Consider the following 57,671-nt stretch of genomic DNA (forward strand, 5'->3'; position numbering starts at 1 on the left):
TTCTATTCAGATTATCCAAACTTTTTGCTTAGTCCCCAACTTTTGCGCTTGATCCTATATAAGTTTAGTGTATTTTTCTATGCAGCCTTTACAAAACCCAAATAATCATGCGAAAGCCAATTTTGCCCTTATATCCACTCTATTTTCAGTCAGATAGTACAGGTACTGACTTGAAAAGCAGGGCTTATTTGAGCAATTGTATTGTCTATAGCATAAATAACTGATAATTAACACTTTGCACAAGTTGCAAAGTGAAGTTATTTCGGAATGATTTTAAACTTCCTTAACTGAACTCAAGTGTTTTAAAATGAAGTTTTAATAACTTTTGTGGTTTTGTAAAGTTTCAAACATTTTATTATTAAAAAAAACGGACACCTGGTATATTTAAGTGTCCGGTTTATATCATAATTTAAGTGCTATCCATTCAATCCCAAACTGTTATACAGCTGTACCTGCCATATTCCCAATACTTCTTTAAGCATCACAAAAGTAAATGCTGCATTATAACTGTTAGGAAATACAGTAATTTCAGTATCAATAAAATCTGAGGCTTGTGGAACAGGGTTTAATCCAAATGTATGAAACAGAGCCACAGACCTTTTCATGTGAAATCCGGAGGTAACCAGATATACATCAGAAGGAGCCAGCTGTTTTAGGATCTTGCTGGTATATTTTGCATTTTCATACGTATTCATGCTTTTATCCTCTTTCATGATATCAGCATCTGATACTCCCATCTTTTTAAAATTTTCACGGAATAATTCTGCTTCACTTGTATGGCCTCTTCCTTTTCCGGAAATTACTATTTTACAAGGCAGATTGTTTTTCTTGTATTCATAGTACAGCTGATAAGCAGTTACCAATCTGGAATAAGACAGTGTATGCAGCCTTTCTGTATGCTCAAAGGCTACAACGCCACCACCCAATACAACAATAACGGGATTTTGAGAAACTCTATTCTTACTCGCAACAGGACTTACATAATTTTTCTGCAAATATCCGGAAGTCAGTTTCCCCAGAAAGCCATTTCCTATAAAAACGATCATTAAAACGGCAAAGAAGCCAACTCCTATTCTCAGGTTTTTACCTTTGTTTTTTCTTTTGAGCAGAGCAATGATAACCACTGCAAGAAATACTAAAAAATAAGGCTCTGTAAAAAGCTGTACAACACGGAATAAAAAGTCTAATAAAAATTTCATTTTCAAATAATATTGATGAATGCCGGAAGGCATAGAAAACGCAAAGATAAGGCAATTTCCTGAGTATAGCTTTCCACAGCAACACACCATTAAAATTCTCAGGATAATTTCATCTCATTTTTTTTGATTTATACAATTATTTTATACATTTGCAACCATAAAACAACACACCTTTTAGTGTGTTAATAAAAAAAAACAAAATACCTACCCTAGTGAAAAAGCAGAATAAAATCACCATTTTTATGACTGTACTCCATATATTTTTGGACAGACATTTTTGTAAAGAAAAAAGCAAAAACTCCTCCTCAGGTATAAAGAAACGATTTCTGCTTTAAAAACTGAAAACCATCCTCCTATTTTGTCTTATAAATCAAAGAATACATTTTTTTTTGACACAGACCTCAATTGCCGATTAACAAACAGAGTCTTAGAAAGACTCTTCACAGCAATCTCCTACAACCTATAGCCTTCTGAAATTATTGATTTCACCACTCTATTTAAAAATCTCATCATCAAACATTTAAGGGAATTATAATAGTGAAATGTTTATAGATAAATATCTACTCAGCAACGATATATATCTATATAAATCACAAATAATTATGAGTAAAAAAAATATAATTTTGCTTAAAATTTATGAAAAATATTAAATGAATTATGAAATAGTAAAATTTTAATTCTATAATATTTTAGATTCTAAGAACACATATGAATAGCTTAAGTAGCCTCTTCAGGTTTTGTAACTCGTAAAGAGGCTGTTTTAATTAAACTCACTTGAAATGAAAAAGAAATTATTTTTATTAATCTTTCCGATGTATGTAACTACATTTGCACAGGTTGGTATAAATACCAGTAATCCGAAAACAATGTTGCATGTGGTAGGTAACGGGGTAACTGATCCGTTAAGAATTGATGGACTGAAACCGGGATCCGGATCTTATCTGCTTGTTGATGCCAATGGTGTAGTAAAAACAGCTACTGATAGAAGTAACCTTACATTTGTATTGCCTTCTGTAAGCAATAGTACGGGATTAATTCTTACTCAAGCGGGGCAAACTGGTCCTACAACATACACTGAAAACAGTTCTCCAACAAGCAGTATTATGCCGGGTAGCGGAAGCTGGACCAAAATACCGGGATTACAATCCACTTTTAATATCATTCAGCCTACCAATACTATCAATATTTCAACAGAAGGTACAGCGCAGTATGACTCAGCAAGTACAATGTCAAGCGGTATGGCGGTCTCCTACGCTATCGGAATATTTTTAGATGGTAAATTAATTGCTGCAAGACTGTTTAATATCTCAGGAAACGGTTTTGTAGGAACTATTGACAAATGGTCTATTTTAGGACAGGCCTCTAATTTGTCTGTGGGATCCCATACCTTAGAAGTATATGCTACAAGAAGAAATACGGCAGGAAGCGCCAATGCTGACATTGCTATAGCAAGGCCTGCCCCTTCAACAACCTCCTTAAATCAATTTATGGCCAAGGCAGTATTACAGGTAAACGGAGTATATCAGTAAACAGCTGCACCCATCTGAACCCCCAATATAAAAGAGTTACCTTTTTCGAGGTAGCTCTTTATTTTTTATGACATCTGGGTTTTGCATCCCTTCTGCAGATTAGGAGATCCTTTCCTGCTGCGTCAGCCCAAAAATTCACGGGAAACTGTCAGCATCTCATTCATCATTCATAGCTCACTTCCCTTTCCAGGATAATCTGGTTTCTGCTTACGGTAACCAGTATTTTGTCTCCCGCCTGAAAACCACATTGCTGTACCCACTTCCCTGCTATTCTTATTTCGGGGAAGTAGACTATTTTGCCATACGCTCTTGAAAATGATTTGAGGAAAACCGTAAGGTAACGATTGTTCAGTTCATTATATTTGCTGCTGGTCATTCTTCTTTTTCTTTTCATAGGTGTTATTTTTCTACAAATGAAGGCATAATAAGAAGGATAAACCATCTGAGGAAAGGATATTTTATTCTGAAAGAGAGATATTTTAGAATAGTATTTATTTTAAAACAGCGCTTTATTTTTTTAATCTAAAGCTTTATATTTGTTATTATGAGTTACACAGATATGCAAAATAAAAAAATACACCAGGGTAGAAATATAAAGCGTTTCCGCGAAATGCTGGGAATCAAGCAGGAAGCACTGGCTTTTGAACTGGGCGACGACTGGAGCCAGAAGAAAATCTCCCTTTTAGAGCAAAAAGAAACCGTAGAATCTGATATTCTGGCACAGGTAGCGAAGATTTTGAAAGTTCCTGCAGAAGCGATTGAGAATTTTGATGAGGAATCAGCAATCAACATTATAGCAAATACTTTCCATGATAGCGCTGTTGCAAACACTTTTAGTGATGGCGGACAAGCAAATTTCCATTGTACTTTTAATCCTCTTGATAAAATGGTGGAGCTTTATGAGCGTATGCTGGAGCAGCAGAAGGAAATGATTGAGAAGTTGGAGAGGTTGATTGATAGAAAACAATAAAATAAATGAGCGAAGCTGTATATTTTGAGAATTTTTCTAATAATTTATTAATTGGAAATACTTTACGTTCAACAATTTCAATGAGATATATAAGTATCTGCAAAAGGTTGAATAAAGATTTCTGGAATATGGATGATTGCACTACGGGAGGACGATACATTGGTTCTTTTGGGCGTAATACTGCTACTGGATGGATCAGTGATGTAGACATGTTGTTCGAAATGCCTTGGAGATTTTATCTAAATTATAATGATTATATTGGAAATGGTCAGTCTGCATTTTTACAAGTAGTAAAAAATTCAATTGCAAAAACATATCCAACTACAAGTGTAAAAGGAGATGGTCAAATTGTTTCTATTAAGTTTGCTGATGGTATGGAAATAGAGGTTCTACCCGTTTTTAAAAACAATGATGATTCATACATATTTGCAGACTCAAATGATGGTGGTAGTTGGAAAACAACGAATCCCATTCCTGAAATTAACATGATAGGAATTGGTGATGATTTAACAAATTATAACCTGCGACCTTTATGTCGAATGACAAGAGCATGGAAACACTTCTGTAGTGTTCCTATTAAGGGATTATTAATAGATACGCTTGCTTACAGATTTTTGATTAATTGGGAAAACCGCAATAAGTCCTACTTATATTATGATTTAATGTGTCGTGATTTTTTTGACTATCTTAAAAATCAATCTCAAAATCAATCAACTTGGTCTGCGTTAGGAAGCAATCAAACAATATACAATCCAGAAAGCTTTCAATATAAAGCTACAATAGCTTATAATAAAGCAAAAGAAGCTATTAAGTATCAAAATGATAAAATGGAATGGTCTGCAAAACAAAAATGGAAAGAAATATATGGATTCAGATTCCCTAACTAAAGAAGTTTTAGAAGCCCAATTAAGAGAAAATTATGGAAAAATAGTTTATTCACATAAGACTCAGGAAAAATGTGCTGATATACTTACTCGGAAAAGCAATTGCATCAAGAATATACAAATAATTTTGGCTGCTCTTATTACAACAGGTCTTTTAGTTCGAGTATTTAAAGGAGAAGAATGGGCATTAATTACCAGTACTGTTTTATCCGCTATTCAATTTGGTTTAACCAGTTTTCTTAAAGAATATAATTTAGGGGAAACTATACAAAAACATTCAACAGCAGCCCTCGAACTATTTGATATTCGAGAAAAATATCTTTCTCTTTTAACAGATTTAAAAGCAGGATTACTAACACCTGATTCAATAATTGAAAAGAGAAATGAATTATTAGACGATCTTTCTAAAACTTACAAAGGTTCACCAAGAACTTTTAGTAAGGCTTATTCACAAGCACAAAAAGCTCTTCAATTAAATGAAGAATTAACTTTCAATGATTCAGAAATTGATAAATTCCTACCACTAAAATTACGGAAAAACCAATAAACTATTTAAATATATTTATGATATTCTAACTTTTCAAACCATAAACTTATCTTAAAATTCTCCTCCACAACTACTTATTATCAATATTTTTCATACATTCACATGATGTTTATAAAAGCATATTGAAAGCTCGTATTTACTACTATTTTCAATCATTACATTGAAAAAAGATCAATTAATGGCAACAAAACAAGTATAGTTTTCAATTAAAAGCACAATCAGAGATATGTTGAAAAATTTTAGAACCGTTCGTTTTTTACTACTTCTTCCGCTTACCTTTTTTGCGTTCGGTTTCCGCCCTCCCGGCAATGAAGAAGAAAAGATGCAGATCATCATGGTCAATACCAAGAATATTTTGTCTTACCTGCATTACAGCCCCAAACCTATTAATGATGCGTATTCAAAAGAAGTGTATAAGCAGTATTTTGAATCAATAGATCCTACAAAAACCTATTTCCTGCAATCTGATATGGATGAGTTTCGTAAATATGAAACCAAACTGGACGATTATCTGAACACCGGAGATCTGACTTTTTATAAACTGACCGTGGATAAATTGTCTCAAAGGATTGATGAAATTGATAAAATGACCAAAGACATTTTCAGTAAACCCATCAATCTGGAAGAAGATGAAATACTGACTTTGGAACCTAAACTAAAAAATGCACCTGCCAACAAGCAGCAGCAATATAATGAATGGCGGAAATATGTAAAATACAATATTCTCCAGGAAATAGAATCCCTGAACAGGAAAAGCGAAAAAAAGAAGGATGATTCTACCAATGAAGAAAACAGCAGCAAGCCCAAAATACTCAGCCAGGATGAAAAGATAAAAAAAGCGACAGAAAATGTTAAAGATCTTCTGGAAGAAAAATTTATCAGATTCAGGAAAAGGCAAAAAATGGATTCGTTTACTGTGTACATGAATGCGTATACTCATATTTTTGATCCGCATACCAATTATTATTCACCGCAGGGAAAGAAGGATTTTGATATGGACTTCAAAGGAAAAATAATCGGGATAGGTGCAATGATCCAGGAAAAGAAAGGAAGCCTTTATATCGGAACATTATCCATTGGAGCTCCGGCATGGAAGACCAAGCAGCTTACGGAAGGTGATAAGATCTTAAAAATAAAATCTACGCCCGATACGGAACCTGTCAATGTTGTGGATATGCTTTCCGGCGAAGCCATCAAATTAATCAGAGGTGAAAAAGGAACTCCCATTACTTTAACGGTACAGAAAAAAGACGGAACGATTCAGGAAGTAACCATGAACCGTGAAGAAATATCGATTGAAGATACTTTTGCTAAAAGTATTATCGTAAATGCATCCGATAAGAAATACGGCCTTATCAATTTACCTAAGTTCAATGCTGATTTTGAAGACAAAGACGGAAGAAATGCATCTGATGATATTAAAAATGAAATTATCAAACTTAAAGAGCAAAATATTCAGGGAATTGTTCTTGATCTTAGAGGTAATTCCGGTGGTTCTTTAACGGAAGTTGGTGATATTATGGGGCTTTTCATGGATGCAGGCCCTTATGTGCAGGTGAAAGACGGAAATGGAAAGATTACCACTTTAAAAAATAAAAATGAAGCGCCCATCTGGAACGGTCCCCTTGTGATTCTACAGAATGAACTGTCTGCTTCTGCGGCAGAAATTTTAGCCGGTGTGATGCAGGATTACGGAAGAGCGGTAATTATGGGATCTCCTGTATCCTATGGAAAAGGAACCGTACAGGTATTTGTAGATCTGAACAGGTTTTTAAATACGGAAGAAGATTTTGGTTCTGTAAAGCTAACCATTCAGAAATATTATAGAATCACCGGAGAGTCTACACAGAGAAAAGGAGTAAGCTCAGATATCCAGATGAAAGATATCTTTTCTTATGCAGACATAGGTGAAAAATATGATGACTACGCATTGGCCTGGGATAAAATACCGGGAACAACCTTCAATAAACAAAACTTTCTCAATATTCAGGCTTTGCAGAAAGTAAGTACAGAGAGAATTGCTAAAAATGATAATTATAAACTGTTACTTGAGTATGCCCAATGGAGAGAAAATCTGGGGAAAGAAAAAACAGTGCCTTTAAGCATTCAGAAATACAGCGGACTGATGAAGCAGAGAAAAACTGAGGATGATAAATTCAAAATATTAAAAACACTGGAAAATGGTCTTACATTCACGATGTATCCAAAGGATATTGAAAGAGAGAAAAACGATGCCGCATTCAAAAGCAAATCTGAGGCATGGGTTAAAAATCTTCAGAAAGATCTCTATCTGCGGGAAGCCATCAATATAGTTGAAGATTGGGAAGTAAGATCTTAAGCCTATTTCTTCTCTTCGAAATTTAAAAATTCAAAGCTCAACAATATAGGTAAATACATTGTTGAGCTTTTTTCATTACAATCAAAAATTTATTACAAAATATTTGCGTAGCTAAATAACTACATATATATTTGTAGCCAAATAACTACACAATGAATTTAAGAAGAGATGTATTTCAGGCTATAGCAGATCCTACAAGACGGTCTATATTAATGTTGGTGGCGGCACAGTCGATGACAGCGGGAGCCATTGCTTCCAATTTTGATACGGCAAGACCTACCGTTTCAAAGCATCTCCAGATCCTTACAGAATGTGAACTGCTGCGATCTGAACAAAATGGCAGAGAAATTATCTATCATCTGAATCCCAATAAAATGAAAGAAATAGCCGATTTTATAGAACCCTTCCGCAACATGTGGGATGAGAAATTCAACAAGCTGGAAAGTGTGATGAAAGCCTTCCAAAACATGAGTAAGAAATAATATGAGATAAAAGATGAAAGACGAATAGATAATAGACCTCAAATAGTATCAGTTTTCCCCCACCCTAAAACCCTCAAACTCTCTAACTCTAATACCCTCAAACTTAAGAAAACTCAAAATATGGAACTTAAAACAAAAATTCAGGCAGAAGACGGAAAGCAGGAAATCTTCATCATCAGAGAATTTGATCTTCCTGTAGAACTGCTTTTCAAAGCGTATACAGAAGCAGAACTTTTCGAACAATGGATGGGAACGAAAGTAACCCAATTCGAAAACAAACAGCACGGAAGTTATCGCTTCGAAACGTCAAACCCTCAGGGAGATGTGGCTTTCAGTGCCAATGGAACTATTCATGACATTGTTCAGAATGAGAAAATTATAAGAACTTTCCAGATGGAAAACACCCCATTTCCAGCTCAGATGGAGTTTTTAACATTTGAAAAGTTAACAGATACCACAAGCAAAATCACAATCCAGACCATTTATAAATCTGTAGACTTCAGAGATCAGCACCTTAAGATGCCTTTTGCACAGGGTATTAATAGGGCGCATAATCGTTTGCAGGAATTGTTAGGTGGTGAGACGAAGAGATAATAGATGTCAAAGTTTAAATTGTGAACACCAATGTCAATAGTGAATTTTGCTTTGCAAGTAAATCGTCAATGGTCAGGAAAAGGATAACAACTTTAAATGTTAAACCTTGAACCCTTATACTCTCCAACCCTCAAACACAAAAACCCAACACCATATGAATCCAAAAGTTAATTTTTTCTTCGAAAACGCCGGACAATGGCAGGAAGAATTTGAAAAATTAAGAACTATTGCCCTGAGTACAGAGCTTACAGAAGATTTAAAATGGGGCTGCCCCTGTTATACTTATGAAGGGAAGAATATTTTCCTGATCCACGGTTTTAAGGAATACTGTGCCCTTCTCTTCTTCAAAGGTGCTTTAATGAAAGATCCTGACAATATCCTGATTCAGCAGTCTAAAAACGTACAGGCAGCAAGACAGATCCGCTTTACAGAGCTAGCGCAAATCAATGATTTGGAGGAAGTTCTTCGCTCGTATATGTTTGAAGCCGTTGAAATAGAAGAATCAGGCGCTAAAGTGGAAATGAAGAAAACAAAAGACTTTGAAATAGCTGAGGAATTTCAGGAGAAGCTGGATCAAAATCCTGCATTACAGGAAGCTTTCCAAGCATTAACTCCCGGAAGACAAAGAGCTTATCTACTCCACTTTTCTTCTGCCAAACAGTCTAAAACCCGTGAAGCCCGCATTGAAAAATGTATCCCACAAATCATGGAAGGAATAGGATTAAACGACTAACTATAAAAACAGATCATGAACACACCACAACCCTCACAAAAAAGAACAAAGATCATCTATTGGATATTTACCCTTTGGATGGCTCTGGGAATGGTTTCCACGGCCATTATCCAGCTGATAAAAAATAAAGATGAGCTGGCCAATTTTACCCATCTCGGCTATCCTTCTTATCTGATGACCATTATCGGAGTCTGGAAAATTCTGGGCGTTATTGCGATCTTAATTCCTAAACGTTTACTGTTGAAAGAATGGGCGTATGCAGGCTTTTTCTTTGTCATGTCAGGCGCTGCAATTTCCCATCTTATCGTGGGTGACACAGCAGGAAGAACTTTCCCGGCAGTATTATTATTGGTACTGGTCATTATTTCCTGGTACTTCAGACCGGCAGAAAGAAAAATCACTATTATTGATTAATGTTTTAAGATTAAAATGAATAAATTTTATTGCAGTTAAAATCCTAGTGTCTTTAAACAAGGCATTATTAATAAAATTTGCGTCTTCGCGATTCCAACAATACCACTCAACATACCCATATAACAAAATAAAATTTGACATGAAAAAGAAACTGACTCCGGAACAAATCAACGAGCTTTTAAAAACACTAAAAGCCCGTTTCGAAAAAAATATGAACCGTCATAAAGACCTGAAATGGGAAAAGATCCGGCAAAAACTGGAAACCAATCCCGAAAAGATCCGGTCTTTATACGAAATGGAAACCACAGAAGGTGAACCCGACGTAGTAGATTACCATAAAAAAACGGATGAATATTCCTTCGTTGACTGCTCTCCGGAAAGCCCCAAACGCCGAAGCTTATGCTATGATTATCCTGCCTGGAATGCCAGAAAAGCCAACAAACCAGAAAGTAACGTCATTGATACCGCTTCTGAAATGGGCATTGAACTTTTAACAGAGGAAGAATACCGCCAGCTTCAGGAATTGGGAAAATTTGACCAGAAGACTTCAAGCTGGATCAAAACACCAACGCAGATCCGTGAACTTGGAGGTGCTGTTTTCTGCGACCGACGGTACAATACTGTATTTACTTATCACAATGGTGCAGATTCTTACTATGCGGCAAGAGGTTTTAGAGGAATATTAAAAGTATAGAGGAGAATAATTAACTGGGATCTCTCAGCCAGGGAGATTCCATACTCCAGAAAATAATGCTAACGCCCAGATAGTTTTCAGCATATTCGGTAAATTCTTCTTTGGTAAAATGTTTCTTAGTTTTCGGATTTTTATAGGTCAGAGTCGGCTCCTGAACGGCCATTGCTACCATAGAAAGCCTTCCTTTATATCGATTAAAAAAAGGATAAGAATTTTTCATTTGTGCTTTTTTATCCGGAACAATATCAGGCCCGCCCAACCCAATATTATTTTTGTAAGCAAAATCGAATAGTCTGGACATATACTGATGGTCATTTTCCCATTCACACGGAAAGAAATTGACATATTGCAGAACGTAAGAATGGTGGAAAGCACTTCTCGCAAACTTCAGATTTTCCAATTCGGCCTGAAAATAACGGTCACAGCTAAAGCCTGTTTTATCCTTTTTCATATCAATATCGATTGCTGTTTCCGGAAGATTAATCCCCTGAATTTTTCCGTCAAATTTCTTTGCCAGCTCTGCTATCAGTTTCTGAAATCTCAGCCTTACAGCCGGATTCCATTGCTGGGTAGCCCAACCGTTTCCAACAGGTTTATTTTCACCCGGGTTATCATACTGAGGAACCAATCCTCCTGTATATTCTTTATCTTTCAAAACATATTCAGGAATATATTTTGCCTGTGGTTCAAAAAATCTGTCCTGAAGTTGTATAAATAGTTTTTTATTCAGGCTTGTCAGATAATTCAGGTCTTTTTCAATAACAGAAAAATCATATACATCTTTTGATGTTTCCAAAGCCTTCCAGTTATAGACAATCTGTACTCCGCCAATATCTTTGCGGGTAATCAGTTTTTCAATTCTATGCAGATCTCCCGAGGAGGTATAAATATAATTCTGAGGAGTCTGTCCCTCGACAAAACGTAAACCTAAAATAAATAAACCCAAACCCAGGACTTTAGTCATCTTTTTCATTACAATCAATTTTAAAAATTAAATCATTTTTCATGCCTAAAAACATTAGACATTTTTAAGAGCATTAAAATCATATTTCATTATGAGCAATATTTTTAAACATTGTTGTCCAATTAGATTTATAATTAACAGGTCGTAAGTATTGATAATTTCAATGTATTTTTTCAATTAATATTTTTCCTTAAAATTCATTTTCTGAAATATTAATTTTCATCATAAAATCATTATCTCTTCATATCCTATTTTTAATATACAAATACTATTATTATTTTAGCAGAATAGAAATTTGATTTTTAACAATTAAGGATATGAAAAAATTAATCTTATTGGGCGCTGTATCAGCTTTTTTAATCAACTGTAATAAGAAAACTGAAGCACCGGCTCCCAAAGTGGAAGCAGACACCATTGCTGTAGAAGATCCTGTAATAGATACCCTAGGACCAAAGTCGTTCTGTTATATCGGGGTTACAGGAAAAGACAGTGTTTTTGCTTCTATTGATGACAATTTAGGAACAATCACCGGAAAATTATCTTATAAAAACAGTGAAAAGGACAGTTCAAAAGGAGATGTAACGGGTTTCAAATCCGGAGATACCCTGAAATTAACGTATGAGTTTACTTCTGAAGGTAAAAAGAGCAAAAGAGATATCTACTTCCTTCAAAAGGATAATATTTTAACAGAAGGTATTGGCGATCATAAAGAAGAAGACGGACAATCCAAATATGCTGATGAGAAAAAAATCAGTTATAAAGACGGGCAGAAGCTAAACCCTGCTGATTGTAAGGCCGTAAGCGAAGCTCTGAAAAAATAATCCATTATAAAACAAAAAAGAGGCTGTCTCAAAAGTCCACTAGGACTTTTGTCATTCTGACGAAGGAAGAATCTCAATCATAAACAACCAGATGAGATTCTTCACTACATTCCAGAACTTTGTTCGCAGACTTTCAGTCTGTGTTCAGAATGACACTTTTGAGACAGCCTTTTCATTTTATATTAATTCTGTTTAATCACTTCAATAAAGCGGCTCACGGCTTCATCTTTTGTACTCCATGAAGTAATAAGACGAATAGCTGAAAAATTTTCATCTACTTTTTTCCAGACATAGAATTCAAAATTTTCAGATAATATCTCTATAAGCTGGTTACTGAGAATAGGAAAAATCTGGTTGGCATAGGTATCCGCAAGAAAAGCAGTTCCTTTTTCCTGCAAAGCTTTTTTAATTTTCATAGCCTGCTGGTTGGCATTTTGTGCCAGATCAAAATACAGATTGTCCTTCATCAGTTCTAAAAACTGAATCCCCAGCAATCTGCCTTTGGCCAATAATGCCCCTTTTTGTTTGATATTAAAAGCAAAATCTTCCCCAAGCACAGGATTATTAATCACAATTGCTTCTCCTAACAGTGCTCCGTTTTTAGTTCCTCCAAGATAAAAAACATCGGTAAGAGCAGCTACTTTTTCCAGGGTAAGATCACTGGTTTCAGCTGTCAGTCCATATCCAAGTCTTGCCCCATCCATAAACAGGTATAATTTATTTTCTTTACAAAATGCGGAGAGTTCTTCCAGTTCTTTTGCCTGGTAGATTGTTCCCAGCTCCGTAGAATTGGAAATATAAACCAGCTTAGGCATTACCTGATGCGGGACATTACGATGCCCTTCCAAAACCGGTATAATATCCGACGGTTTTAATTTACCATCTGTGGTTTCAATACTTAATACCTTATGACCTGTGGCTTCAATAGCTCCTGTTTCATTATTTAAGATATGCCCGGAAGAAGCAGAGATTACACATTGATAGGGTTTTAAGAATGCTGAAATAACAATTAAGTTCGCCTGCGTTCCACCAGAAACCAAAAAAACTTCCGAATCCGGATTGTTGATTTTTTCTTTAATTAATTCTTTTGCCTTTAATGAATACTCATCTTCTCCATAGCCAGCCTGCTGATCAAAATTATGCTGTAAAAGGGCCTGTAAAATATTAGGATGACAGCCTTCAGAATAATCGTTTTTGAATGAAAATTTCATAGAGTAAAAGTAAAAAAAGTTAAAATAACAAGAGCTAACTTTCCATTTTATTTTGTTAGATTTGTAGTGAAAATCATCTAACATTTTGAAAACAACCCTAACAGAAGAGAATTACCTGAAAGCTTTGTATCATTTAGTTGACAATGAAGGAAAGGTGACGATTAATGAGCTCAGCAAATTTTTGAATGTAAAAATGCCGAGTGTTAATAATATGATGAAGAAATTTGCAGAGAAAAAGTGGGTCATTTATGAAACCTATAAACCCTTAATCGTTACAGAAAACGGAAGACGTGAAGCAGCCCTGGTCGTTCGTAAACACCGACTTACTGAAATGTTTCTGGTTAAAAAAATGAATTTCGGCTGGGAAAACGTCCATGAGATTGCAGAACAGCTTGAGCATGTGCATTCGCAGATCTTTTTTGATAAAATGGACGAAATCCTGGATCATCCTAAATTTGATCCTCACGGGGAACCTATTCCTGATAAAGATGGTAACATCATTGCCCAGGATCTGCAGAAACTCAGCAATTGTGAACCCGGTGAAAATGTAACTTTCGCTTCTGTTACCCTTTCTGATGATGCTTTCCTGACGTATCTGAATGACAGAAAATTACGGCTCAATACAAAGGTGAAAATTGTAAAAATAGAAAGTTTTGACAAATCAATGACAATAGAAATTGAGGGCAAAACAGAAATTTTAAGCAAGAAAGCTACTGAGAAAATATTGGTAAAAAAATAAATTACCAACAATTATTATACAAAAAGTGACCCATTTTATAAAGCCACTTTTTGTATAATCTATTAAAAAGGTACAATCAATTTTAAAGAAATATTTCTTCCCATATTATATATATTCCCTAAGTATTTTAACCGGCTAAGATGTGACTGATAGGCACGATCAAATGCATTGTTTACCTGAAACTGTAAGACAGCAGAATGGCTTTCTGAATAATTAATCACAACTGATGCACCAATATTAAACAATGTATAATCCGGTGTTGCTGTTTCTGTATTATCTAATCCCATATACCTGTTCTGTGCTGCTGAAAACTCTATTTCTGCTGTTGGCGTAACAGATGAAATCAATTTTGACCGGATAGATATTTTCTGGGATAGGTTTCCGGATAATTTTAATGGAGAAATCAAAGGAAGGTATTCTCCCTGAGTTTCTTTATTTTTGAATTTCTTATCACGGTTGAATCCATAAATGACGGATAAACTCGTTTCAAAATTAAACCCTTTCCATTTCTCAGGGTGCAGCGATAACCACGCCTCCATTCCATAAAGCTGAGCGGAAGCCTGCTGATACTGATAGGTTTTATTACCCTGCGTATCTACTATAGGATTTCCCTGTGCATCTACAAGTAATGACAGATAAATATAATTTTGAATATTATTATTGAACCAGCTTATATCTGCTGAAAAGTCTTTGAAACGTGTACTCACTCCCAGATCTTCCTGTAATGAAAACTCAGGATTGAAATCTCTGTTTCCTTTATAAATAATATGAGCTCCCGGATCCAGCCCGTTCGAACCAATTTCTGTAATGTTTGGCGCTCTGTAACTTCTCCCAATATTAGCTTTAAGACTGATCTGTTTTGTCAGTTGAAAAGCCGATCCGATACTTGCTGACAGACCACCAAACGCATTGTTGTAAGAAGCAAACCCGAGCCTTGTATCGGCAGATGCCTGAGCTGCCTGTTCTTCAAATTGTGTTATCAGGTTGGTCTGAATATAAAAATTGTCCCAGCCAATTTTTCGGATATCATAACGGGCACCACCACTTATGTTGAATCTTTTATATTTCCATTTGATATATGCATAGATTCCTCCTTCACTTAGGTCATAATCAGGAATAGGAAAATCTGTAGCCGACTTATTTTTATTATTTTGAACCATTCCGTTAATACCTGCAGATATTTCAACAGATGAAAATTTAGGAAAATTATAGCGTATTCCATAATTTAAAGTATTAAGCCGTACATACATTCCAGGCTGTGATGGCATGGTGGGATGATTATATTCTCTACGGATATTTTGCTGTAAAGCCAACTGAACATCCAACTCTCCTTTCCCTATATGTTGAGTATGCTGTCCATACAACCTGTAATGCTGAATTCTTTGATGTAAAGGTGAAAGAGTGTAGGAATTAAGATTTTTTTCTGGAACAATGGGTCTTTTTCCCAAATCATCATCATCTCCCTCTCCTATCTGATAGGTAAATTTTCCGGTACCCGGATCACGGCTTCCATCAGGTATTCCCTGTAGATTATCATACAATGTAAAATTGATTTTTGAAAAGCTTGTATTTGTTTTTCGTCCTAAGAGAAAAGAAAAGTTTTTTTCTTCAAAATTAGTATTGTATACTCTTCCATCTACTGCATTTCTGTAGTTTTTTGCCATTCTGTAGGAAGCATTTAATGAAGCTATAAGAGAATTCTTTTTATAACCCAACTGCATTCCATTTCCGATAAGATTATTATTCCCCTGATACTCCCCAGTTATTTTTCCATGTACAATACCGTCATTCTGAGAAGGTGTATAGGGAAAAAGACTTACCACTCCTGCCAAAGCATCAGAACCAAACATCAAACTTGCAGGTCCTTTTATAACCTCTGCCCGTTCTACAATATAGGGAGCGACTTCTATACCATGCTCATCTCCCCATTGCTGGCCTTCCTGGCGTATCCCATCATAAAGAGTGAGCACCCGATTGTAGCCCAATCCCCGGATAAAGGGCTTTGAAATATTAGGACCTGTTTCCACCACACTTAATCCGGGCGCAGATTTCACCAATGAACTGATGATGTTGGTTGCCACAGTTCTCTCGATCTGTTTGGATGAGATGCTCAGCATTGCAACAGGTGTTTCTTTAATTAAAGTTTCCCTTGAAACTCCTGTTATTGCTATTTCATCAATCCTGTTACTATTTTGGGTAAGTACAATATTTGGAATGAGTGTCTTCTTTTTTCCTACAGAAATATCCTTTTCAAATTCTTCATATCCTTTAGCTTTCACCAAAAGTTTATAATTTCCGGGAGCCAGGTTTTTGATTACATAATCACCATTTTTATCCGCCTCAGTTTTTATCGAAGTATCTTTAAGCATTACGACAGCACCAGGACTACCTCCATTTTCAAGAAGTACTTTCCCTACTACTTCCGCATCCTGAGCATTTGCCATCGAAGTTATAAAGATTACAAATACCGGCAACATCAATCTAAATTTCATATACATTAAGGTTTTTATTAAAGTCTTTTAAAGCATTGAAAATGATTATTAATTAAAATCAAAAGTAGTAAAAAAAATAATATTGCAACAATGTTGCGTTATTTAATTTTAAATTCATCTTAAAAAATAGTCTGTTAAAAAATTTTCCTGAAGAAGAAAACTTGATCAACTGTTAAAAAACGGTTAAACTCTCCTTCTCTGAATATCCGAAAATTTATTTTTACCTAGGTTTGCAAACAATCTACAGACTTTGTCTTTTCTGACAAATACTAACATTAATTATTACTCAAAAAATTATGAAAAAAAGCATTCCGTTTTTTATTATTTCAATGTTGCTAAGCCCATTGGCCAATGCTCAAACCAGTCAGGTAAGAGATTTTGTAATCGAACCGCAGATTCAACCCAATTTTTATATTTATAAAACTTTCGGCGTATTCGGAGGAAAGGAATATTCTACCAATGCAGTGTATCTGGTAACTAAAAAAGGAGTTGTTTTATTTGATGTTCCATGGCAGAAAACACAATATCAAAGTTTGCTGGATACTATTCAGAAACGCCATAGCCTTCCTGTGATTGCTGTATTTGCAACGCATTCACATGATGACAGAGCCGGAGATTTAAGCTTTTATAATAACAAAGGAATCAAAACCTACGCTACAGCGAAAACCAATGAGCTTTTGAAGAAAGACGGAAAAGCAACTTCCACTGAACTTATTAAAACAGGAAAACCTTACCGTATTGGTGGTGAAGAATTTGTAGTAGACTTTCTTGGTGAAGGTCATACCGCAGACAATGTAGTGGTGTGGTTCCCGAAATATAAAATTCTGGATGGAGGTTGTCTTGTAAAAAGCAAAGCAGCTGTTGATCTTGGCTACACCGGAGAAGCCAACGTTGCCCAATGGCCGAAAACCATGACAAAGCTGAAAAACAAATATGCACAGGCAACCTTGATTATCCCCGGACACGATGAATGGAAAGGAGGCGGACATGTGGAACATACGCTTGATCTTCTGAACAAAAAATAAATTTGAAGCGCCCTGGCGGATGCCAGGGCGCTTCAAATTTAAAACCATCATTTTAATGATTGATATTTTCTAAAAATTGTGATACTCTTTCAATTGCTTACATCGTATTGAAATAATAGAGGGATAACCTGCTGGATGATCGTTTTTGACAAAAAGTAACAATAATCTAAATGTTAATTTGGAGACTATTTTGATGTTAACATTTCTTCAGCTTTCTTCCATACAGCTTCTGTCATAAGTCTTTTAATTGCAGCAATATGAGGATCATCACTTTTACCATTAGATGCTCTAGTCTTCAAATTTGTAATAACCTGTTCCAGAGGACCTTTATCTCCGTTTTTTGCATATTCAGAAGCCCATTCCACTGAATATTTAAACGCCTGGTATTCATTTTCAACTTGTTTATCAAACAATGATAAGTTTTCAAGCTTATCACCTTTTATTCGATTAAACAATATATGTCCATATTCATGTACAATAACAATTAATAATCTATCTTCAGGAAATTCTAATTTTTTTTTGATAAAAAATTCAGGATTTAATTCCATGACTTTACCCTTTGCACGGCCAGGCCCATTCATTTCTGCATTAAAGACAATTGGAACGCCATCTTGTTCTATTGTTTGTAATTCTTTCCACATTTTTGGAAGATTTTTTTCACACGCACTTCGTATTTCTTTATCTGTCATTACCTGATCCTTGGATTGGCTTTGAGCATATATAAAAAAAGGAAAACATACCATCATCATAACGAAGATGATATTGTTTGATTTTAAATACAGAATCATAAAATAAAATTTAAACTAAGCTACAAATAAATCTATATACAATCTTTTTTTTATTTTGCTTTTGGTGTGAAAAAGACAAAATTACAGTCCCGGGGAAGCTCGAAATTAGGTTTCAAATAAAAAAAGTCCTGATTTTTTCAGGACTTTATACTATTGATACTTTTATTAATCTAAAACACTCCAACCTCTTTTTGGGTTTGTGTTCGTGGAAACTTCCTGCTCATTAACGATGATATTTTCTTTTCTCTGCCCGATATAATCAAGCTCGCTTAGTTTAGAGAAAATAATTTCAAGGCTTTTCAACATCTGTTGGATATAAAGCAAAGGTTCGCCACAATTATGGTGGTCATAATTCGTTTCTGCTACAATAGAAAGCTGGTTCAGCAAAGTATGAGGAGCAATCTCACTCCATTCCAGACTGTAGTTCAGCATTTCCTCCAATTCTGCAGGAACAAGAAGCTGGGTTGAATTGTATAAATGAAGTGCCAGTCTTGCAAAAGACTCAATTAAAAATACAGGCGGCTGCCAGGGCGTAATATTTCTGAACTGGAAATACATATCTCCGAAAGTATTTACCATGGTAGTACACAAAAACTTAACGTTTTGTGCCAACGCTGTATTCTGGTTTTTATGCGATGCTTTCTGAATGATTTTAAAAGCGTACTGCTGAAGATTTCCGATAGACTTCGCATAGCTGCTGTAATAGTCTATCAAAGCCGGATGACTCTGTACGGAAGTACAAGGCGGAATAAAATTGGAATCTACCTGAGCAATATTTCCTTTTAAATCTACTTTCCCGATGATAAGATAATTTCCCCCCGAATAGCTGCTGTTCAAAGATGTTACAGGAAGCAGTTCAATATGATGGTTCGGCTGTGCACTTGGGTGACGTGGCGGAATTTCCTCAGGATCAATATCTCCGAAAGGTACTTTATCAAAAGGATTTACAGAGATCAGAATATAATATTCTCCATCTGCCTGCTCTTCATTCATTGATTTCGCCAATGATTTCACGCTGATTCTTCTATCCGTCAGCTCAATACGGTATCCTGCCATTGTCACAGCGCTGCAACGCTTGATTACCAGCTGTACATCATTGGTTGCCGTGTTGTGAACATCAAAAATGGTACGGTCTGTAAATTCATTGGAAATAGGCAGAAGTCCGTAGTTATATGTAGTAATCCCAAGGGAATTGGAATCTCTGATAGTATCAATTAAGAAATTATCCTGATCATTAAGGTGTCTTTGGGAAACTTTCATCCCATCCACCCAATTGATGGCAAAATGTTTAATAGGCTGTATCATGTTTAATACTTTTTAATTTTTGTGTTTATGATTTTCTTGTGACTCCCTCCTCTTCATGCTGAATAACTCTCTTACAAATCACCACTTCATTTTCAGAAATACTGTTTGTGGTAATGTCGTGGTCGAAATCTATATATTTTCTAAAACTGAAAAACGATTTTTTAGTGTAAAAGATCCAGTAGTAAGGCTCATTTCCTTCGTCTGAAAGATGAATTATTGAACCCGGATTTTTGTGATTGTAATCATCCACTACTCTGTAGAACCAATCTCCGAACGTAACTCCTGTAGGAAGTGTTTTCGCTTTAATTCTGAAACGGTTGGTATCTTCTAATTTTTTGCTTAACTCAACATTCAGGACCATTAACCTGTCAAAATCTGCCCCTTCAAAATCAGGAAGCTTCTGCTCCGGTGAATATCTCCATGTTTTATAAATATCAAAAGGGATACTGATAAACTGAATATAACAGTAATAAAATACCATGGGAACCACAAAAATCACCATACTTGTTGCAGCCATCACAGCGTATCCTGTGCCTTTACTCATCCAGTTGAAGATCAGCGTGAAAAGATATCCGCCCAGGGCAATACACGTCAATGAAAGAATAGATTCAAACAGAATACTCATTGCCAGAGAATCGATGTGTTTTTTGAAATATTTATGCAGCAGATTCACATGAATAATCCCAAAAATCAGATAGATCACCTGCGCAATAAGATACCAATACGGATTAAAAAGGTTTCCCGCAAATCCAAAAACACCCGGAATAGCCAGGCATAAACTGCAAAGGAGTACGTATATAATAATTACTTTAATCTTTATCGCAGGTTTATTTCTCCTGATTACACCGAGTATAACCATCATAATAATTGCGATTAAAGGCATTAAGATATACCTTAAAAAAATACCTTTTACTGAAGAAATTTCCATTTGTTTCTTTTCGAATTTATACTTTGTTGGTAACTGTAAATATAATAAAATAATTTAGAGGAATGTAGAGTATCCAAGGCGGCTGGCATTTCTTTCATCATCTTCAAGACTGAATGAATATTCCTCTTTTTCTGTGACAAAATTCTCTTCCACATCTACTGTTACAGGAAGAAAATAGTCATAAAGAGCCTGAAGTACATTTCTAAACGGACTTCCGGGAATAAACTTCTTCATATCCCCATAAGGAATAGGGCCAATATTCACCACCCAGTTTCGCTGCCCGTCCATATGAGGTCCGCTTGGAATATAGGTGACTCCCAATCTTGAATTCCCCAGTAACATGGAATCATCATTTTTCTCAATTCCATCAATAATATTAGGTGAAAAACTTACTTGTACCGGTATCTGCAGAAAAGCAGTCATGCATCTTTCAAACCATCTCTTGTCTCCCCTGATCTGATGGAAAAACGGCAGAATATGCATAAAAATATAAGCACTCTGCTCGTCCAGCATTTTGATCATAGGCCAAAGCTCACTAATGGTTTCCAGCAAAGAATCCGTATTACTGGTGATATCAAATTCTGATTCTTTAAGCAAAGCACTGATTTCCGTAAAAAATACTTCCAGCTCAAAAGGACGGAAAAACCTGCGGGCATCATCTTCTACCCTTTTCTGCTTCCGGATTTCCCTTACCACAGTATCTACATTCTTTCTGGAAGCCCCAAGGGACGGCGGATGAAATAAACCTTCCGGAAGATAGTCGTAAATGCCTTCTCTGTAACTCTGTATAGTAAAGACTTCCTCATCAAATCCTAAATAACTGCTTGAAATACTTTTAATATCTTTCAGGTAAGCACGGTCATTCACCCCCACACGCTCAATGAAGATATTGCTTACCGCACGATGGTATTTCAATAGGTTTACAGCCACAGCTTCAGCCTTAAAATCTGTCTGCAGCTTATTGTAATGCATATCTACAATATTATTCTCATACATAGTGTTTCCTCTGATTAAGACTTGTAAAGATAATATATCTCATAAGTTTGAAAAAATATTTTTACAACAATTTTATTCTAAAAATAATAATTAATTGACATTAATAGGAATAATTTTCTACAAATTCCGTGAAAATACGGTAAATGGAAAATTTACTTGCTTTTTAGAATTTAAAATTAAGTATTCAGAACCAATTCTTTAGGATTCAAGGTTTAAAGTGTAAGGTTGTAATTAAGATTTTATTTTAGATTTTATATAGGATATAAAGAGTTTTCTGCCTTTATCTTCAGTGCTTTCTAATCTCTTAAAACCTAAGGTTATTATGTTTTTATGTAAATTAAATTTTATTAATATCATCTTATGGAATAAATTCAGGATTATGTATGCTCATTCCGAAAGCGGGCCGTATCTTTGCAGACTGAAAATTGTTATTTAAAATGAAAAGTATTTATTCTAAAATTCTGATTTTAGCATTCATGGCCTCTTCACTTTATTCTTATGCGTGGGGATTAACGGGACACAGAGTGATTGCAGACATTGCACAAAACCACCTTTCCCGCAAAGCAAGAAGAGAGATTAAAAAGATCATGGGGAAAGAGCGTCTGGCTTACTGGGCAAACTGGCCGGATTTTATCAAATCTGATACAACCGGCGCATGGAAGCAGGCTTCATCATGGCATTATGTAAACATTGATCCGATGATTGATTTTAAAGCTTTTGAACAAAACTTAAAATCACAGGCAGGACCAAGCCTTTATACTCAGGTAAACACATTATCCAGCCAGATCAAAGACAAAAACACTTCTGAAAAAGACAGAAAAATTGCTTTAATCTTCCTTATTCACATTATGGGAGACCTTGCACAACCACTTCACGTAGGAAGGGCTGAAGATTTGGGCGGAAACAAAATTAATGTTACGTATTTCGGAGAAAAAACCAATTTACACTCTGTTTGGGATGGAAAGTTAGTAGATTCTCAAAAATACAGCTACACTGAATATTCCAAGCTTTTAGACATCAAATCTAAAGAAGAAGTAGCACAGATTCAATCCGGAACACTGGAAGACTGGCTGTATGATTCTCATAAAATTGCCAATAAGATCTATGCACAGACTCCAAACGATTCTAAATTGTCTTACGACTATCAGTACAAGTTTAATGAAACGATGGAAAGACAGCTTCTTTACGGAGGATTAAGACTGGCGAAAGTATTAAACGAGCTTTTTTAGTTACGAATTGCGGGTTTGCTGGGTACTCAACATAACCTGAAATAGTACTTTTAGATATAAAAACGGGACTTAGGTTTCGTTTTTTTGGTTTAAGGTTTAAGGTTTAAGGTTTAAGGTTTAAGGAATTTACAGGATTTTTAAATGAATTCTAGTGTTTTTATGATTAATTTAAATTTTATTCCTCAAACGAAAAAAAACACAAAACACTCAATAACAAACAGTTAAACGAACACGAAAACACATTAATACCTTTTAAAATATATATTGTACAAAAAATATTGCACCTTGTGTAACCTTTATACCTTTTCATACGTATATATTATAGTAACTCTTTTTTGAGGAAAAAATAAATGAGACAATTAAAAATCACTAAGCAGGTTACCAACAGGGAAACTGCTTCATTAGACAAGTATTTGCAGGAAATTGGTAAAGTGGAACTGATCACTGCGGACGAGGAAGTAGAATTGGCACAAAGAATACGTGCAGGTGACAGAGCCGCACTTGAGAAATTAATCAAAGCCAACCTTCGTTTCGTAGTATCTGTATCTAAACAATACCAAAATCAAGGTCTTTCTTTACCCGATTTGATTAATGAAGGTAACTTAGGATTAATGAAAGCAGCAAAAAGGTACGATGAAACTAGAGGTTTCAAATTTATCTCTTATGCAGTATGGTGGATCCGTCAATCAATCCTACAGGCATTGGCTGAACAGTCAAGAATTGTAAGATTACCATTGAACAAGATTGGATCTATCAACAAAATCAATAAAGCATACGCTCACCTTGAGCAGGAAAATGAAAGACCACCTTCTCCGGAAGAATTGGCTGAAGTTCTTGACATGAGCGAGGAAGATATCAAAGAATCTATGAAAAACTCCGGAAGACACCTGTCTATGGATGCTCCTTTAGTGGAAGGTGAAGATTCTAATCTTTATGATGTATTACGTTCAGGAGAATCTCCAAGTCCTGATAAAGATCTGATGCTTGAATCTCTTCAAATCGAGATTGAAAGAGCATTGAATACTTTAACGCCAAGAGAGGCTGATTTGGTAAGATTGTACTTCGGACTGAACGGAAAACACCCAATGACTTTAGAAGAAATTGGTGAAACTTTCGATCTTACAAGAGAGAGAGTTCGTCAGATCAAAGAAAAAGCAATTAAGAGACTAAAACACAATACCAGAAGCAAGATCCTTAAATCTTACCTGGGTAAATAATTTTAGCGTAAATAATTTTATAGGCGGAGTCTGTTTTCAGGCTCCGTTTTTTTATGGATGTAACATTTTTCAACGTTTTTTCAACTAATTAAAATCATATGCTTTAATCAGTTGTGTTATAATTGAAATGATTAATTTTAGCTGCTTTGGATATGATGCTGATTTTCAACCCAAACAAAACATACTATGAAAAAAATATTTTTCGGCTCTATTCTGGTACTTTCTTTACTTTCCTGCAGAGAAAATAACCGCCAGGCTCCTACCGTAGAAAATGCAGTTGACAATGCTGAATCTTCAGTTTCAGGTTCAATTAAGAAAAATACAAGATATTCGCGCAATGAAAATCTGGTTCATGAAATCTATCAGGAACTTGTAAAAAACGACAAAGCTTTACAGGATCTTGACAAAAGAATAACGGTTATTAATCAGGAAACTGAGGATGCAATTACCGAGTATGATGATGTTATTCAAAAATCAGAAACATACTATAATGATGCAACGGCATTATCCAATTCGGTAACCGATTCTGTCACAAAGAAACAAATTGAAAAAGAGATAAAGGCCAGCTCTGAAAAATATGATGTAAAAACACAGACTATCCGGGACCTCATCGCCAAACTAAAAGCAAACAGGACAACAGTTCATGATCAATACCTTGTATTCAAAATCAGAAAGACACTTCCTGAAATTGAAAAGTACCAGAATGCGCATCCTCTGAAAACAGATCATCTCAATCAAGTTATCAATAAGCAGAATAAATTGCTGGCAGAACTGAAAAATTTTAAATAAAAACCATCACCTCATGAAATATACAACCCAATGGCTTACCGATAAAAACCGCGTGAAAGAGCTCGTAGACTTTTTTATTACCCACAAAACAGATGCTTATATTTCTCACGGCGAAATGATGTCCGGAAGAGCGATAGACTCACACCACTGGAATCCTGATCTTGAACTGATTCTGACAGAACAGCTGATCACCGATTTTAATTCCGATGGCAGTTCCAAACTTAATATTCTGATTGCTGAAAACGAAAACGGGGAAATTGTCGGCATGATGGTTTTTAATGTGATCAACAGTCCTTTTAAAAAATATGCCATTCTGGAGGATATGCTTCTAGACCAGTCTGTGAGAGGCCAGTCTCTTGGAAGTAAACTTCTGGAGGAAGCGATTCACGAATCTAAAAACTGGAATATCAGTTTTATTTTACTGGAAAGCGGAGCCAGCAATCATGGAGCTCATAATTTTTTCAGCAAGTATGGTTTTAAAAAAGTATCGGAAAGTTATATTTTAAGTTTATAAGTTAAGCAATTAGAATCTTTCGCAATGTTGTGACATCCTACTAAAAAAGTATACATGAACAATATTTCAATCATAGGAGCCGGAATCGGGGGACTTACCCTCGGAAATGTACTGAAACAGCATCAGTATGATTTTACGATCTATGAATCCGCTCCTGAAATAAAGCCTGTAGGAGCTGGAATTATGATGGCTGTCAATGCGATGCAGGTTTTCAATCACTTAGGTTTGAAAGAAAAGATTGAAAATGCAGGAAATAAAATCCACCGGATTGTTATTGCCAATGAATCTTTGCAGACCATCTCAAAAACAGAAATCCTTGAACTGGAAACACATTATAATTCCTGCAATGTTGCTATTCACCGGGCCGAACTTCAACAGATTTTGGCGGAAAGCCTTCCTTCTGGCTGTCTCCAATTAAATCATTCACTGCAAACAATAAGAAAAGAGGAAAACTATATTTTACACTTTGAAAACGGAAATCAGATTGAAAGTAAAATCGTTTTTGGAGCAGACGGCATCAAATCCAATGTCCGTAATCAGATCTTAAAAACCGGTACCATACGGAGTTCCGGCCAAAAATGCTGGCGTGGCCTGGTAGATTTTGATCTGCCTGAAAAACATCATCAGGAAGCTTTTGAAATGTGGGGCAAAGGAAAGCGTTTCGGATTTGTAAAAATTTCTGAGAAAAAGGTTTACTGGTATGCCTGCATCAATGAAAACAGCTTCAGCCTAGATGCAGCACTTACAGATATTTTTAAAGATTTTGATTCCCTGGTTTTACAACTTATTGAAGCTACTGAAAGCGAAAATATCATTTGTAATATCATTTCTGACCTCTCACCTATTCCCAAATGGTATACTGAAAACTTATGTCTTACCGGAGATGCAGCCCACGCTACCACTCCCAATATGGGACAAGGTGCCTGCCAGGCTATTGAGGATGCTTATATTATCGGAAAACTGCTGGAAAAAAATCAGGATTTCAATGCTGTTTTTGAAGCGTTTCAAAATATCAGAAGAAAAAAGGTGGATTATATCGTCAATACAAGCCGTACCATCGGAAAGATTTCGCAATGGGAAAAAGGAAATTCATTCCGTAATTTTCTGATGGGTTTAATTCCGGGAAGCATGAATCAGAAAATGGCAAAAAGAATTATAGAGCTGGAAATGTAGGAAATTCAATGGAATTAAAATAAAATTCAAAAAAATATAATTGATAGATTACTAATCTCAAAAATTAACAGAATGAAAAAAATCTTTTATGTATTTGGAGGGATGATGAATATCTGGATAAAAAATACTACCCATTAAAAAAAACAGAATTCTCAAAATTAAAGAGCATAAAAAGACTGTCATTTTCAGACAGCCTCTTTTATACAAGATTATAAGATTGTACTAATTAATAAGGGTTTTCATAATATTTTTTAATTCTTCAGTTTCTTTTTCATGTAAAGGTTTCAAAGGACTTCTCAAATTCCCGCCATCTTCACCCAAAATATTAAGACCTGATTTCACAGCTCTCGGCAATCCTTTGTTTACAATAAATTTTAAAAGATCAAACTGCTGGTAGAAAATTCTTTTTGCTTTTTCAAGATCACCTTGTTCCACCGCATGATAAAGACTGATATTCAGTTCCGGAATAAGATTGGGAGCTGCAGTACACCATCCTCTTGCTCCCGCAGAAAAAGCCGCCAGAGCCAAAGGATTAGAGCCGTTGTAGAATGCAACGTCTTCCCCCAGTTCTCTTCTCAGATAATACATCCTCTGAATATCTCCCGTACTTTCTTTGATCATGGTTACATTGGGAATTTCCAGCAGCCTTTTCAGCAAAGCCGGAGACATGTCTACTCCACTTGTTGCCGGATTATTGTACGCCATAATCGGGATAGATATTTTACGTGCTACCGCATCATAATGCGTTACAATTTCGTCGTCAGTAAGCTTCCAGTAGCTCATTGGAATAATCATCACCGCATCAGCACCTGCTTTCTCCGCAAACTGGGCGTGGTGAATGGTTTTCTCTGTCGTAAGATTAGAAACCCCTACAAGGGTTGGAATTCTTCCTTTTACCTGCTGTAAAGTAGCTTCTGTAACTTCTTCCTTTTCTTCGTCAGATAAATAAGGCATTACCCCTGTACTTCCCAATGGAGCAATACCGTGGCTTCCGGAAGTGATCAGTCTTTCTATCAGGTGTTTAAAAAGAGGAATGTCTACTTTTTCATTTTTGTCAAAAGGTGTAATGGGATAAGCAATAATCCCTTTGAATGGAACATTTTTCATATTTTGCTGATTTAAAAATTGAAAATAATTGTAAACCATTAAGAAGGCGTAAGTAATTAAGAATAGTAAGTTTCGCCTTGAAAGGAAATCACATCCAGTATCTTAATGGTTTAAATCTCTGCGATTAAAGGTCTCTGCCTTCTTCTTCTCTTAAAGCGACACCTAAGTTCTGCAGCTGAGGGGCATTTTCACAGGCAATATATTTGGCAGGTTCTGTATCGCTCAGATTCTGATGTTTGTGCCAGGCCCATGAAGGAATGTATACGGCATCTCCTGCTTCCCAATATACTCTTTCATCTTCTACTTCTGTCCAGCCTTTTCCTTCAATCACAAATAATACAGTCTCATAAGTATGACGGTGTCTGTTGGTTTGCTGTCCGGGAATCAGTCCTCCAATCGTCATGCTCACATTCTTACTCGGAAGATCGACAAAGAAAACCGGATGTTTTCTTTCTGTTGAAAACTGATTGTGTTCTCCTGCATTTTCTACATTTTTGTGGATCAAATGGCTTGGTTTTACATACTTTGGTCTTGCAAAAGTTTCGTGGAAGTCTTTAGAACTGAATTGTTTCTTCTCCATGATTTTTAAATTATTAGGGTTTTGTGCTTTATTGCATGACAAAATTATTCTATATTTGGACTATTTAAATAATTCAGTTTTTATATAAATAGATAGTCCAGATGTTACGCCCTTGGAAATTAGAATTAGAAATTGATAAGAAGCTTGAAAAAGCAGTTTATCTACAGATTGCAGATACCATCATTACAGATATCCGATCAGGAAGGTTAAAAGCCGGCGATGCACTTCCCGGAAGCCGAAATCTTGCACTGACTTTGAAAATCAACAGAAATACTGTTGTAGAAGCCTATCAGGTGCTGATTAACGAAGAATGGGTAATTTCGAGAGAAAGAAAAGGTATTTTCGTATCAGAAAAGCTCCCTGTCTTACATGAAAAAAATCTAGAGGGACTGTATGATTCCCATAATCGACTGGTAATTCCTAATGGGATTTTAATCAATTTCGATGATGGCCATCCCGACAGTAAAATTGCACCTGTGACAGAACTGGCAAGAGCTTACAGGCAAATATTCAGCATCAAAGCAAAGTGGCAGATGATGGGATATGGAGATGAACATGGCGACACAGAATTCAGAAAAATGATTTCGCAAATGCTTAATCATCAGCGCGGAATGCATATTCATGAAAATGAAATTTCCATTACCCGAGGCAGTCAGATGGGAATGTTTCTGACTGCTCAGAGTCTTTTAAGTCCCGGTGACATTGTTATCGTAGAAGATCCTGGCTATCAGCCTGCCTGGCAAGCGTTTCAGTATGCGGGAGCACAACTTTTGTCCGTACCTGTAGATCAGGAAGGAATAAGTATTGAAATTATTGAAAAACTTGTAAAACAACATCAGAATATAAAAGCAATTTACATTACTCCTCACAGACAATACCCTACTACAGTTACTCTAAGCCTTTCAAGAAGATTAAAATTGATTGAGCTTTCTAACCAATATAATATGACCATCATTGAAGATGATTATGATAATGAATTTCACTTCGGATATCGTCCTATTCTTCCGGTTTCAAGTTTTCCTGAGCTAAACAATTATGTATATATCGGAACTTTAAGCAAAGTGGTAGCACCTGCTTTAAGGATCGGTTATCTGGCTACTAAAAATCAGGAATTATTAAAAAGAATTGGTGATCTGAGAAAGATTATTGATGTACATGGAGATGTCATCATGGAACAGGCAGTTCTGCAGCTGATTAAAGAAGGTGCCATAAAAAAGCACATCAGAAAAGCAACTGTTCACTATAAGAATAAAAGAGACTTCGTTTTTGAACTGCTGAAAAAACACATGAAAGACATCGCAGATTTCACACTGCCTGAAGGGGGACTCGCCTTTTGGATTGTCCCTAAAATACAATTGGACTGGGATGTGACAACTGCTTTATTATTGGAAAAAAACATTAAAATTATTCATCCTAAACAATACAGCCAAAATAATATAAATGGGTTCAGATTGAGTTATGGAGCACTTTCTGAAGAACAGCTGGAACAGAGTATTCCTTTGATAGCTGAGGTTTTTTCTAAATTTTTCTAATCTTTTTCAATCATGATGGTCTCAGATTTACACAGGAATTTAGTTCAAGCCGACAATAGTTTAGGACTTATAGCCTTCCCATCTGAGTATATCTGAGACATCTGTATTTTAATTTTAAAAAAACGGCTTACTCTACTTCAAAAACAGCCTGAATTTCTACCGAAGAACCCACAGGAATGGAAGAAGCTCCCAAAGTAGCTCTGGCATGTTTTCCTTTTTCTCCAAAGACTTCTACAGCCAGATCAGAAGCCACGTTCATCAGATCTGCATGTTGGGTATAATCATCTTTGGTATTGAAAATTCCGGTAAGCTGTACGCATTGTTTTACTCTGCTTAAATCTCCTCCCACCGCTTCATTTAATACTGAAATTACGTTCAGCATGGTTACTTTTGTAGCGTCTTTTACCTGCTGCTCATTCACTTCCACGCCTAGTTTTCCCGGATTGAAAATTTTACCGTCTTTCAGGGCAACCTGATTGATAAATACCAGATTTCCGGAACGGACAAACGGTTGATAATTCCCTGCAGGTTTTGGAACCTGTGGAAGTGTAATATTTTTCTGCTTTAATATTTCATTGAAATTTGGGTGATGTTCAGCAACAGCAACCGTTTTTTTCGGGCGGGTATCTTTTAATGCCAATGCTACTTTTGCGAAATTTCTTCCCTGAAGTTCAGCAATATTTCTTTCTCCTTTAGTAGGTCTTTCCACATCTTTTAAAGAAGCCATACTGGTAACTCCTAAAACGGTATTTCCCTGTGGAATAGCTTTATTAAGTTCTTCAGTTCCACGAATTCCATTAGAAACCAATATCATACCATGTACCGCAAGGCTGTTCCAGAATGCCTGAAGCGCAAGTTCTTTTCCTGCTCCGCTTCCGGCAGACATGAAGACAGTGGCAGGAACTCCTTCCAAAGCATGATTAGTCCACAACTGAACGGTTTTGGATAAAAATTCACTCATCCCCGTACTGATATTCCCGAAATAAACCGGTGAACCAAAAGCAATTCCATCATAAGATGTGAGTTCATCTACTGTTGCTACAGGAAGATTTTTCAGGGTTGGATTCTGTGAGGCTTTGACTAATTTGATATAAGGAACTGCATTATTTTCGCTTTCCATTCCTTTGGCTATTTCTTTAGCCAGTTCGTAAGTTCCACCATTGTCTGAATGGATAAGAACCAATATTTTAGCTTTATTTTGTGCCATGATGTTGTTGGTATTAGATAATAAAATTAAAATAAAAAAAAGACATAATTTTTTCATTCTGAATAAGATATAGATTATATTTTAAATTAATCATGTATTTATTACATTGATAATACAAAATTACTACTGTCGTTTTTATTAAATTTGCCAAAATATACATACAAAACGACAATATGAAATGTGGACTGATTGAAAAAACGGAAAGCCAGTTTGTAGATTCAATAGAAAAAGAAGCTTATGTATGGTGCGAAAAAAACTGGAAACATGATGATTATGAGCACAGGCATACCCGTGCTCAGCTTACATTTGTGGAAGAAGGTTATCAGTATTTTCATATTGACAGGAAAATTTATCTTGTCCCGCAGCATCATGTCATCTGGATTCCCTCAGGAAAAGCCCATAAAATAACTTCTGAAGCGCAGACAGTGAATCTGATGGTATTTCTGTTCAAAACAGTTTTTGAAGATGAATTTTATCAGAATGTTCAGATATTTGCCGTTCCGCCTGTATTGAAGGAAATGCTTTTATACGCCTCAAAATGGAACCAATCTCTTGATGAAAATGAAGAACAGGATATCTTTTTCAAAGCTATTTTAAAGAGCCTTCCCAATTTCTGCAAGGAAAGCAGCAGCCTGGAAATTCCTGTACCTGCTGATACAAGACTGATTCCTGTATGCAATGATATCAACTCTAATTTTAAATACAATCTGGATATTGATTCTTTAGCCGAAAAAGCACAAATGTCTGTGAGAAGTCTCCAGAGAATTTTTAAAAATGAAACAGGAATTACCTTACAAAAATACCTTCAGTTGACCAGAGTTTTAAAAAGTATTGAGTTAATAGATACCCAACAATATACTTTGAGTGAAGTAGCTTATAAAGTGGGTTACCAAAGTCTGTCTGCATTTACAACATCATATTTTGCAATCATGCAGACAAAGCCAAAGGTGAATAAGAATTAAAGCCTTATCAGGTATGAAATCTGAAATTTATTTTAGAATTAGCATCCTGTTGAGTTCACTTTTAAAACATCCAAGAATAAATTCTGTATAGTATAGCTGAGCATTCAAAGCCTGAGTTTTAGGATGCAGCTCTAATTTTTTGGTAAGAATTATTTCTCCTTTATAGGAAAATGAAAAATAGGCGAAAACCTTATATCCTGAATTAATAACTGGAGTGCAATAACCCGTTGTAGAAATGGACCAGTCGGATTCAAAATGTTTTGCCACACTGAGAGCCATAGCCTGAGAAATCGCTTCCCCCGCTCCGTCATGATCATCGGGTCCAGGTCTGTTTACCTTAAGGAGTCTCACTTTTTCGGTCAACGTATAAGTTGTCATCCCACCTTTGTAGAATAAAAGGGCATCCGGCATCTGTGAGAAAGCAAGCTGCAGACAACCGGAAGTAACACTTTCCGCAATTGAAACAGATTCGTCAGCGGCTACAAGAAACTGACTTATATAATTGAGAAGATTCTGTTGAAATTCCATAATATTTTATTTTGTGAGGTTGATTTTAAGATGGTTACAAACGAGACCAGAAAGCTGCCGGACAAATAAATACATCAGCTTTCATGATTAAGTATTGTAAATGATATGAAAGGTATTTTTTAAGATCTGATTAAAATTCAAAGGCATTTTCAATAAGACTGCTTAAAACCTAATCTGTTTTATTATTCTCAAGAATATCAAGAAATCTACTGATATATTCTTCTTCTTTCAAAACCTTATAATAAGCTGTTTTTGCATATAAAGTGAAAGAAGGTGATTCAAACCTTACTTCTGTTTCCCTCTCATCAGTAAACGATGTATTCTTGGAATGAAATTCACGGATATGAAGAATGTACTCTTCAATGCATGCATTTATTGTTCCTTTAAGGATATCACACGTTGCATTATTTTTGATCTTCTCCAAAGAATTGATCAGAAAGGCCGTCACTCCGTATGAATTGATTATAGGTGGAAATAGAGACTCATTCTCTATCATATTATTTTTATCATTCAACCCGGAATCCCGTAAGGTGTCGTTCTCAAATATCATATTCAAACAATGGTATTAGTTATGGGAAGCTTTCAAATACTGCTCGAAATAATGGAGATCATTTTTATCTTTAATAGACAGGTAAAACATGATTTGTTCCGGTTCTTTCAGTCCAATGCTGGTGAAGCTGTCAAAATGAGCAATGAGTGCTTGTATATTTTCAATATCAATATCTTTCAGGATGATGAACAAAAGAAAAATATTTTCTTCAATTTCTTTAGCATAAACAGCTGCTCCATCTTCAAAACAGTCTCCTTTATGAATTATTTTTATAAATTCTTTGTGTTTCAGGCTATGTATTATTTTCTGAGAGTTCATATTTATGATTTCATGGTTAAAATAAGCCTGTGATAAGCAAACTATAAAATATACTGTACCCTTTTAATCTCCACGCTTATCATCAAAACCGGTAGTATCTGCCAGCTTGCCATCTTCATTCTCATGATTATAAATACTTTTTAAAGCACTCACAAAAAATGGGTGAAGCAAAGTTTTTTCTGTGTCATGTTCTATTATTAATCCATCGTCTCCTAACTGCTTTTCTATTGTGGAATTCGTATTGCCGGATTTTTTGATTTCACACGCCATAATATGATTTTATAATATTGATTATTACAGATCGTTACTGGACACTAAACAGCAATTTCAAAAAATGAATATTTTATATTCATCTTAATTAATATCTCAGGAATGGTATTGAAAACTGTTGTATCAAATGTACATAAGAATAACTCACTTTTTTATGATTTGAGTCAGTAAAATCATATTTAATATAAAATTTTACGATCTTGTAAAGAAAGCATCCCTTCCTTTTCCATTTTTTTTAAGTTTCTGATCACAGTTTCTACACGCAGGCCTGTAAGATTGGCGATCTGCTGCCGAGTAAATGCAATATGGAAACACTGATGGCAGTCTTCATCATGATAGCTTTTAAGATAATCAAGTAAACCCTTTAATCTTTGCATCGGGTTTTGTGATGCCAAACTTTGCATCATTTTTAATTTGTAAAAAATTTCCTGTGAAAGGCAGGCATTCATTTCCAGAGAAAGATCAGGATTCTGCGTGATCATTTCAAAGAATTTTTTTTTAGGAAGTCTTATAATCCGGGAATCTTCAAGGCATATGGCATTGATTGGATAATCCTGATTGAGAAAAAGCATGGCTTCTCCGAAGCTTTGTTTTTTGCCCAGAATATTATGAATGAATTCTTTTCCGTTTTCATTATAATTATTCAGTTTTACTTTTCCCTCACTGATCTGAAAATAATAAATTGCATGATCGTCTTCTCTAAAAACCGATTCCCTTTTTTTATAGTTCTTATCTTCTGCACCAAATGAGTACAAAAGATTTTCATCAATATTCATGCAGCTTATTGTTTTCATAATTTCGATATATTTTAAATAAAAAAACAAATAATATGCCTGAAATAAGGTTAATATAGAATTTTGCGATTTTCAATTCTCACAATTTTATCTCTTTCCATATGTTTAATCGTTCTTATAGCGGTTTCCACACAAAGCCCTGTAAGACTCGCCATTTGCTGCCTGGTTAAGGGAATTAAAAAAGAATAAGGAGTAAGATCTTTTTGAGAACTTTTAAGGTAATCCATTAGTCCTCTTAGCCGTATAGAAGGGTTTTGAGATGAGAGGCTCTGCATCATAATGAATTTATAATAAAGACGTTCTGACAGGAAGCTGTTTACCTCCATATATAATTCCGGAGACTGATTCAGCAGATTGAAAAAAGCAGATTTATGAAGTCTTAAAACGCTGCATTCTGTAATGGCTTCCGCATTTACAGGATAAGGTTTTTCTATAAAAAGGATAGATTCTCCACAACTTTCCCCGTCTGATAAAATATTTTGAATAAACTCTTTGCCTTCCTCATTATAATTGTTAAGTTTTACTTCCCCTTTAATAATCTGATAATAATAATTAGGAATATGCCCTTCACAGAAAATTGTTTCTGAAGGGGTATAATGTCTTGTTTCTGCTCCCGCTGAAATCAAAATATTTTCGTCGATAACCATAATAGCCTTTTTTGGAATTGTTTTCTTCTTCCTATCTTCCTATTCTTAGTAAAAATATCATTGGTAATCGATTGCAGAACGTATACAAAAACCGCACCTTAACAATCAACAAAAAAGTTAAATAACGTTAATTTTCTTATTAATTACAACTCCTTTTATTTTTATGAATTTACATTTAACAACAAATCTATTTTATATTTATTATTTCAGAATTAAAACCACCGGAAATTTGTTTCAACATTTTGATTATGAAAACGAAAAGCCTCATTTCAAAAAGAAATGAGGCTTTTCATATATCCTACTGGCAGCAGCAAAAAGGATTTATAAGGATCGCAATTCTACTTATTTTGCAAATTTCTTAGTTCCTGCAACACATAGTATCACTCCTACTGTTACTCCAAGCATTCCCATACTCACTTGCTCATGAAGAAAGCATGCAGCCAGTGCGAGGCCAAAGAAAGGCTGAAGCAATTGTAACTGACCAACAGTAGCAATTCCACCCTGTGCCAATCCTTTATACCAAAATATAAAACCAATGAACATGCTGAAAAGAGAGATATAAGCCATCCCAAACCATCCCTGAAAGCTGACATTCTGAATATCAGCCGGAAAATACATAAAAAATAAAGGAATCATTACAGGCAGCGCCAATACCAAAGCCCAGGAAATGACCTGCCATCCTCCCAATGTTTTGGATAATTTAGCTCCTTCAGCATAGCCCATACCACATAAAATAACTGCAGAAAGCATCAGAATATCGCCAATAGGTGAAGCTGATATTCCCTGCGAAACAGCATAACCGATCACCAAAAGACTTCCTATAATAGAAAAAAACCAAAATATAGGATGAGGTCTTTCCCCACCGCGCATAACCCCAAATACGGCAGTTGCCAAAGGCAGCATTCCCAGAAATACAATAGAATGCGCTGAAGTGAGATATTGAAGAGCCAATGCAGAAAGAAGGGGAAACCCTACCACACAGCCAAGAGAAACCAGCAATAATGGAATTAAATCTTTTTTTACAGGCCGTTTTTCTTTACCCAGCCATAATACAACCAGTGCTAGAATTCCTGCCACAGCTGCACGAACAATCGTTACAAAAATGGGACTCATTTCCATTACGGCTAACTTAGTGGCCGGCAAGCCTCCACTAAACAAGACTACCCCTATAAAACCATTGATCCAGCCACTTATATTTTCATCTTCTGATATTTGTTTTGTCAACATTGTATTCAAGCTTTTAATTGATGTTCAAAATTAGAAAGGATAATTCGATAAACACAGTATCAGTTTTGTATATTTGCATGAGCACAGTTTAAAAATATGAGTAAAGAATTTTTGTATACAGAAATTGCAGATGGCATTGCAGGACAGATCAGAAATGGTATTCTAAAGGCTGGAGACAAGCTTCCTTCAGTGAGAATGCTATGCCAGGAGCATCAGGTAAGCATGAATACAGCCAAACGTGTTTTTCTGGAACTGGAATCCCAGTCATTGGTAGAGTCCAAGCCGCAATCCGGTTATTTTGTAAGCCAGCTGCTTTCTGCAAAACTTCCTTTGCCGGAAGTAAGCCGTCCGTCATTGATCGCCAATAACGATGAACCGGATGAACTGATCAGTAAAGTATATGAAAATATGGGTAAAAAAGACCTTACCTTTTTCTCAATTGGAATTCCATCTGGAGATCTGCTACCTCAAGCTAAACTGAAGAAAGAAATTGTAAATGCCACCAGAGAATTAAAAGACGGAGGGACCGAATATGAAGAGCTTCAGGGAAATCTGAAATTAAGAAGAATGATTGCAGTACGTTCCTTACAGTGGGGAGGAAATCTTAGCGAAAATGATCTGATTACCACCAATGGCGGGATGAATGCCCTTTCTTTCTGCTTGATGGCTTTGGGAAAACCGGGAGATACCGTTGCGATCGAAAGTCCCTGCTACCCCGGAATTCTTCAGCTGGCCAATGGATTGGGTTTAAAGGTTCTGGAACTTCCTACCCATCCTACTAACGGAATAGAAATCGATACTTTAAAAAAATTAATTCCTAAAATAGATCTGTGCCTGTTGATACCCAATTTTAATTCGCCTCTGGGAAGCTGTATGCCTGATGAAAATAAAAAGGAAATTGTAAAAATACTTTCTGAGAACAATATTCCGTTGATAGAAGATGATGTGTATGGAGACCTTTATTTTGGTTCCAGCCGTCCGAAATGCTGCAAATCTTTTGATACAAACGGAAATGTACTGTATTGCAGCTCAATTTCAAAAACTCTGGCTCCCGGATATCGTGTAGGCTGGATTGCTCCGGGAAAATATAAAGATAAAATCATGAAGCTGAAACTTCTGCATTCTACCTCTTCTATTTCCATTGTGAATGAAGCAGTGGCGAACTTCCTGAAATCCGGAAAATATGAAAAGCATCTCCAGCAGCTTCGCAAAACGTTACAGTTCAATTATCAGAACTATGTACAGACCATTGCAGAATCTTTTCCGGAAGGTACGAAAACAAGCCGTCCTCAGGGAGGTTTGTCTTTGTGGGTAGAATTTGATAAAAATATCCGCACAACAGAATTGTACGATCTCGCCATCAAGCAAAACATCAGTATAGCTCCCGGAAGAATGTTCACCTTTCAGGAGCAGTTTGAAAACTGTATGAGGCTCTGTATAGGGCTTCCCTGGTCGGAAAATACACAGACGAAACTCAGACAGATTGGACAGCTTGCCAAAAAGATTTATTTGAAGTAAGGAAGATGGATGATGGAAGTTATTATAGTTTTAAGAATAACTTATTTCAATTCTATCTAAACAATAGCTGTTGAAGTTCTTTTATATTCACCAGAACTTCAAGCTTCCATCTTCCAGCCATTTCTATTTATTATCCGGGATGAAATTTTTTCTTGCCAGCTCTTTTCTTACACGGCTCAGGCTTTCAGGAGTAATTCCAAGGTAAGAAGCAATCATCCATTGTGGAACTCTCAGCAGCAAATCCGGATACATTTTTATGAATTTCATATACCTTTCTTCTGCAGTCTCTCCCAATAAGGAGTTGATTCTGTTTTGAAGACTTCTGATGTGTTTCTGAAGAAGGAAATCACTTCTTTCTATGCTGTTTGGAAACTGTTCTACCAGTTTGTTGAAGAAATCCGGATGAAGAAACAAAACTTCAGAATCTTCCACTGCTTCTATATAATAAATGGATTTTTCATTGAAATAAAGGCTGCTTCGGTCAGAAATCAGCCAGCTTTCCGGGGCAAACTGGATAATATGTTCTTTTCCGTTTTTATCAATGGAATACATCTTTATCAGCCCTTTTTCTACAAAGAAAATATGACGGCAGATTTCACCATACTGAAGAAGAAACTGGTTTTTAGGAATTTTCTTTACTTCATAGTGCAGGCTGCAGGTGTTTACATTCTGAAGCGGAACATTTAAAACTTTGGCTAAATAATTATTTATATTCTTCATGATACAATCTGACTTAAAGAAATGTCCTGGTGTGAGGCACTGTTAACAGGTTTTCCGTTTTCTATGACAATGAGCTGCGGACTTTCATGTCTGATTTCAAAATCTGCTGCTATTTTGTTGGAAAGAGATCTGTGAGCCAATAAATCCAGATAGTACACATTCACCGGCTGGTCTGAATTCTCTACTTCTTTTTCAAAATTTTTCAGAACAGTTCTGCTGATAAAACAGCTTGTAGAATGTTTGAATATTGCGATCTTATTCTGAAAAGAGTCTTCTATAGCTTTTGTAAGATCCTCTTCAGATTCTATCTTTTTCCAGAATGTTTTTTGGTCAGGGGTTTCACTTTTTCCACCGAATATTTTATCAAAAAAACTCATACATTAAATTGTTTTAGATGGTGATCAAGATGTTTGTATTCTAAAAATGCCCAGTCTTTTTCAGTCATTTTACCAAATAATCTGTGCCTTTCCGGCAGTCTGTGTTTTTCACAAGCTTCCCGGAATTCCTCCAGTGTTTTCAGCAGATTGGCTTTTGATACATCAAAATCACATTCAAAATTAACGATTAGTTTTTGAAAAGTAGGCATGTTTCTGGGAATTCCATTATTGAAAATATACATTTCTATTTTAGTAAAAATTCCTATTGCCTCAAACATAACATGAATATGGGGAAGTTCCAGCTTTCCCAAAGCCACCTGAAGAACCAGATCACAATGCTTTAACATTTGACACCCATTCATTTTTCCCCATTCTCCATGAGAATTTTCAGATAACAGGGAAATTCTGTCTTTAATTTCCTGATAATATATTGGATTATTGAGACTCTTCCTTACCAACCTTTTTCTATCTTCAGATTTTCAATATGAGCAAAATGATGATTACAGTGCCACACGTATAAAGCTAGGCTTTCTCTTAAATTATAATTCTTTTGATGCTCAGGATGATGAAAAGTTCTTTCAAACTGTTTATTCGTAAGGCTTTTAAGAAGAACTACCCATCTTTGGTGTGTTCCTTTCAACATTCTCATTGCCGGTTTTACAGGCATATGAAAACTGTCCTGAAGTTCCGCCCATTTCGCTTCATCATAAGGTTTTATGGTAGGATTTTCTTCTGTCAGCGCCAGTTTGAAACGGATAAAACTGTTCATATGGCTGTCAGAAAGATGATTCACAAGCTGCCTTACCGTCCAGCCTCCTTCTCTATAAGGAGTATCTAACTGGTCATCTGTAAAATGTTCAATGAGATTTTTTAGTCTGCCGGGAAAGTCTTTAATTACGTTGATATAAGTATCCAATGTGGTATCACAAATGTTTTCAGGAACTTCAAATGGTCCTATCGGAAACTTTTTTTTCTCTAAATCACTCATTACTCAGGTTTTAATTTTTTTAAATTATTGCCGATTTGTACTCTCATTATTCATTAGAATAATTTACGAATATCAGCTTGTGCGAATTTATCAAAAATTCAAGAATTTAAAGTGAATAAAGCATTAATTGTACCGATAATGATTTTTGTGGTACCGATTTTTCATTAAAAAAGACTTCAATTGTATAAACTGAAGCCCTTTTATTTATAATCAATGATTAATATCCATGTAAATCAATGCCTTCTGTTCTTTGCAGGGTTACTTTTCTACCCATTTTCTTTTGAATCACCCGAAAATGCTGCAATTCATCATCCGTCAGAATACTGATTGCCGTTCCTTTTTCATTGGCACGTCCTGTTCTACCAATGCGGTGGATATAATCCAGCGGCGAACGGGGTAACTCGTAATTGATCACACACGGCAGGGATTCAATATGAATTCCACGGCCGATTAAATCTGTAGCCACCAAGATCTGAGCTCCGTTTACTTTAAATTCTTCAAGATTGTTTCTTCTCGCTCCCTGAGACTTCTGACTGTGAATGGCCACCGCTTTTATTTTATTCTTTTTAAGTTTCTCTACCAGATTATCCGCAGATCTTGTGGACGAAACAAAAATCAAAGCCTTTTCTACTTTCTTTTCTTTGATAAGATATCGTAAAAAAGGTCCTTTATTTTCCGGAGCAACATGATACGCCAGCTGTTCGATATTATCAATTTCAACTTCTTCTTTTGTAATTTCAATAATCGTGGGATTGATGGAAAGGCGTTCTTTCATTTCTGAAACTTTATCATTCAAAGTAGCTGAAAACAAAGTAGTTTGCTTCGCTACAGGCATCATGGCAAAAAGTTTATTCATTTCTTCCCCAAAGCCCAGCTGAAACATCTTATCAGCTTCATCAATCACCAGATGTTTAATTCCCGAAATACTCAATGCATTATGATTAATCAAATCCAGCAAACGTCCCGGAGTGGCAATCAAAACTTCCACACCAAACATTCCCTTCATCTGTGGATTGATAGAAACCCCTCCATACACTGCCATTGTACGAACTTCTCTCTTTAAATTTTCTGTGAACGCTCTGAACACTTCATCAATCTGGATAGCCAGCTCACGGGTAGGAACCAATATCAAAACCTGAACATTACGGTCTTTTTTAACTTCTGCATTCTGTAGTTTTTCCAGAATCGGCATTACAAAGCAAGCCGTTTTACCGGAACCTGTCTGGGCAATTCCCATGAGATCTTTCCCTTGTAAAATGACAGGAACAGCCTGCTCCTGTATTGGGAACGGTTTTAAATACCCTAGTTTTTTGACAGAACGAATAATATTGTGTGATAATCCTAACGATTCAAATGACATAAAATACTTATTTCCGCAAAGATAAGCTATTGATATTTGGTTTGGGTCTCAAAATAGCATACGTTGCAGACAAAACTTAATTATTTTAATTTTTAAGTTCTTCTCTGATAAGCATTGAAAAATTTATATTGCCGATTTGTCCGATAATTCGGGTTTGGACAAATTTTTGAAGATTAGTTTTGTAAATTTATCAAAAATTCGAGAAATCAAAATATGAAAAAAGCGTTAATAATAGTCGATGTACAGAATGATTTTTGTGAAGGCGGAGCACTTGCAGTCCCTGGAGCCAGCGAAATTATTCCATACATCAATCTTTTGATGGAGGAAAATGCATATGATCAGGTAGTTCTTACACAAGACTGGCATCCTGCAGGGCACAAAAGCTTTGCAAGCAGCAATGGAAGAAAGGTAGGAGAAAGTATTATTTTAAATGGTGTTCCTCAGTTTATGTGGCCGGATCACTGTATTCAGGGAACTTTCGGAGCAGAATTTCATAAAGATCTAAACAGAGACAAAGTAACCCATATTGTACAGAAAGGTAAAAATATTGAAATTGACAGCTATAGCGGTTTCCAGGATAACAACCACTTTATGAAAACCGGTTTGGATGACTTCTTAAAATATCACGACATTCAATTGGTAGAAATCGTTGGACTGGCCCTGGATTATTGTGTTAAGTTCACAGCACAGGATGCGGTAGCCAACGGATATGTAACTTGTCTTCATTTCAACGGCACACGTGCTGTCAACGTAAAACCTGATAACGCCAGAGATGCCATCTATGAAATGATTGAAAAAGGAGTTACAGTGTTAGGATAATTATAAATGATGAGTTATGAATTTTAAAATTTATGACTTAATACAATAAAAAAGCGCAGAAAGTTTTAAGGGATCAAAAGCTGGAATCCATTCCATTGATCATTTCTAAGCGAATGTATTACTTAAAGTTACATCTCTTTGCTGCCTTAAACTATACCGTAGAATCATCTATTCTCTGCGTTTACAAAGAAATTCTCCACACGAGAATTTACCGTGTCCAAAAAAAGCTGCCTCAATAAGAGACAGCTTTTTACTATAATTTGGTTTTATTTAGTAGGTTAAAGTAACACCTGCACCCCAGCCCATTTCATTATCATAATTTCCTGAAAGGGACAGCCATTTCTGAACGATGTACCTCAATCCTGTTGAAAACTCACCGTCTGAATTGACACTGAAATTCCCTCTCAGTCTTCTGGAAAGCGGTATATCTTCACGACTTAGCTCTAATAATACTTTTCCGTTCTGATCAACACTTGCATCAGCCGTGATAAGCATCGGCAATACATACTGCATTCCCACCATGAATGCAAATCTGTTTTTTGAAGCTTTCTGCTGTCCGAACCAGGTCTTTTTACCATGAAAATCCATTCCCGTATCTTCTGCCATCTGTCTTTCCATAATTTCATGATTCTTCTGAACTCTTACTCCTGCATAAGGAAGCGCCCATTGGAATTTTCCTAAAAATCGTCCTACTTTTGCACTTCCTTCGAAATGATCAAAATTCCAGTTGGAATGAAACTCATTAAGGTTAGCCCATCTTGGTCCGAACATGGTCATAGTTTCTGCATGGATTTTATTGCTTGCAACATCCAGCATCGCCATAGAACTTGTCATTTTATTATCCTGTACAAAATTTTTCCAGGCTAATTTTCTGTTCGGAAGCTGCGGATTGGGCTTTGAGTTTTCATAACTGAAGATTCTTCCCATTCCTGCCATCATATGGTATAAAATGTGACAGTGGAAAAACCAGTCTCCATCCTGATTGGCAGCAAATTCTATTGTTACCGTTTCCATTGGCATGATATCCACAACATTTTTCAGTGGAGAATATTCTCCTTTTGAATTGATCAATCTGAAATCATGACCGTGAAGGTGCATCGGGTGACGCATCATAGAATTATTATACATCTTGATTCTAAGAACCTCTCCTTTTTTGATCAGAATTTTATCTGTCTCTGTTACGGTTTTATTATCCAGTGTCCACAGATAATGGTTCATATTCCCTTCCAGCGTAAATTTCATTTCACGAATGCTGTCTGTGGGAAGAATGGTTTTCTCAGGAGATTTCAAAATATTGTAAGAAAGTCTTTTGATTGTTTTATCTTCCTTCATTTCCATTCCGGCATGTTGAGAATGATCCTCTTTCTGATCTTCCTTCGTCTTCACACCCATCATTTCATTGATATGCTTCGCTGTAGTCTTTCTCTGGCTTTCGGATAATTCAGGGTACATCACTTCATTCATATCCATCATCTGGTTTCCCATCGTCATATTCATCGGTTTCATATTTCCGCTCATCTCCATCATCCCGTTCATCATTTTCATTCCTTCAAAAAGCATAAGCCTTGGAAGATTGGGAGCTTCAACCCTTTCACCTGAACCCAGCCAAAGAGAAGCGTGTCCTATTCTGTCTTCAGAAGTTGCTCTGAATTCAAAGCTTTTGTTTTCAGGAATGGTCACTTCAATATCATAAGTCTCGGAAACTCCTACAATCAGGCGGTCAACTTCTACAGGAACTACATCATTACCGTCATTTCCTACCACTTTTATCTTTCCGCCTCCATAATTGAGCCAGAAATAGGTAGATGAACCTCCATTGGCAACTCTCAGCCTTACTTTATCACCAGCTTTTAAAGTAGAATAATCTGAACTGGGAGTACCATTGATTAAGAATTTATCGTAATAGACATCACTTACATCCATCGCTTCCATTCTTTTCCATTCATTCAGGGCTTTTGTACCTAAATTTCCGGATTTAATGGCTTCCCAGTAACTCTGTACTGCATTTTTCTTTACCGCATACCAATCTGTGTTGGCCATATGAAGTCTTCTTGCAATCTGCATAGGATCATCATCACTCCAATCTCCCAATAATACCGGAATTTCAGCATTATATTGTGTTTGAGGTTCCCCTTCTCTTTTTTTGAAAACCAGGATACCATTCATTCCTATCTGCTCCTGAAGTGCTTCGTGAGAATGATACCAATACGTTCCGTTCTGAGAAATCCTGAATTTATATAAATGGGTTTCTCCCGGTTTTACAGGTTTTGTAGTAAGGTATGGAACACCGTCATGTTCATTGGGAAGAATTACTCCGTGCCAGTGCAGCCCTGTATTTTCTTTAAGCATATTGTGCAGGTAGATTTCGGCGGTGTCACCTTCTGTAAAATATAAAGTAGGAGCCTGAAGTTTTCCATTGATCGCAATGGCTCTTCTGTTTTTTCCTGTAAAATTGACAATAGTATCTTTTACATAGAGATCATAACGAACCGTTTTTCCTCCAAAAGTAATTTTTCCATTTTCTGAATTACGTTTTAAAATAGATTTTTCTTCTTTAGGATTTTCAGCCTGTGTATGGGAATGAGCTTCTTTTTCTACCAACTCCATTCCACATTTCGGACATTTTCCCGGCCTGTCTGAAACTACTTCCGGGTGCATCGGGCAGGTATAGACTGTCTGTTGGTGAGACTGAGTCTTAGATGATGGTAAAGCCTGATTCTTTGTTGGCGATACCGGTTTTACCTCTGTTTTAACAGAAGATTTTATGACCTTTATTTTCTCACTTTTCTCAGCAACTTTTGCTTTAGTAGCTTTAACATTCGTTATTTTAGTTTCTGTGGCTTTTGTTTTCGACTCTGTTTTAGGAATAGGTTTCGCTTCCGCTTTTGCAACTACTTTGTGCTTTATGACAACGGTCTTCTTTATCAGAGTCATTCCGCATTTAGGGCAGTCTCCAGGTTTGGAAGACACTACTTCCGGATGCATCGGACAGGTATAATAGGTTTTTGTAGTTTGTGCGAAAGTAAATACAGAGAACAAAAGCACCAGAAACATTATCAGCTTTTTCATAATATTTCGAACTTTTTAGAAATCGCATAACTTAAAGTTAATTATAACTCAAGTTATGCAACTTATTATTTTAATGAATAATACGATAATTATTTAATCTCTGACTTTACACTTCCGCATGAAAGCATAGACTTTCCGTAGTATGGATTAACGATCTGTTTTTCATCGCTTAGCCAGCTTCCGTCTGCCATTGGGCAATATTGAACGTAAACTGGTTTATCGGAAAGTTTGAACTGCTTGGTCAGAGCGATCATATTATCCGAAAGATTGAAAAAAGTTTCTCTTTGTGCGGCAACATTTCTTGCTTCAGAAATAACAGAAGCATCTTTTCGGAGAATATTAAGATTTCCCTCAGAAACTACTTTATAATCAATAACAGAAGCTGTTTTAATAAATTCTGTTGCGGCTTTTGAAGTTTTTTCTGCGTCATCTGAAGCTAACGCTGATTTGATAGCAATATAATTCTGGTATAGTTTAGAAACCTGAGCATCCTTTTTAGATTGTGCAGATAATGAAACGATTGAGAATAAAGATAAGGCTGCTGTGATGATATATTTTTTCATTGTATTAAATTTTAGAATTAATTTTTTAATAAGGAATATTGGTAACGCATCAGTAAATGCGTCAGGACATGTCGTCTAAACAGTATATGAAAATGATACCGGAAACGACTGACGGATTCTAAATTCTAAAATTACAATGATTAATGTAGATTGGTACCGGTCGGTATTCTGGCGGTGCATTGATCTGAATCTGGGTAAATTTGGTTGCCGAAAAAGACTTGTCTACAATTGCAAACTGCTGTTTCACAGGGATCTCTGAAATCTGACTTAAAAAATCAATTTTGAGCAGATCTGACTTCTGGGAATCATCTACTTTTACTATTTTAATCTCTGTTTTGCAGCATCCTTTTTTGTCTTTAACACCGCATTTTCCGCAGATATCATCTGCTTTTTGGCTTACAGAAACAAATTCTTTCATGCAATAATGAATACTAAAAGCTGCTCCGGAAGAAAATCCGAAGTAGAAAATAGAAAATAATATGGCAAGAATCTTTTTCATTGATAAGACAAAGGTAAAAAGATCTGTGATACCGTTGTTATAAAATTTGGTAATGTTGTTATAAAATTCGGGTAAACAAAAAAGCTTCCGAAAAAATTCGAAAGCTCTCTGCTATTTTATTTTTGATCGTAATTCTATAGTTTGAATTCCAGCTTCACGTTGAAGAAACGTCCTGTAAGACGTACCGGAACTGGATACATATAATTGCTGTTATAGTCTGTGATCCACTGGTTTGCAACAGTGTTGTTGATGTTAAATGCATTGAAAACCTGAACGCCTAATGTAAGTTCTTCAAAATTACCCCAGAAACCGGATCTCTTATTTTTTTCTTTCGGATCAATAAATACTTTTGTCAGCCCTAAGTCTACCCTTTTATAGGAAGGAAGAGTCTGCTGATAATTATAAGCTGAGCCAAAATCCGGCTGTCCGTTACTGTTGAACATTACGGGAGCTCCTGTAGGTAATCCCATAGCGTACACCAGGGTAAGGTTCACGCGCATAGACGGAAAACTTGGCATATAATCCTGATAGAACATGGCAAACCTCAACCTCTGATCTGTAGGTCTTGGAATATCTCCTCTTCCATCAATATTTTCATACACCCTTGCATAACTTGCAGATAACCAAGAGTCTACACCTGGGACAAATTCTCCGAATAATCTGGTATCAATACCATAGGCATATCCTTTAGAATTATTCTGCCCTGAATATCGGATTCTTACGTTATCCATATAATAAGGAATCAGATTATCCATTTTCTTGTAATAGAGTTCCGTTGTCAGTTTGAATGGTCTGTCATACATCTGGAACTCATAATCATTGGCAAGAATGACCTGGATAGAACGTTGTGATTTTATATTAGAATTAAAATTACCATCTAAATCTTTAATTTCTTTATAGAAAGGAGCCTGATAGTAGATTCCCCCTGAAATTTTAAACAACATATCACTGTCCCAGTCCGGTTTGATGGCGAACTGAGCTCTTGGTGAGAATATGGTTTCTTTATTGAAACTCCAGTTGGCAACACGTACTCCGGCATTCACAAATACTTTACTGGCTCCCCAGTAGAACTTTTGTGAATACTGTGCGTACGCTGAAAGTCTTGTAGGCTCAATATTATTTTGTCCGGCAATATAATAAGCAAGCTTAAGATCGCCTGTTGTTCCTGTTCTCGGATCAATAATTTCCGGTCTTGGAAGGCTGTATCCGGCAGAATCTACCAGTTTCCACTCATTGGTAAGATCTTTCAGGTTTTCTTTTTCATATTTGAAACCTACTTCAAAGTCTGTATTTACATTGGGTGAAAATTTAGCTCTGAACTGAGTTCCGTAGGTTCTTACAAATAAGTCGTTTCTTGCATGCTCTATCTGTCCTCCCACATCAAAAGAAGTCACAGGCTGCTGTGTCACCGAATCAAAAGTTTGCAGCTCGTAAGCTGACTGTATGGTATAATACTCTCTTTCCCTGTTCTGATAAGCAAATGCATCTAAAGTAAGCTTCCATTTGTCTGCAGGCTTATAGTTCATAGAAAATGTACCCATCATATTTTTATATTGGTCATTTTCCTGACCTCCATAACCAATATTGACGGTAATAGGCTGCTGAAGACTTCCGAAAGTTACACTTTTGGCTCTGGGAATCATCTCATAATCATTCTTAGAATAATATCCGATGAATGACATGCTGAATTTATCACTCACATGATAGTTCAGATAAGACTGGAAATCCCAATAGGTTGGATTAAAATCTGTATCTTCTTTTAAGGTATTAAGAACAAGGTTCGTATTTCTGTATCTTCCGGAAAATAAGGCTGTAAATTTTTTGTTTTTGGAAGCCAGACCTGTTGTTAATCTTCCTCCAATTAAACTGGCTTCACCTGAAACTTCAAATTTTTCAGGCTCACGGTAATAGATATTTAGAGCAGAAGACATTTTATCACCATACTTAGCTTCAAATCCACCTGCAGAGAAATTTACTGCAGACACCATATCCGGGTTGATGATACTCATCCCTTCCTGCTGTGAGTTTCTGATCAGGAAAGGTCTGTAGATTTCAATATCATTAATATAGATAAGGTTTTCATCATAGTTTCCACCACGAACCATATATTGGGAAGACAGCTCGGTATTGGAGTTTACGGAAGGCAGCGTTTTAAGCAATCCCTCAATCCCACCATTAATAGAAGCTACTGATTTTGCTTCTTTCGCTGAAATTCTTACGTTGGTAAGGTCATTGGTTCTTCCTGTTGCTTTTTTCTGGAAGACAACTTCCTCTATATCGGTCACTTTAGTGGTTGCTGTATCTTTTTTCCTTTGTTGGGAGAAAAACAGTACAGGGACCATAAGGCTTAGCGGTAAAACTAGTTTTTTCAAAAGAAATGTTTTAGAATTTCTAAAATTAATGTTTTTTTAACAATTACAAAATCGATTCTCTAATTCTTGTCAATTTTTGTAACAAATCTTCTAATAAATCTAATCTTAACATGTTGGCACCATCAGATAATGCAGTTTCGGGTGTAGGATGAGTTTCGATGAAAATTCCGTCTGCTCCAACTGCAATTCCTGCTTTAGCAACAGTTTCAATAAGATCCGGTCTTCCTCCTGTAACTCCTGAGCTTTGATTAGGTTGCTGTAAAGAGTGTGTAACATCCAGAATCACAGGAGCATACTCTCTCATGGTAGGAATTCCTCTGTAATCCACAATCAGATCTGTATAACCGAAAGAATTTCCTCTTTCAATGATGGCTACTTTCTGATTGTCAGAATCTGTAATTTTCTGAACGGCAAACTTCATTGCTTCCGGAGAAAGAAATTGTCCTTTTTTCAAAGTAACACATTTTCCGGTTTTTGCTGCAGCCACCAATAGATCTGTCTGGCGTACAAGAAATGCAGGAATCTGCAATACGTCTACGTACTGTGCTGCCAGTGCCGCATGTTCATTCTCATGAATATCTGTAGTGGTAGGAATATTGAAGGTCTCTCCTACTTTTTTAAGGATTTCAAGAGATTTCTCTTCACCGATGGTTGTGAAAGAATCTACACGGCTTCTGTTAGCCTTTTTGAAACTTCCTTTGAAAATATAGGGAATATTGTATTTATCTGTGATAGTGATTACTTTTTCAGCGATTCTTAGCGCCATATCTTCTCCTTCAATAATACAAGGTCCGGCAATAAGGAAAAAGTTTTTTGAATCTTTGTGCGAAATATTATCTAAATACTGAATCATTTTATTGTAATTAAAAAGTTCAGTAAAAATACTGAGAAAGTTTCACAAATGGAAATTATTTGATTGCTTTAACAGGCTATGGCTGCATGAGTTTTTGAGTCTTTTGGATTTTTGAATTGCCGGTTATTAATAGATAGGTGCTTCGACTGGCTCAGCATGACAGCTCTAATACTATATGTTAATGTGTACTTGATAATTGATAGATGCTTCGACAGGCTCAGAATGACAACCCTAATACTAACTGCTTTATTAACATTTACAAGATTATATGTTAATCGATACTGAAATATTACAATTTAAAGTCTTTGCAAACAAAGTTAATTTATAACGATGTCATGCTGAGCCTGTCGAAGCATTTATACAACACCAAACAACATTGCAATCAATGATTTATGATTGTTTTATTCAGGAAATCAGTCTTTATGGAATTTGCTGAGTGATAAAGTCTTTGCAAACAAGGTTAATTTATAACAATGTCATGCTGAGCCTGTCGAAGCATCCGCGATGATTTATTAGAATTTCTTCAGAATCTTTTCAAATGTATTCACATTTCTGCTGGTAAACTGATCTTTAAGACTTTTCTTTCCTAAAACTTTCCCGAAATTAGAATCTAAGGTATTTCCTTTCGGAACCTGCCAGTAAAATAGATCATTGATAATTTCTGCCTTTTCGTTTTCAGCCTGTGCCGCTTTTTTAAACTCCTCCATCAAAACCTTTTCCACTCCAGGAATTCCTACGAAACCATAAATATGAAAATTTTCATTCCTTTCGAAAGGAATACTGTTCCAGAACACCTCTGTCTCTTCCTGAGATTTTATAAACAAAAAGGCTTCATAAGAAAAATGTTCTGACATCGCTTTTTCAAGAATGGCCTTTAACTCCTCTCCACTTTTATCTGAAGAAAACACAATATTTCCGGAGGCTAATATTGAACTTACGTCTTTCATTCCGGCATCTTTAAAAACCTGACAGACATCTGCCATTTTCATATTGGTTCCTTTTACGTTGACGCCGCGGAGAAAAGCACAGTATTTCATCTTTATTCAGGTATTAGGTTTTAGATATCAGGTTGCAGTGATTGTTGGGTCGGAGGGTTTGAGAGTATTAGAGTGAAAGAGTTATTATAAAACTCTTTTCTCAATTCTTTCAACTTTTAAATATTTCAATCTTTTAATCAACCCTAATGTACAAATTATAGTCTGTTCCGGAAGGTTTGAGATGATAAATTTTTTCCAGAATCTTATTGTCGCTTTTCAGATGATCTTTCACCCTGAATTCCTTCAAAAGTTTATAATGGGTTTGATAGTACAATGAATTCGCGTTGTTTCCTTCGTATAAATTCTGGTAAGAAAGAAGATATTTCGGCTTTCTTGTTTTTACGGTGTTGATCCAGTAGTTGACCTTATCTTTTTTAATTTCTTCCTGAATCTGTTTATCAACCAATCCCACCTCATCAATTGTTTTTAATCCAGAAAAATAAGGAACATAGCCCGCCGGTTCCAGTAAAATCCATTGGTTTTTATCTTTTTCATATTGATGTAAAAACGTACCAATTGTTCTGCGATAATTCCATTCTCCGTTTCCTGTTGCAATACAGTGAACAGTCTGGAAGACCAGCATCGGGAAAATATAGAATATAACGAGTAATGAAAGCCATAGTTTTTTCTTTTCCTTCTGTTCCAGTACAAAAATAAGAACAGGAACAAAAAGCAAAAGTTGTGGCACCCAGTAATACCAGTCGAATAAGCTTTTCTGAGAAATGAATATAATTTGTTTTGCCCATCCGAAAAGAAAAATCATCCACAAAAAGTAGTTTCTCTTTTCTCTTTGTCTGATCAGATAAATAAAGCAAAGCAATTCAAAAATCAATACTATAATCGTCATAGGATTGAAATCTCCCGGAACTTTCAGCATTCCCCAGAAGTTTCCAAAACTTTTAAAGAAATATCCGATATGTTGCTGGACCGTAAAATTTTCACTATAAAGCAATTTTTTCGCAGTAATGGTATTATTAACTAATTCACCAAAGTAGAACCAGTTGAAAGCAACCGTAGCTAAGACTCCCAAAGCTCCGCCAAAAATATAATTCCATCTTATTTTTTTATTCCAGAATAGATCTACAAGAAATACAATTCCCAGGAAGATTACTGTATCAATCCTTGTAAACATGATTAAAACAGGAAGAAATGTCAACACCCATTTTTTGCCTTTGTTAAATCCGTAGTACAGCAATGCCATCTCCAGAAAAAACAGAATTCCGTATTCCATACCAAGGATTGAAATTTTAATGGAAGGCGGTAAAATCCCGATCAGAAATATAAAGATCGCTTTATGCCATGGGTTTTTAAGAACCAAATGAGACAGCCATAAAGTTCCTATGGTAAACAGCAGGGAATTAAAAATCAAAAGAGGCTCAATAAAATTTTCCTTTCCAAAAACAAGATTGAAAATATAAGATACAAAAACATACAGATGTGTTGTAGATGCAGAAATCTTGATATCTCCATTGAAGCCGATTACTCCATAATCCAACAGGTTCTGAGCAACCCTCCAGGTAATAAATGCATCTTCCTGAATGTAGTGCGTTAATAAAAAAAGAAGCTTAAAAAGAACCGTAGCAATGACGGCATAGATTGGGAATTTGCTATTTTGTGTTTCGGACATTATGTATTTTTACTTCCACAAATATAACCTTAAAATTCAGGATTGCCAATAATAAAAAAACGGAACCGAAGTTCCGTTTTACAATATTTTATTTTGTTGCTTTGATAATCGCAGTCGTAATCTGATTTTCTTTTTCTTTTGAATAAGTAGAATCATAAGGTTCCATCACATCAAACAAGTACTGATAGAACGGCGTGATCTGCTGTACATTTTCAGACTCTTTCATCGCCTTATCTCTGCCCATTTCCTGAAGATCTTTGATAAATACATTGAACTTCTTGTCAATCGGCTCTATGGATTTTACCAGATAAGCATATGCTTTTTCCTTCTGTCCGATCTTTGTGTAAGCATCCGTTACTGCAGAAACCACAAGAGAATATTCCATTGGTTTTGTTCTCATCTGTCTTCTCAGATAGCTTTGATCTGCTTTGGAAAGACTTAAATAATAATCATACTCTTCAAAGATTCCTTTTTTAAGTACTTCAGCAAGCTGAAGACCTTTCTGCTCCTGTCCTGCGATGATGTATCCTGAAACAATTGAGCTTAAAGAACGGGGATCATTATATTTCTCTGCCGGAATTTCTTTTGCTGCTAGATCCAGAATTTCCAATGCTTTAGCTTTCTGTCCGCTTAATGCCAGGGCTGCCGCCGCTCTGCTCGCTGACATTCTGTAGCTGATGATATTGGAAGTAGCCGTTTCATCAAAGTGAGCATTTAAGTTCTTAAAGTTCCCCCATCTGAAGTTTTTCACTACGTTATAAAGAGAATTGGCATCTACTCTTCCCATATCGCCGTCAGCTGTCGGAGGCGTTTGGATAGGGATTAATCTGTAACTGAATCCATCAAACTGAAGGTAATCGTTCAGATAGAAAATATTCTCACTGTCATAAATACCTCCTGATGAGAAGTTGATCGGACGCTTCCAGTCGAAGTTCGCTAAAAGATCCATCAAAATAAGGTTGTTCTTATAAAGCGTGTTTCCTTTGTAAGTAATCATAATCTGATTGGCTACGTTTGGAAGATCTTCTTTGTTGATGATTCCGGCTTTCAAAGCATTTTCTTTATTAACAGGAAGGATGAATTTGTTTACCGGAAGGATATTGTATTTCTCAAACTTCTCTTCCCCGAAGTACATTTTCAATAACTCGTCTTTTTCAGGAGATTTGAATTTAATGAATTCAATAGCCTGTTTCAATGTTAAAGAATCCTGAGTAAGATATTTTCTGAAAGACTGGAATTCTGTTTCCGGCGCTCCCTGTTCTTTCAACATAGAAAAAACACCTTCCCAATCTTCTTTTTTCATCATATAGATCTGATCATTTACACCATCTCTGTAATCATCGTGTGTCAATTGGCTAGGGATTCCCATCGCGTTGTACGTTCTTCTTTTTACCTGATCAAGATTCCACGGAGTTGAAGCAAGAGTAAAGTTAACTACCTTCACATCATCTCTGAACTGCTCTGTCTCCTGAATTGCCCAAACCGGATAAGTATCGTTATCTCCGTAAACGAAAAGGATATCGTTTTTTGGTAATGATTTTAACACTGAATACGCATAATCGTACGCTGTATATCTGTTGCTTCTGTCATGAACATTATAGTTCTGGAAGCCCATCATGAAAGGAACTCCTAATAAAACCACTCCTAAAGCAATGTTAGCTCCGTTTGATTTTATTTTAGACTGTAAGAACCATAGGATGGCTCCTGCACCCAATCCAATCCAGATCGCAAATGCATAGAATGAACCTACCATTGCATAATCCCTTTCTCTCGGCTCAAAAGGTTTTACTCCTGTATAGAAAACAATCCCTACACTTGTTAAAATGAATAAAGATAACAGTGCATAGAATCTTCCAAAGTCTCTGTTCAATTGGAAAAAGAATCCGATCAAACCTAAAATTAACGGAAGGAAAAAGAATTTTACTGTACTTTCATTCTTGAATTTAGCAGGCATTTTATCCTGATTTCCTACCACAGCATTATCAACGAAAGGAATTCCGGAAATCCAGTTTCCTTTTGTGCTTTCCATGTTTCCTTCAAGATCATTCTGTCTTCCCACGAAGTTCCACATCAGGTATCTTACAAAATAATATCCGTTCTGGAAAGTAATAAAGTAATCCATATTCTGAAGTAATGAAGGCTTCTGAACATTGATCAGGTTATAAGGCTTTACTTTCAGATAATCTGAAGCTGTAATGGATTTGTCTTCATATTTAGCTCTCAGCTCATCAAAAATCTGCTTAGCCTGAGGATTATCTGCCACATCTTCATTCGCATAGTTGAATGTAAAATCAGGAGCGCCATACATAGAAATATAGTTCGCCATTACGTCCTTATCTTCATTAAACATTCTTGGCATTAAGCTCACCTGAGACTTGTTGAATACATAATTGAAACGGTCTCCGGTTTTTCTGTACGTTCCGGTTTTTTCATCTTTTTCGTAGATTTCCCCGGTTTTTTGTGTTTTAAAGCTTCCGTCTTCGTTTTTCTCAATTCCGTTAGCATCAAGGAATGCTGTGTAATTTTGTCCGTAGATTGTTGGCCAGTCACCATACTGCTCTCTGTTATAATAATCCAGCATACCAATTGCCGTATCCGGATCGTTAAGGTTCATTGGAGGGTTGGCATTCGCTCTGATAGGAATAACCATCCAGCAAGAGAACCCGATCATCATGAAAACTACAGATAATGCAGCCGTCTGATAGATGTTTCTTTTTGCTTTTCTTGCATACTTGATTAAGAAATAGCAAATCGCTACCATTAAAATAAATGCAGCAATTGTTCCTGAGTGGAAAGGAAGTCCAAGACCATTCACAAAGAAAATCTCAAGTCTTCCGAACATCGTCATAATTAAAGGGAAAATAATTTTGAAAACGATAATCAAAATTCCCAGTGTAATAAGGTTGGCCCAGATAAAGTTTTTCCAGGTAAACTTATAATTTCTGGCATAATATACCAGACATACTGCAGGAATTGCCAGCATACACATCATGTGTACACCCACAGAAAGTCCTAAAACAAAGAAAATAAGAATAATCCATCTTTCACTGTCTCCCGCTTTATACTCATTCTCCCATTTGGTGATTAACCAGACCAAAAGCGCGATAAACATAGAAGCCATAGAATAAACTTCACCTTCTACTGCCGAGAACCAGAATGTATCTGAGAACGTAAAGCAAAGCGCTCCTACCGCTCCGGCAAATAAAATAGAAATTTCCTGATGTTTTGTAATTTCTTCAAAATCTTTGTTTAAAAGTCTTCTCACAAAATGGGTGATCGTCCAAAACAAAAATAAAATAGTCAGCGCACTGAACAATGCAGACATCGCGTTGATCACGATAGAATAGTTTTCGCCTTTCCCTAATGCAAAAATGGCTGCCACGGCACCCACTATCTGGAATAAAGCCGCTCCGGGAGCGTGCGTTACTTCAAGTTTTACTGCAGAAGAAATGTACTCGCCACAATCCCAGAAACTGAAATTGGGTTCTATGGTGGACAAGTACGTGAAGAAAGCAATAACGAAAATCACCCATCCTGAAACGGTGTTCCATTGCCTAAAAGTCCAATTTTTCATAGTATTAAATCAATTATGCGAAAATAAGGCTTTTATCTTATTTTATGCGGGTTTTAACAAAATTTAAAAATTTTGGCGCACTATTTGCGATTATAGACGTGTCAAAACTGTAAATAAGAAAATAACTTTTTACAAAACTATGCCCTAGAAATCAAACAAAAGTTTAGTAATTATTTATTTTTTTGTATTTTTGCAGTCAGATTTTTATTGAAAATAACAAATAATGAGTAATGTTTACGATAATATTCTTGGCCTGATAGGACACACTCCGATGGTGAAGCTAAATACTGTTACAAAAGATATTCCAGCAACCATTTATGCCAAGTTAGAATCATATAATCCTGGACATTCCACCAAAGACCGAATCGCACTTCATATTATAGAAAACGCAGAAAAAAAAGGCCTTTTAAAGGAAGATTCTGTAGTTGTAGAAACTACTTCCGGTAATACCGGATTTTCTATTGCGATGGTATGTATCATTAAGGGATATAAATGTATTCTTGCAGTAAGTGATAAAACAAAACCTGAAAAGATTGCTTATCTGAAAGCATTGGGAGCCACGGTGTATATATGCCCGGCCAATGTACCGGCAGATGATCCAAGATCATATTATGAAGTAGCTAAAAGAATCGCTCAGGAAACTCCTAATTCTATTTACATCAATCAATATTTTAATGAACTGAATATTGATGCACACTATCAGACAACAGGTCCCGAGATCTGGGAACAGACACAAGGTAAGATCACTCACCTTTTTGCGTGCACCGGAACTGGTGGTACATTGTCTGGTTCTGCCAAATTTTTGAAGGAAAAAAACCCGGATATCAAGATCATTGGTGTAGATGCAGACGGTTCTATCCTTAAAAGCTATCACGAAACAGGAGAAATACACAAAGAAGATGTACATCCTTATCAGATTGAAGGAATGGGTAAAAACCTGATCCCTTCTGCCCTGCTTTTCGACAAAGTAGATGAGTTTGTAAGGGTAAATGATGAAATGTCTGCATACAGAACCCGTGAGATTGCTTTAAAAGAAGCTATCATGGGAGGTTATACTACAGGAGCTGTAACGCAGGGACTAATACAATATGCCCAGTCTCATGAACTTACAGAAAATGACGTAGTTGTTTTAATATATCCTGACCACGGTTCCAGATACATCACTAAAGTATACAGTGATAAATGGATGGCCGAACAGGGATTTGTCAACAACTGTGTTCACAACTATGACGAAGTTTTCAAAACTGAGTTTATCAAATAAAAACGAATAAAATCACGATACAAATAAATAAAGCCTTTTGCGTATTCAGACAAAAAAGGCTTTATTACTTAAAAATTACGATACAATGTTGGATATTTTTGAAAGAATAAAAGAAAATCCAGGACCACTTGGACAATTTGCAGATTATGGTGAAGGCTATTTTATTTTCCCAAGATTAGAGGGACCTATCGGCCCGAGAATGCAATTTCAGGGGAGAGAAGTAATTTTCTGGAGTGCCAATGACTACTTAGGATTGTGTAATCATCCTGAAGTAATAGAAGCGGATGCAAAAGCGGCTGCAGAATATGGAATGTTCTATCCAATGGGAGCGAGAGCAATGTCTGGAGAAACAGACCAGCACCTTCAGTTGGAAAGAGAATTGGCAGACTTCGTAAAAAAAGAGTCAGCATACCTGTTGAATTTTGGTTATCAGGGAATGGTTTCTACCATTGATGCTTTGGTAAGCAGAAATGATGTGATTGTTTATGATATGGATTCTCATGCCTGCATCGTGGATGGAGTAAGACTTCATTCCGGTAAGAGATTTACCTACAAGCATAACGATATGGAAAGCCTTGAGAAAAACCTTCAGAGAGCAACCAAGGTGGCTGAAGAAACAGGAGGAGGTATTCTTGTAATTACAGAAGGGGTTTTCGGGATGAGAGGACAACAGGGAAAAATCAGAGAAATCTGTGATCTTAAGTCAAAATACCAGTTCAGACTATTGGTAGATGATG

56 protein-coding genes (1 of these 56 running past the window's edge) are annotated in these 57,671 nt (G+C 36.0%); 24 read left to right on the top strand and 32 right to left on the bottom strand.

The window, feature by feature from the left end:
* Window positions 1-416: 416 nt before the first annotated feature.
* Complete coding sequence (locus ACODR7_RS06975) at window positions 417-1,199, bottom strand: YdcF family protein (protein WP_488838328.1); 783 nt, start codon at window positions 1,197-1,199, stop codon at window positions 417-419.
* A gap of 779 nt (window positions 1,200-1,978) precedes the next feature.
* Between ACODR7_RS06975 and ACODR7_RS06980 the strand changes: the two genes are divergently transcribed.
* Entirely contained in the window at window positions 1,979-2,728 is a 750-nt protein-coding gene (locus ACODR7_RS06980) for a hypothetical protein (protein WP_488838330.1), read from the top strand.
* Between the two features lie 163 nt (window positions 2,729-2,891).
* On the opposite strand, the gene ACODR7_RS06985 is transcribed toward ACODR7_RS06980, so the two are convergent.
* Entirely contained in the window at window positions 2,892-3,122 is a 231-nt protein-coding gene (locus ACODR7_RS06985; RefSeq protein ID WP_488838332.1) for a SymE family type I addiction module toxin, read from the bottom strand.
* A 150-nt stretch (window positions 3,123-3,272) separates the two neighbouring features.
* On the opposite strand from ACODR7_RS06985, the gene ACODR7_RS06990 reads away from it, so the two are divergent.
* The 9 genes from ACODR7_RS06990 (at window position 3,273) to ACODR7_RS07030 (ending at window position 10,384) form a co-directional block, all read left to right on the top strand.
* The gene (locus ACODR7_RS06990) at window positions 3,273-3,698 is read left to right on the top strand and encodes a helix-turn-helix transcriptional regulator (protein ID WP_488838334.1); all 426 of its coding nucleotides are present in this window, start codon (window positions 3,273-3,275) and stop codon (window positions 3,696-3,698) included.
* A gap of 5 nt (window positions 3,699-3,703) precedes the next feature.
* Window positions 3,704-4,585, top strand: a complete 882-nt coding sequence (locus ACODR7_RS06995; protein ID WP_488838336.1) for an SMODS domain-containing nucleotidyltransferase — start codon at window positions 3,704-3,706, stop codon at window positions 4,583-4,585.
* Complete coding sequence (locus ACODR7_RS07000) at window positions 4,563-5,129, top strand: SLATT domain-containing protein (protein ID WP_488838338.1); 567 nt, start codon at window positions 4,563-4,565, stop codon at window positions 5,127-5,129. The genes ACODR7_RS06995 and ACODR7_RS07000 overlap by 23 nt, the downstream gene beginning before the upstream one ends.
* Before the next feature lie 226 nt (window positions 5,130-5,355).
* The gene (locus ACODR7_RS07005) at window positions 5,356-7,467 is read left to right on the top strand and encodes a carboxy terminal-processing peptidase (RefSeq protein WP_488838340.1); all 2,112 of its coding nucleotides are present in this window, start codon (window positions 5,356-5,358) and stop codon (window positions 7,465-7,467) included.
* A 152-nt stretch (window positions 7,468-7,619) separates the two neighbouring features.
* Window positions 7,620-7,949: an ArsR/SmtB family transcription factor gene (locus ACODR7_RS07010; protein WP_276964995.1), complete on the top strand. Its 330-nt coding sequence runs from the start codon at window positions 7,620-7,622 to the stop codon at window positions 7,947-7,949.
* 120 nt (window positions 7,950-8,069) lie between these two features.
* Window positions 8,070-8,543 carry an SRPBCC domain-containing protein gene (locus ACODR7_RS07015; protein ID WP_488838343.1) on the top strand — a complete coding sequence of 158 codons (474 nt, stop codon included), beginning with the start codon at window positions 8,070-8,072 and terminating at the stop codon, window positions 8,541-8,543.
* Between the two features lie 154 nt (window positions 8,544-8,697).
* Window positions 8,698-9,276 carry a YdeI/OmpD-associated family protein gene (locus ACODR7_RS07020; protein WP_488838345.1) on the top strand — a complete coding sequence of 193 codons (579 nt, stop codon included), beginning with the start codon at window positions 8,698-8,700 and terminating at the stop codon, window positions 9,274-9,276.
* Window positions 9,277-9,291: 15 nt separating this feature from the next.
* Entirely contained in the window at window positions 9,292-9,690 is a 399-nt protein-coding gene (locus ACODR7_RS07025; protein ID WP_488838347.1) for a DoxX family protein, read from the top strand.
* A 139-nt stretch (window positions 9,691-9,829) separates the two neighbouring features.
* Window positions 9,830-10,384: a DUF4256 domain-containing protein gene (locus ACODR7_RS07030; RefSeq protein WP_488838349.1), complete on the top strand. Its 555-nt coding sequence runs from the start codon at window positions 9,830-9,832 to the stop codon at window positions 10,382-10,384.
* 10 nt (window positions 10,385-10,394) lie between these two features.
* On the opposite strand, the gene ACODR7_RS07035 is transcribed toward ACODR7_RS07030, so the two are convergent.
* A complete protein-coding gene (locus ACODR7_RS07035; protein ID WP_488838351.1) occupies window positions 10,395-11,357 on the bottom strand; it encodes a hypothetical protein in 963 nt (320 codons plus the stop codon).
* Window positions 11,358-11,665: 308 nt separating this feature from the next.
* Between ACODR7_RS07035 and ACODR7_RS07040 the strand changes: the two genes are divergently transcribed.
* On the top strand, window positions 11,666-12,169 hold the full coding sequence (locus ACODR7_RS07040) for a hypothetical protein (protein WP_488838353.1): 504 nt from the start codon (window positions 11,666-11,668) through the stop codon (window positions 12,167-12,169).
* A gap of 182 nt (window positions 12,170-12,351) precedes the next feature.
* On the opposite strand, the gene ACODR7_RS07045 is transcribed toward ACODR7_RS07040, so the two are convergent.
* Window positions 12,352-13,380 (bottom strand): threonine aldolase family protein, encoded by a 1,029-nt coding sequence (locus ACODR7_RS07045; RefSeq protein ID WP_488838355.1) that lies wholly within the window; start codon window positions 13,378-13,380, stop codon window positions 12,352-12,354.
* Window positions 13,381-13,465: 85 nt separating this feature from the next.
* Here ACODR7_RS07045 and ACODR7_RS07050 point away from each other — a divergent pair, with 85 nt between their 5' ends.
* Window positions 13,466-14,119 (top strand): metal-dependent transcriptional regulator, encoded by a 654-nt coding sequence (locus tag ACODR7_RS07050; protein ID WP_488838357.1) that lies wholly within the window; start codon window positions 13,466-13,468, stop codon window positions 14,117-14,119.
* Between the two features lie 62 nt (window positions 14,120-14,181).
* On the opposite strand, the gene ACODR7_RS07055 is transcribed toward ACODR7_RS07050, so the two are convergent.
* Window positions 14,182-16,611: a TonB-dependent receptor gene (locus ACODR7_RS07055; RefSeq protein ID WP_488838359.1), complete on the bottom strand. Its 2,430-nt coding sequence runs from the start codon at window positions 16,609-16,611 to the stop codon at window positions 14,182-14,184.
* A gap of 296 nt (window positions 16,612-16,907) precedes the next feature.
* On the opposite strand from ACODR7_RS07055, the gene blaIND reads away from it, so the two are divergent.
* Entirely contained in the window at window positions 16,908-17,636 is a 729-nt protein-coding gene (gene blaIND, locus ACODR7_RS07060; protein WP_488838361.1) for an IND family subclass B1 metallo-beta-lactamase, read from the top strand.
* Window positions 17,637-17,821: 185 nt separating this feature from the next.
* On the opposite strand, the gene ACODR7_RS07065 is transcribed toward blaIND, so the two are convergent.
* From ACODR7_RS07065 to ACODR7_RS07080, 4 genes are all read right to left on the bottom strand, one after another.
* Complete coding sequence (locus tag ACODR7_RS07065; protein WP_488838363.1) at window positions 17,822-18,424, bottom strand: hypothetical protein; 603 nt, start codon at window positions 18,422-18,424, stop codon at window positions 17,822-17,824.
* 165 nt (window positions 18,425-18,589) lie between these two features.
* Complete coding sequence (locus ACODR7_RS07070) at window positions 18,590-19,729, bottom strand: hypothetical protein (RefSeq protein ID WP_488838365.1); 1,140 nt, start codon at window positions 19,727-19,729, stop codon at window positions 18,590-18,592.
* Window positions 19,730-19,754: 25 nt separating this feature from the next.
* On the bottom strand, window positions 19,755-20,657 hold the full coding sequence (locus tag ACODR7_RS07075; protein WP_488838367.1) for a TssN family type VI secretion system protein: 903 nt from the start codon (window positions 20,655-20,657) through the stop codon (window positions 19,755-19,757).
* Window positions 20,658-20,711: 54 nt separating this feature from the next.
* Entirely contained in the window at window positions 20,712-21,653 is a 942-nt protein-coding gene (locus ACODR7_RS07080) for a type VI secretion system baseplate subunit TssG (RefSeq protein WP_488838369.1), read from the bottom strand.
* A gap of 437 nt (window positions 21,654-22,090) precedes the next feature.
* Between ACODR7_RS07080 and ACODR7_RS07085 the strand changes: the two genes are divergently transcribed.
* From ACODR7_RS07085 to ACODR7_RS07105, 5 genes are all read left to right on the top strand, one after another.
* Window positions 22,091-22,882, top strand: a complete 792-nt coding sequence (locus tag ACODR7_RS07085) for a S1/P1 nuclease (protein WP_488838371.1) — start codon at window positions 22,091-22,093, stop codon at window positions 22,880-22,882.
* Window positions 22,883-23,232: 350 nt separating this feature from the next.
* Window positions 23,233-24,099, top strand: a complete 867-nt coding sequence (locus ACODR7_RS07090) for a sigma-70 family RNA polymerase sigma factor (RefSeq protein ID WP_002979276.1) — start codon at window positions 23,233-23,235, stop codon at window positions 24,097-24,099.
* Between the two features lie 186 nt (window positions 24,100-24,285).
* Window positions 24,286-24,888 (top strand): hypothetical protein, encoded by a 603-nt coding sequence (locus ACODR7_RS07095; protein WP_488838374.1) that lies wholly within the window; start codon window positions 24,286-24,288, stop codon window positions 24,886-24,888.
* Window positions 24,889-24,901: 13 nt separating this feature from the next.
* A complete protein-coding gene (locus tag ACODR7_RS07100) occupies window positions 24,902-25,402 on the top strand; it encodes a GNAT family N-acetyltransferase (protein WP_488838376.1) in 501 nt (166 codons plus the stop codon).
* Between the two features lie 54 nt (window positions 25,403-25,456).
* Window positions 25,457-26,575, top strand: coding sequence for an FAD-dependent monooxygenase (locus ACODR7_RS07105; protein WP_488838378.1), 1,119 nt, complete (start codon window positions 25,457-25,459; stop codon window positions 26,573-26,575).
* A gap of 222 nt (window positions 26,576-26,797) precedes the next feature.
* On the opposite strand, the gene ACODR7_RS07110 is transcribed toward ACODR7_RS07105, so the two are convergent.
* Both ACODR7_RS07110 and ACODR7_RS07115 read right to left on the bottom strand, forming a co-directional pair.
* A complete protein-coding gene (locus ACODR7_RS07110) occupies window positions 26,798-27,682 on the bottom strand; it encodes a dihydrodipicolinate synthase family protein (protein ID WP_488838380.1) in 885 nt (294 codons plus the stop codon).
* A gap of 124 nt (window positions 27,683-27,806) precedes the next feature.
* Entirely contained in the window at window positions 27,807-28,262 is a 456-nt protein-coding gene (locus ACODR7_RS07115) for a cupin domain-containing protein (RefSeq protein ID WP_136522337.1), read from the bottom strand.
* A 101-nt stretch (window positions 28,263-28,363) separates the two neighbouring features.
* Here ACODR7_RS07115 and pdxR point away from each other — a divergent pair, with 101 nt between their 5' ends.
* Window positions 28,364-29,794: a MocR-like pyridoxine biosynthesis transcription factor PdxR gene (gene pdxR, locus ACODR7_RS07120; RefSeq protein WP_488838382.1), complete on the top strand. Its 1,431-nt coding sequence runs from the start codon at window positions 28,364-28,366 to the stop codon at window positions 29,792-29,794.
* A gap of 127 nt (window positions 29,795-29,921) precedes the next feature.
* Here pdxR and ACODR7_RS07125 read toward each other — a convergent pair whose 3' ends face one another.
* Window positions 29,922-31,058 (bottom strand): Atu1372/SO_1960 family protein, encoded by a 1,137-nt coding sequence (locus ACODR7_RS07125; protein WP_488838383.1) that lies wholly within the window; start codon window positions 31,056-31,058, stop codon window positions 29,922-29,924.
* A 116-nt stretch (window positions 31,059-31,174) separates the two neighbouring features.
* On the opposite strand from ACODR7_RS07125, the gene ACODR7_RS07130 reads away from it, so the two are divergent.
* The gene (locus ACODR7_RS07130) at window positions 31,175-31,963 is read left to right on the top strand and encodes an AraC family transcriptional regulator (RefSeq protein WP_488838385.1); all 789 of its coding nucleotides are present in this window, start codon (window positions 31,175-31,177) and stop codon (window positions 31,961-31,963) included.
* 27 nt (window positions 31,964-31,990) lie between these two features.
* On the opposite strand, the gene ACODR7_RS07135 is transcribed toward ACODR7_RS07130, so the two are convergent.
* From ACODR7_RS07135 to ACODR7_RS07165, 7 genes are all read right to left on the bottom strand, one after another.
* Window positions 31,991-32,491, bottom strand: coding sequence for a CinA family protein (locus tag ACODR7_RS07135; protein ID WP_076594653.1), 501 nt, complete (start codon window positions 32,489-32,491; stop codon window positions 31,991-31,993).
* A gap of 169 nt (window positions 32,492-32,660) precedes the next feature.
* Complete coding sequence (locus ACODR7_RS07140) at window positions 32,661-33,041, bottom strand: hypothetical protein (RefSeq protein ID WP_076594652.1); 381 nt, start codon at window positions 33,039-33,041, stop codon at window positions 32,661-32,663.
* 15 nt (window positions 33,042-33,056) lie between these two features.
* Complete coding sequence (locus ACODR7_RS07145) at window positions 33,057-33,359, bottom strand: hypothetical protein (protein ID WP_488838388.1); 303 nt, start codon at window positions 33,357-33,359, stop codon at window positions 33,057-33,059.
* 63 nt (window positions 33,360-33,422) lie between these two features.
* Window positions 33,423-33,629: a hypothetical protein gene (locus ACODR7_RS07150; RefSeq protein ID WP_488838390.1), complete on the bottom strand. Its 207-nt coding sequence runs from the start codon at window positions 33,627-33,629 to the stop codon at window positions 33,423-33,425.
* Between the two features lie 179 nt (window positions 33,630-33,808).
* Window positions 33,809-34,423 (bottom strand): Crp/Fnr family transcriptional regulator, encoded by a 615-nt coding sequence (locus ACODR7_RS07155; RefSeq protein ID WP_228402423.1) that lies wholly within the window; start codon window positions 34,421-34,423, stop codon window positions 33,809-33,811.
* A 50-nt stretch (window positions 34,424-34,473) separates the two neighbouring features.
* Entirely contained in the window at window positions 34,474-35,070 is a 597-nt protein-coding gene (locus tag ACODR7_RS07160; RefSeq protein ID WP_488838392.1) for a Crp/Fnr family transcriptional regulator, read from the bottom strand.
* Window positions 35,071-35,412: 342 nt separating this feature from the next.
* Window positions 35,413-36,297, bottom strand: coding sequence for a DMT family transporter (locus ACODR7_RS07165; RefSeq protein WP_488838394.1), 885 nt, complete (start codon window positions 36,295-36,297; stop codon window positions 35,413-35,415).
* 96 nt (window positions 36,298-36,393) lie between these two features.
* Between ACODR7_RS07165 and ACODR7_RS07170 the strand changes: the two genes are divergently transcribed.
* Window positions 36,394-37,815: an aminotransferase-like domain-containing protein gene (locus ACODR7_RS07170; protein WP_488838396.1), complete on the top strand. Its 1,422-nt coding sequence runs from the start codon at window positions 36,394-36,396 to the stop codon at window positions 37,813-37,815.
* Window positions 37,816-37,938: 123 nt separating this feature from the next.
* Here ACODR7_RS07170 and ACODR7_RS07175 read toward each other — a convergent pair whose 3' ends face one another.
* From ACODR7_RS07175 to ACODR7_RS07195, 5 genes are all read right to left on the bottom strand, one after another.
* On the bottom strand, window positions 37,939-38,535 hold the full coding sequence (locus ACODR7_RS07175; RefSeq protein ID WP_034698263.1) for a Crp/Fnr family transcriptional regulator: 597 nt from the start codon (window positions 38,533-38,535) through the stop codon (window positions 37,939-37,941).
* Window positions 38,532-38,912, bottom strand: coding sequence for a bacillithiol system redox-active protein YtxJ (gene ytxJ / locus ACODR7_RS07180; protein WP_076594646.1), 381 nt, complete (start codon window positions 38,910-38,912; stop codon window positions 38,532-38,534). The genes ACODR7_RS07175 and ytxJ overlap by 4 nt, the downstream gene beginning before the upstream one ends.
* The gene (locus ACODR7_RS07185; protein ID WP_488838399.1) at window positions 38,909-39,370 is read right to left on the bottom strand and encodes a DUF1569 domain-containing protein; all 462 of its coding nucleotides are present in this window, start codon (window positions 39,368-39,370) and stop codon (window positions 38,909-38,911) included. Before ACODR7_RS07185 ends, ytxJ begins: the two co-directional genes overlap by 4 nt.
* Window positions 39,364-39,900 carry a YfiT family bacillithiol transferase gene (locus tag ACODR7_RS07190; protein ID WP_076594645.1) on the bottom strand — a complete coding sequence of 179 codons (537 nt, stop codon included), beginning with the start codon at window positions 39,898-39,900 and terminating at the stop codon, window positions 39,364-39,366. Before ACODR7_RS07190 ends, ACODR7_RS07185 begins: the two co-directional genes overlap by 7 nt.
* Window positions 39,901-40,117: 217 nt before the next feature.
* Window positions 40,118-41,260, bottom strand: a complete 1,143-nt coding sequence (locus ACODR7_RS07195) for a DEAD/DEAH box helicase (protein WP_488838401.1) — start codon at window positions 41,258-41,260, stop codon at window positions 40,118-40,120.
* A 213-nt stretch (window positions 41,261-41,473) separates the two neighbouring features.
* Between ACODR7_RS07195 and pncA the strand changes: the two genes are divergently transcribed.
* Window positions 41,474-42,079, top strand: a complete 606-nt coding sequence (pncA, locus tag ACODR7_RS07200) for a bifunctional nicotinamidase/pyrazinamidase (RefSeq protein WP_076594643.1) — start codon at window positions 41,474-41,476, stop codon at window positions 42,077-42,079.
* 270 nt (window positions 42,080-42,349) lie between these two features.
* Here the strand turns inward: pncA and ACODR7_RS07205 are convergent, their stop codons facing one another.
* From ACODR7_RS07205 to ACODR7_RS07240, 8 genes are all read right to left on the bottom strand, one after another.
* The gene (locus ACODR7_RS07205) at window positions 42,350-45,133 is read right to left on the bottom strand and encodes a multicopper oxidase domain-containing protein (RefSeq protein ID WP_488838535.1); all 2,784 of its coding nucleotides are present in this window, start codon (window positions 45,131-45,133) and stop codon (window positions 42,350-42,352) included.
* A gap of 104 nt (window positions 45,134-45,237) precedes the next feature.
* On the bottom strand, window positions 45,238-45,711 hold the full coding sequence (locus tag ACODR7_RS07210; protein WP_076594641.1) for a DUF3347 domain-containing protein: 474 nt from the start codon (window positions 45,709-45,711) through the stop codon (window positions 45,238-45,240).
* Window positions 45,712-45,829: 118 nt separating this feature from the next.
* On the bottom strand, window positions 45,830-46,210 hold the full coding sequence (locus tag ACODR7_RS07215) for an HYC_CC_PP family protein (RefSeq protein ID WP_488838404.1): 381 nt from the start codon (window positions 46,208-46,210) through the stop codon (window positions 45,830-45,832).
* 134 nt (window positions 46,211-46,344) lie between these two features.
* Window positions 46,345-48,582 (bottom strand): TonB-dependent receptor plug domain-containing protein, encoded by a 2,238-nt coding sequence (locus tag ACODR7_RS07220; protein WP_488838406.1) that lies wholly within the window; start codon window positions 48,580-48,582, stop codon window positions 46,345-46,347.
* Between the two features lie 43 nt (window positions 48,583-48,625).
* Complete coding sequence (gene kdsA / locus ACODR7_RS07225) at window positions 48,626-49,435, bottom strand: 3-deoxy-8-phosphooctulonate synthase (protein ID WP_488838407.1); 810 nt, start codon at window positions 49,433-49,435, stop codon at window positions 48,626-48,628.
* A 512-nt stretch (window positions 49,436-49,947) separates the two neighbouring features.
* Window positions 49,948-50,472, bottom strand: coding sequence for a DUF1697 domain-containing protein (locus tag ACODR7_RS07230; RefSeq protein WP_488838409.1), 525 nt, complete (start codon window positions 50,470-50,472; stop codon window positions 49,948-49,950).
* A 133-nt stretch (window positions 50,473-50,605) separates the two neighbouring features.
* Window positions 50,606-52,099: a DUF8728 domain-containing protein gene (locus ACODR7_RS07235; RefSeq protein ID WP_488838411.1), complete on the bottom strand. Its 1,494-nt coding sequence runs from the start codon at window positions 52,097-52,099 to the stop codon at window positions 50,606-50,608.
* Between the two features lie 88 nt (window positions 52,100-52,187).
* Window positions 52,188-55,673, bottom strand: coding sequence for a glycosyltransferase family 117 protein (locus tag ACODR7_RS07240; RefSeq protein ID WP_488838413.1), 3,486 nt, complete (start codon window positions 55,671-55,673; stop codon window positions 52,188-52,190).
* Window positions 55,674-55,896: 223 nt separating this feature from the next.
* Here ACODR7_RS07240 and ACODR7_RS07245 point away from each other — a divergent pair, with 223 nt between their 5' ends.
* Complete coding sequence (locus ACODR7_RS07245; RefSeq protein ID WP_076594634.1) at window positions 55,897-56,934, top strand: PLP-dependent cysteine synthase family protein; 1,038 nt, start codon at window positions 55,897-55,899, stop codon at window positions 56,932-56,934.
* Between the two features lie 88 nt (window positions 56,935-57,022).
* Window positions 57,023-57,671, top strand: partial view of an aminotransferase class I/II-fold pyridoxal phosphate-dependent enzyme gene (locus ACODR7_RS07250; protein ID WP_181416087.1) — the 5' portion only. The gene runs 623 nt beyond the window's last position; only the first 649 of its 1,272 coding nucleotides appear in the window; its start codon is at window positions 57,023-57,025; its stop codon lies off the right edge, out of view.

Source organism: Chryseobacterium sp. FG46 (genome assembly GCF_057809135.1).

Excerpts from the sequence above, each read along its gene's own strand:
- ACODR7_RS06975 (WP_488838328.1), bottom strand. The coding sequence starts at position 1,199 with ATGAAATTTTTATTAGACTTTTTATTCCGTGTTGTACAGCTTTTTACA.
- ACODR7_RS06980 (WP_488838330.1), top strand. The coding sequence starts at position 1,979 with ATGAAAAAGAAATTATTTTTATTAATCTTTCCGATGTATGTAACTACA.
- ACODR7_RS06985 (WP_488838332.1), bottom strand. The coding sequence starts at position 3,122 with ATGAAAAGAAAAAGAAGAATGACCAGCAGCAAATATAATGAACTGAAC.
- ACODR7_RS06990 (WP_488838334.1), top strand. The coding sequence starts at position 3,273 with ATGAGTTACACAGATATGCAAAATAAAAAAATACACCAGGGTAGAAAT.
- ACODR7_RS06995 (WP_488838336.1), top strand. The coding sequence starts at position 3,704 with ATGAGCGAAGCTGTATATTTTGAGAATTTTTCTAATAATTTATTAATT.
- ACODR7_RS07000 (WP_488838338.1), top strand. The coding sequence starts at position 4,563 with ATGGATTCAGATTCCCTAACTAAAGAAGTTTTAGAAGCCCAATTAAGA.
- ACODR7_RS07005 (WP_488838340.1), top strand. The coding sequence starts at position 5,356 with ATGTTGAAAAATTTTAGAACCGTTCGTTTTTTACTACTTCTTCCGCTT.
- ACODR7_RS07010 (WP_276964995.1), top strand. The coding sequence starts at position 7,620 with ATGAATTTAAGAAGAGATGTATTTCAGGCTATAGCAGATCCTACAAGA.
- ACODR7_RS07015 (WP_488838343.1), top strand. The coding sequence starts at position 8,070 with ATGGAACTTAAAACAAAAATTCAGGCAGAAGACGGAAAGCAGGAAATC.
- ACODR7_RS07020 (WP_488838345.1), top strand. The coding sequence starts at position 8,698 with ATGAATCCAAAAGTTAATTTTTTCTTCGAAAACGCCGGACAATGGCAG.
- ACODR7_RS07025 (WP_488838347.1), top strand. The coding sequence starts at position 9,292 with ATGAACACACCACAACCCTCACAAAAAAGAACAAAGATCATCTATTGG.
- ACODR7_RS07030 (WP_488838349.1), top strand. The coding sequence starts at position 9,830 with ATGAAAAAGAAACTGACTCCGGAACAAATCAACGAGCTTTTAAAAACA.
- ACODR7_RS07035 (WP_488838351.1), bottom strand. The coding sequence starts at position 11,357 with ATGAAAAAGATGACTAAAGTCCTGGGTTTGGGTTTATTTATTTTAGGT.
- ACODR7_RS07040 (WP_488838353.1), top strand. The coding sequence starts at position 11,666 with ATGAAAAAATTAATCTTATTGGGCGCTGTATCAGCTTTTTTAATCAAC.
- ACODR7_RS07045 (WP_488838355.1), bottom strand. The coding sequence starts at position 13,380 with ATGAAATTTTCATTCAAAAACGATTATTCTGAAGGCTGTCATCCTAAT.
- ACODR7_RS07055 (WP_488838359.1), bottom strand. The coding sequence starts at position 16,611 with ATGAAATTTAGATTGATGTTGCCGGTATTTGTAATCTTTATAACTTCG.
- blaIND (WP_488838361.1), top strand. The coding sequence starts at position 16,908 with ATGAAAAAAAGCATTCCGTTTTTTATTATTTCAATGTTGCTAAGCCCA.
- ACODR7_RS07065 (WP_488838363.1), bottom strand. The coding sequence starts at position 18,424 with ATGATTCTGTATTTAAAATCAAACAATATCATCTTCGTTATGATGATG.
- ACODR7_RS07070 (WP_488838365.1), bottom strand. The coding sequence starts at position 19,729 with ATGATACAGCCTATTAAACATTTTGCCATCAATTGGGTGGATGGGATG.
- ACODR7_RS07075 (WP_488838367.1), bottom strand. The coding sequence starts at position 20,657 with ATGGAAATTTCTTCAGTAAAAGGTATTTTTTTAAGGTATATCTTAATG.
- ACODR7_RS07080 (WP_488838369.1), bottom strand. The coding sequence starts at position 21,653 with ATGTATGAGAATAATATTGTAGATATGCATTACAATAAGCTGCAGACA.
- ACODR7_RS07085 (WP_488838371.1), top strand. The coding sequence starts at position 22,091 with ATGAAAAGTATTTATTCTAAAATTCTGATTTTAGCATTCATGGCCTCT.
- ACODR7_RS07090 (WP_002979276.1), top strand. The coding sequence starts at position 23,233 with ATGAGACAATTAAAAATCACTAAGCAGGTTACCAACAGGGAAACTGCT.
- ACODR7_RS07095 (WP_488838374.1), top strand. The coding sequence starts at position 24,286 with ATGAAAAAAATATTTTTCGGCTCTATTCTGGTACTTTCTTTACTTTCC.
- ACODR7_RS07100 (WP_488838376.1), top strand. The coding sequence starts at position 24,902 with ATGAAATATACAACCCAATGGCTTACCGATAAAAACCGCGTGAAAGAG.
- ACODR7_RS07105 (WP_488838378.1), top strand. The coding sequence starts at position 25,457 with ATGAACAATATTTCAATCATAGGAGCCGGAATCGGGGGACTTACCCTC.
- ACODR7_RS07110 (WP_488838380.1), bottom strand. The coding sequence starts at position 27,682 with ATGAAAAATGTTCCATTCAAAGGGATTATTGCTTATCCCATTACACCT.
- ACODR7_RS07115 (WP_136522337.1), bottom strand. The coding sequence starts at position 28,262 with ATGGAGAAGAAACAATTCAGTTCTAAAGACTTCCACGAAACTTTTGCA.
- pdxR (WP_488838382.1), top strand. The coding sequence starts at position 28,364 with ATGTTACGCCCTTGGAAATTAGAATTAGAAATTGATAAGAAGCTTGAA.
- ACODR7_RS07125 (WP_488838383.1), bottom strand. The coding sequence starts at position 31,058 with ATGAAAAAATTATGTCTTTTTTTTATTTTAATTTTATTATCTAATACC.
- ACODR7_RS07130 (WP_488838385.1), top strand. The coding sequence starts at position 31,175 with ATGAAATGTGGACTGATTGAAAAAACGGAAAGCCAGTTTGTAGATTCA.
- ACODR7_RS07135 (WP_076594653.1), bottom strand. The coding sequence starts at position 32,491 with ATGGAATTTCAACAGAATCTTCTCAATTATATAAGTCAGTTTCTTGTA.
- ACODR7_RS07140 (WP_076594652.1), bottom strand. The coding sequence starts at position 33,041 with ATGATATTTGAGAACGACACCTTACGGGATTCCGGGTTGAATGATAAA.
- ACODR7_RS07145 (WP_488838388.1), bottom strand. The coding sequence starts at position 33,359 with ATGAACTCTCAGAAAATAATACATAGCCTGAAACACAAAGAATTTATA.
- ACODR7_RS07150 (WP_488838390.1), bottom strand. The coding sequence starts at position 33,629 with ATGGCGTGTGAAATCAAAAAATCCGGCAATACGAATTCCACAATAGAA.
- ACODR7_RS07155 (WP_228402423.1), bottom strand. The coding sequence starts at position 34,423 with ATGAAAACAATAAGCTGCATGAATATTGATGAAAATCTTTTGTACTCA.
- ACODR7_RS07160 (WP_488838392.1), bottom strand. The coding sequence starts at position 35,070 with ATGGTTATCGACGAAAATATTTTGATTTCAGCGGGAGCAGAAACAAGA.
- ACODR7_RS07165 (WP_488838394.1), bottom strand. The coding sequence starts at position 36,297 with ATGTTGACAAAACAAATATCAGAAGATGAAAATATAAGTGGCTGGATC.
- ACODR7_RS07170 (WP_488838396.1), top strand. The coding sequence starts at position 36,394 with ATGAGTAAAGAATTTTTGTATACAGAAATTGCAGATGGCATTGCAGGA.
- ACODR7_RS07175 (WP_034698263.1), bottom strand. The coding sequence starts at position 38,535 with ATGAAGAATATAAATAATTATTTAGCCAAAGTTTTAAATGTTCCGCTT.
- ytxJ (WP_076594646.1), bottom strand. The coding sequence starts at position 38,912 with ATGAGTTTTTTTGATAAAATATTCGGTGGAAAAAGTGAAACCCCTGAC.
- ACODR7_RS07190 (WP_076594645.1), bottom strand. The coding sequence starts at position 39,900 with ATGAGTGATTTAGAGAAAAAAAAGTTTCCGATAGGACCATTTGAAGTT.
- ACODR7_RS07195 (WP_488838401.1), bottom strand. The coding sequence starts at position 41,260 with ATGTCATTTGAATCGTTAGGATTATCACACAATATTATTCGTTCTGTC.
- pncA (WP_076594643.1), top strand. The coding sequence starts at position 41,474 with ATGAAAAAAGCGTTAATAATAGTCGATGTACAGAATGATTTTTGTGAA.
- ACODR7_RS07205 (WP_488838535.1), bottom strand. The coding sequence starts at position 45,133 with ATGTTTCTGGTGCTTTTGTTCTCTGTATTTACTTTCGCACAAACTACA.
- ACODR7_RS07210 (WP_076594641.1), bottom strand. The coding sequence starts at position 45,711 with ATGAAAAAATATATCATCACAGCAGCCTTATCTTTATTCTCAATCGTT.
- ACODR7_RS07215 (WP_488838404.1), bottom strand. The coding sequence starts at position 46,210 with ATGAAAAAGATTCTTGCCATATTATTTTCTATTTTCTACTTCGGATTT.
- kdsA (WP_488838407.1), bottom strand. The coding sequence starts at position 49,435 with ATGATTCAGTATTTAGATAATATTTCGCACAAAGATTCAAAAAACTTT.
- ACODR7_RS07230 (WP_488838409.1), bottom strand. The coding sequence starts at position 50,472 with ATGAAATACTGTGCTTTTCTCCGCGGCGTCAACGTAAAAGGAACCAAT.
- ACODR7_RS07235 (WP_488838411.1), bottom strand. The coding sequence starts at position 52,099 with ATGTCCGAAACACAAAATAGCAAATTCCCAATCTATGCCGTCATTGCT.
- ACODR7_RS07240 (WP_488838413.1), bottom strand. The coding sequence starts at position 55,673 with ATGAAAAATTGGACTTTTAGGCAATGGAACACCGTTTCAGGATGGGTG.
- ACODR7_RS07245 (WP_076594634.1), top strand. The coding sequence starts at position 55,897 with ATGAGTAATGTTTACGATAATATTCTTGGCCTGATAGGACACACTCCG.